Raw genomic sequence first — 51,838 nt, 5'->3', positions numbered from 1 at the left:
GTCTCCGGCCGCCAGCTCCACCCGGTCGATATCCACTACAACAACGGGGTGACGGTATACAATGAGACCGTGTACTACTGAACCGATGAACGAGGAGGGGGTCACCCGGCTCATGGAGTACATCATCATCAGCGGCATGCTGCTCGTGCTGATGATCGTGATGATGTTCACCGTCAACGCCGCCTTCATGGAGGGGCCGGCGGACAAACTCCGCTACCACGCCTTCGTCGACATCGGGAACGGCATCAGCACCCGGATCGTGGACCTTTACGTCATCGCGCCCGGCAACGGGACCATCGAGACGAAGTTCGACATCCCCGACGATGTTGCCGGGAGGGGCTACTTCGTGGACGTGGGGATGACGGGTGCGAGCCAGGCGATCGATGTGCGGGCCGGCGATGTCATGAGCAGGGTTGCCATCGGCGGCATCGGGGCAACGAAGGGTGTCATCGGCAACACCACCGGCGCGGGATGGAACATGATCCAGTATAACTCAAGCGGGTTCAGGAGGGTATAGAACCGTGAAGATGAATGAACGAGCAGTCTCCGAGGCGATCGGGTTCATCCTGATCCTCGGGATCGTCATCAGCGGCATCGGCCTGGTCACGCTCTACGGCTACCCGGTGCTCGTCAAGGAACAGAGCAACACCGACGTGAAGAACATGGAGCGGGCGATGATCGTCATCCAGAACGATATGAAGAGCCTCTGCTTCAAGAATGTCCCCTACAAGGAGACGGCACTCCAGGTGAGCGGAGGGACGCTTGCGGTGATCGGCGCCGATCCGTCGGCACCAACGTTTAGTATCAGTATCCCTGGTTACGATCCTTTGGATTTCTCCCCGGGGGCACTGGTCTACCGCTCCGACCGCGGGACCGAGGTGATCACCCTCGAGAACGGTGCGGTGATGACGCGCCAGGAGGATGCAACGGGTTCGGCGATGCTCGCGGAGCCCCGGTGGTTCTACGACAGGCCCACGAAGACGCTCGTCATTTATCTCATGAAGATCACCGCCGACGAGCGGATGGCGAAGTCGGGGATGACGACAATGAGGATGAGCCTGGAGAGCACAGAACCGCGACCATACACGCCCACCGGAGATATTCAGGTAGAGTACATTCCGGGTGCCGGAAACAACCTTGCCACAGCGTGGGGGAACTACTTGACTACGCTCGAGATGGATGAGATTGGCCTCAACAAGTATACATGGACTATCGCCGAAAGACCCATCGACAAACTCGTCGTGAAAGAATACAAAATTAAAATCCACGGCATTTAATCTTTTTTTTGAATCCATCACCCACGCAGGAGAGGACACCCCGCCCTCAGCCCCGCTTTTGCTGCATGAACTGAGAGGCGACGTTGCAAAAAAAGAGTATCAGAGATACCGGTTCTTCCGGAGCCACTCCACCTGGGGTCGCGTGTAGCGGTAGACGATATCGCACTTCTCGTCCTGGAAACTCCAGGGGACGACGACCAGAACATCCCCCTCCCGTATCCAGACCTTCTTCTTGATCTTGCCCTTGATCCGCCCGGTGCGGGTTACCCCGTCGACACAGCGGATCCTGATATGATTTGCCCCGAGCATCAGTTCGGCGCTTGCGAACATCTCCCGGTTCCTCTTGTTTGGCAGGCGCACGCGGATAATCTCCTCTTCTCCCGGTGCTCCATTGGATTCAGGTTTGCGCTTCGTAGCATCCGTCAGATCATCAACCCCATATGCCAGAGTAGTTGGTCCTTTGCGTGTCCAATTTATACACCTGCTGACTTATCAACTATTCTCCCGGAGAGCGCGGCGGCGACGGTAGCGGTCGGGTCCCGCCCGTTCGGTCCGGTATCCCACCGACGATCACCCGCGACCGCCACCGGGATGGTTATGTATGATGCACGGGATCACTACTCAGAAGACCCATGACGTGCCCGGCCCCATCGCGCGGAATCTACATCACCTACGTCATCCAGGGGCTCATCCTCCTTGCTGCAGCCTCCAGCATCACCGCGGGCGAGTACTTCCTCGGGTTCTCGGCAGGCCTCGCCTTCCTCCTGACGATGACGCCGGCCCTCATGACACGGAACATGCGCCTCTGCCTGCCCTGGGAGATCAACCTCCTCGTCGCCGTCTCCCTCTACATTCATGTCATGGGACACGTCGGCGGTTATTATATCAGCCTCGCGCCCTACTACGACAAACTGGCCCACCTCGTCTCCTCGGCAACCGTCGCGCTCATCGCCTTCTTCATCGCGGCTCTCGCCGAGCACCGGGGGGAGGTCCGGTTGACGGTGCCGATCGCGATCATCTTCATCGTGAGCACCACGCTGGCGGCGGGGACGTTATGGGAGATCTACGAGTTCGTGGCCGACGAGGTCTTCGGCACCGACCTCCAGCACGGGAACACGGACACCATGGTCGACCTGATCATGGACCTGGCCGGAGCGGTGATCGTGGCCGGCCTTGCCGCTATCGCCCTTTCACGTGAGGAGGGACATCGCTTTGTCCGGTTCTTTACCGAGCCGTCCTCCGGTGCGGCACCGGCCGATATCATGGGCGAACCGGTCGATCAGGTTCATGGCCGGTGACCTGACCGGTGCCGACCCGTCGGATCGTATTAATATTCATTGGGGAGAATAAAATACAGTGACTCTGAAGGCCCCGGACGCCCGACACCTGGCATTATTCATGCTCATCCTGCTCCCGTCCATGACCGGCTACATGGTCTGGGAAGCACGGGCCGTCGACGTGACCGTCCTCACGATCGACGGAGCGCCCGAAGGCATCGTCTACATCACCGACCCCCATGTCCAGCCGTCCAACATCGATCACGTCCGGGAGGTGATCGCCGAGGTCAACCGGTTAGACCCCTCGATCGTCCTGATCGGCGGCGACTTCGCCACCGGCGAGGAGTCGGACTTCACCGCCCAGGAGGTGTGGCGGTCGCTCGATGCCCCGACCTACGCCGTCCTCGGGAACCACGACTACCGGGTGGGGACCGACGGCATGGCAGGTATCGAGAGGATGCTTGCCGTCCAGACCTCGGTCAACGCCACTGCCGCCGGGTATGATCTCACTGCCTTGAACGACGGCTCCGCCGACACCGCGTTCGCCGACGCCCTCGCCGCGACGCTGGAGGAGAACGGCGTCCACGTCCTCAGGAACGATTACGTTCAGGTCTCCGCCGGGGGCAAAGAGGTCGTCATCGTCGGGGTCGATGACGGCTGGGCCGGGATGGCGGACCCGCCCGACGTGCCGAAGACGGACGCATTCACCATCTATCTCATCCACGAACCATCCTGCCGGGCTGACTGGGACGCCGACCTCATCCTCGCCGGCCACACCCACGGCGGCCAGTTCCTCTTCCCGGTCGTGACGCAGTTGAACGACTACGGCGTCATCGAGCTCGCGGGCATGTTCGAGACGAACGGGACGCCGACCTATATCTCCCGCGGGGTCTGCAGCGCAGACCTGGCCGGGGTGGACCTCCGGTTCAACTGCCAGCCCGAGATTGTCCTGATCAACCCGACCCCCGGGCAACTCCGGACCATCAACGGGTCCGCCTGACCGTCACGGTTCAAGGATCGCGCGTGCCCGCCCGGCGATCAGCAGCACCTCCCGGAGGGAGACACCTGAATCGCCGGCGATGGCCGCAGTATCGCCGTACGCGACCTGTTTTGCCGTGAGGATCCCGACGGCAGCAAGCCGGGTGGCAACCGACCGGCTCACCCCGCCGACGATGGTGACCGGGTAGGACCCGGTATCCTCGATCATCGTCCGGAGGTTGCAGTCCTCGGGGTAATCCCACCCGATATGCCCGATCCCCCGGCAGGTCGCGTAACGCTTTGCGTGCTCCGAGAGTTTGGTGTTGCAGACGATCAGGGCGCCGTCGATCGAGACGGTGCACCTTCCCGACCGGAACCCCTCCTGGAGGTCCTCGATGATCGCCCGGGCGATCCGCCCTTCGTCGAGGCCCGTCATCCGGTGATGGCTCGCGTGGTGCTTCACCTCGACGAAGATGGTGGTGCCGTCTTTCTCCGCGATCGCGTCCACCTCATGCTCCCCGCACCGGCCAGCAAGAACGCACCCGGCCATTACCTGGTAGCCGTGCTCCCGGAGGAGGACCCGCACGAACTCCTCGAACTCCGGTTTTGGGGGGATGAGGGCGAGCGCCCGCCGGAGGTTGGTCCGGTGGCTGACGGCGGGGCGGACGGTCCGGGCCCGGGTGCGGATCATCCGGAGGACCGCGGAGGTCCTGACCCCATCCGGCACCTCCTCCTCGATCTCGCCGGCGATCCGGTCGGCATCCTCCTCGTCAAGACCCATCTTCCGAAGGGTCCGCCGCACCCTCCCCGGGTCGAACGCCTGCAGGCTGCCGTCGGCCTTCGTAACGTGCTTCATCAGGTACGAATACTTGGCACCTGATAAGAAAAGCGTTCGCAACTGTCCTTCCCGGAAACGACGCTCATCAGGCGATCGCGGTGATCCGGAGTCGGACGATCGGTGGCAGCCCCGGGGTGAGGAGCTGGTTGAGCACGTCTGCCCATATCGCCGTCTCCGGCTCGGCCGGGCTTGCCCTTATCGTCTCCCGCGTCGAAGAAGTATTTGAGAGAATGGAAACGTTACAACGCCCGGTCATCCTGATCCTCGGCGCAGGGGGGGTCGGCCTCTCGCTTGCCGGGAGGCTTTCGGGGGTGGCGAGGGTCTATGCGGCATGCCGGCCGGTGCACGCCGGCGCGGTCCGGGACCGGGGCCTTGTTATGGAGGGCGTCTGGGGGAACGGCACCGTCGGCGGGGTTGCCCCCATCTCCGGGCCGGGGGAGGTCCCCCCTCTGGTCGACTTCATCATCATCACCGCGAAGGGCACCGACACCCGGGCAGTCTGCGAGGAGTATGCCGGTATCATCCGGGGTCGGCCGACGGCAAGCCTCCAGAACGGGATCGGGAACGAGGAGATCATTGCGGAGTACACCGATACCGTCATCGGCGGGACCGTGACGACGAACTTCTCGGTCGTGGGTCCGGGGCACGTCCGGGTGCTGAGCGAGAGCGCCCCGATGCGCCTCGGGGTCTGGTCCGGCGACGGCACCGCCCGCGACCGGCTGATCGGCATCATCCGGTCCGCCGGCATCCCGGTCGAGGCGGACGCCGATATCCGGTCGGGGAAGTGGGCGAAGGCCCTCCTCAACATCGCGGTGAACCCGCTCTGCGCCCTCCTCGCGGCCCCGGTCGAGGTCGCCGCCCATGAGGAGATCCGGGAGACCGTCGCAGCCCTCATCCGCGAGACCTTCGCTGTCGCCGGCGCCGAAGGGGTGCACCTCCCCTGGGCAACCGCCGACGACTACCTCGCCCACCTCTTCTCAGTGCAGGTGCCCGACTTCGCCAGAGTCTACCCGTCCATGTACTACGACCTCCAGCTGGGCCGCCGGACGGAGATCGACCTCTTGAACGGCTACGTCGCGCGCCTCGGTGAGCGCCACGGCATCGCGGCGCCGCACAACCGGTGCATCGCCGGCCTCGTCCGCTACGCTGAGAAGCACCCAAAGATCCGGTGAGGAGCGCTCACTCCCCGGCCAGCTTCTCCGCAAGCCGCCGGGCCGCCTCGCGTGCCTTCGCCTCGCTCCTCCAGAGCCCGGTTTTGCCGACGGGTGTTCCTTCCTGACTGTAGAGCTGCACATAGTAGCCGCCGTCCTGGCGGGCGAACCGGACCTCGCCGAGGATCCCGGGGCTGTACTCCTGCATGCCTTGATCTTGTCGGCGCTGGAGATATGAACGTTCCGTGCCACGGTCACCAGGCCTATATGGGAGGAGCATAGACAACCCATGCGAGGTGAACGTGATGATACTCGTCGTGTACTACTCCTGGCAGGGGCATACGGAGAAGGTGGCAGCGGCGCTCGCGGAGCGAGTGGGGGCCGGGCTTGCCGAGATCAGGCCGGTCTCTGAGGTAGGGATGTTCAGGAAAGGAATGATGTCGATGCTTGGAATGCGGGCACCGATTCAGCCGGTGCAGGCGGATCTGGCCGACGTCGATCATCTGGTCGTCGCAACCCCGGTCTGGTCGCGGAAGATTCCGCCCTATGTCAACGAGTACCTCTCCCGGGTCACGAACGGCCGGGGAAAACCCTTCTCGGTCCTCGCTGAGATGGGAGGATCGGGAGGCGAGAACGCCATCGCGATCGTGAGGAAGGCGCTCGAAGCAAAGGGGATGCGGTTCGTTTCGTCAGCAACCACAATTGAGAGCGACGTCGATGCCGGGCGTATCGACCGGACGATCGAGGAGTTCGCCCGGACGATCGCGAAGGCTCCCATGCCGGCCGTGTAAGCGGGGCCCGGGTAGGCCGGTGCCTCTCACAGCGTCAGCGGTATCCCGAGGAGGTGCAGCACCACCGTGATCAAGACGCCGAAGACCCCGCCGATCGCGCAGATCAGGACGGTGATCAGGTTGATCGGGATATCGGGCCTCCCAACGAGGCTCATCAGGTTGAGGAGGTTGATGAGCCAGAGCAGGATCACGCCCACGACGGCGTTGATGATGAGGCCGGTCACGCTCTTGACCAGTTTATAGAGGACATACGCGACGACGATGACCAGGATCAGGGCAAGGAGCGCGGTGAAGAAGCTCATACTGCCCGTTTGGTGCGCCCGGTATTGAATCTTTCCGGGCGGCACTCAGGATCGTGGGTCGAGGAGCTCCTTGACTTCAGTCGAGGGAGGAATCGGCCCTCTGTAGAGCCCAATCCACTTTCGCCGCGCGCGGCTCTTCTTTATGCCGGGGAAGCCCCTACCGAATAAGTGTATGCAATCGGTGACGAAGTTGCGGTTGGTTGCGTCTCCTGACGAGCGGCGGATGCTGTTCGCCACGATGGAACGGTACAACGCCGCCTGCAACGCCATCTCACCGGTTGCCTATTCTGAGAAGCAGTTCTCCAACATCAGTCTGCAGAACCGGCTGTATTATCAGATCCGCGAGACCTTCGGGCTCTCTGCCCAGATGACGCAACTTGCCATCCGCAAGGTTGCCGGGAGTTACCGGAGCACTCAGGAAGCCATCCGGGAGCAGAACAAGGTTCTGGCCGCTCTCGGTAAACCCCTGAAGATCCTCACCGAGATCTGGTTCCGGAAGCATGGAGCCATCTGCTACGACGCCCGGGTGCTCTCCCTCGGCCGGAACCGGGTGAGCATCTGGACACTGGACGGCCGGATCAAACTCCGGTACAGCAGGCCCGACTACTTCCCGGCGGTCGCGACCGTCAAGCAGACGGATCTCATCTACCGGGACGGGGCGTTCTGGCTCTACGCGACTGTGGAGACACCGGACATTGAACCTGCCAAACCCTCCGAGTACCTCGGGGTCGATCTCGGGGTGGTGAACATCGCCACCCCGAGCGACGGAGTAACCTTCTCCAGTGACACCACCGAGAAGGTGCGACAGCGGTACGGCAGACACAAGGGAGTTCTCCAGAAGAAGGGTACGAAGTCAGCCAAGCGGAGACTGCGAACGATCTCCGGAAGAGAACGCCGATTTAAGACCAATACCAACCACATCATCAGCAAGCGGATCGTTTGCGCGGCACAGGGCACGAAGCGGGGGATCGCCCTGGAAGACCTCAAGGGCATCCTCCTGCGGACCACGGTTAGACATGACCAGCGCGAGCGACATCATAAGTGGGCGTTCCATCAACTCCGATCCTTCATCGAGTACAAGGCCCGCCGGGCCGGGGTTCTGGTGCAGGTCATCAACGGGGCGTACACGAGCCAGCAGTGCAGTGCCTGTGGGTTCGTCCACCCTGACAACCGTCAGACCCAGGCAGCGTTCTGCTGCCGCGCCTGCGGGCATACGGAGAACGCTGATCTGAATGCAGCCAGAAACATTGCTGCCAGGGCCGCCGTCAACCGGCCTATTGCGGTCTGCTCCCCTGACACCAGGGGAGAGGTTGAATCGCAAGCCTGTAAAGAGCATGGTGCCACTCATGGTATCATGCCCCCGACTTCAATCGGGGGTAGTTGACAGGTAGCCGAGCGCTTCAAAGACCGGCTGGAGGCAGACCCCGTTGCCGGTCTTGATGCACCGGATCCCGGGGACGCCTTCATAGGCGCCCATCGTCCGGCCGTCCCCGAGCTCGACCCAGTCGTGGACGGCGATACCCTTCCCGAAGACCTCCACGTGGAGAGCGTCGGTCCGGAACGTCTCTGTGTCCCAGACCATCAGACCGTGGACCGGCCGGGCGGGGATGCCGTTCTCCCGGAGGACCTCCACCCTGAGAAGCGCAAGGTCGGTGCAGTCCCCCACCCCGCTCGTGAGGGTCGCGTTGAGGCCCACCGGGAAGAGGCGGGGGGTGCCGTCGACGTGGGCAAACGTCGCCCGGTCCACCCGATCAAGGAGAGCGTCGGGAGAGGGGTCCGCGGTGGGCGTAGCGAGGGCGGCAAACTGTTCGAACGAAGCCTCCGGGATTGCGCTGAGACCGGGGTCGCCGGATCCGCCGTCGTAGACCAGGTGTCCCTGGGCGAGGAGGACGGAGAGGAGAAAGATCGCCTGAAAAATGCTCCAAATCACGCTGCTATCTCAATATATTTTAATGCAACCTAAAATATATCAGAGTATCCATTTTGTCACGAGCGGTTATCAGGGAGATATATCGTATTGTGGGGACACCGTGGGAGAGCACGGCAAGGAGCCCCCCAGGAATGGAGGTCCCGGTAAGGGGCCGGTATCCTGGGAGAGGTGCAGGACGATCCCGGTCACCGGGACGTGTGGGGGCCGGCGATATGTCGTGCGGCGAGCGCCGCGGTGGAGAAGGCGGCCTGGATGTTGTAACCCCCGGTATCGCCGTCGATATCGAGCACCTCGCCGATGCAGTAGAGACCTTCGACGGTCTTTGATCCCATCGTCTTCGGGTTGATCCCCTCGAGGGCGACCCCGCCCCTCGTCGCCATCGCCTCATCGAACCCCCCGAGCCGGGCCACGGTGAACGGGAACTCCGCGAGGGAGGCGGTGATGGCGTTCCGGGCCTTCTTCGGGAGCCGGGCAGCGGTCTCCCCCGGCGGGACCCCGGCGATCTCGAGCAGCCGCCGGACGAACCGCTCCGGGAGGGGGAGGTCGGCGAGGACGGTCTTCACCTGCCGGGGACCGCCCGCCGCGACCGCGCCCGCGACGCGCTCTCGCACCTCCTCTGCATTCATCCCGGAGAGGAACGTGACCCGGATCTCGTCGCCCGGGAGGATGAAGCGGGAGAGGTCGAGTATCCCCGGGCCCGAGAGGCCGGTGTGCGTGAAGAGGAGGTCGCCGGTCTGCCGGCGGACGCGCTTTCCGCCCCGGTAGACGGTGAGGGCGAGATTCGCAAAGGATATCCCGGCAAGATCGGCAAACGAATACGCCTCGACATAGACCGGGGCAAGCGCCGGGGCAACCTCCGTGACCGGCTGCCCGAGGGCCCGGGCGAAGGCGTAGCCGTCCCCGGTCGAGCCGGTAGCGGGGTAAGAGGCCCCGCCGGTGGCGATGACGAGCACCCCGGCCCGGACGGCCGCCTTCTCCGTCCGGATGACAAACCCGTCGCTCTCCCGCTCCACGGTCCGAACCGGTTCGCCGCACCGGAGATCCACCCCGCGGGCGGCGCATTCTGCGAGGAGGACAGCGAGGACATCGGCGGACCGTCGGGTCTCCGGGAAGATTTTCCCCCCGGGCTCGGCCTTCATCGGCAGGCCGCGGGCGGCAAAGAAGGCGATGAGGTCCCGGTTCGTGAAGTTCATCAGCGCGGGCCGGAGGAACGTCCCGTGGTCGCCGTAGTGGGTGAGGAAACCGGTGATCTCCCCGTCGTGGGTGATGTTGCACTGCCCCGACCCCGCGACCAGGAGTTTTCGCCCCGGTGCAGGTTTCTTCTCGAAGAGGACTACGTTCCGCCCTTCCCCTGCTGTCCGGAGAGCGCAGAAGAGCCCGGCGGGGCCTCCTCCGATGATTACGACGGTGCCGTTCACGGAATGATCGTATACCGTGCATCCCCGGAGAACATCAGCATTGGGGTGCGGGAAGCCGCTACATGGATATAGGTCGGGGATGTATGGAAGCGCCACCATGGATAACGGCTGGATTTTTCTCATCGGGGGAGCCGTCGTGCTGCTCCTCATCGCCCCCGCGGGGGCCGTCCCGGCGCCTCTTGCAAACGTCACGTCCGCTCTCGCCCCCGAAAACTTCGCCCAAGAGCAGGCGATCTCGGTCGCGAACCCCTCCGGGGTCGACGGGCTTGCGGTCGCCTTCAACGCCACCCACCTCCCGGGAATGCGGCCGGACTTCGCCGATATCCGGTTCGTGGACAGGAACGGGGCCGCCATTCCCCACTGGACGGAGAACGTCACGGACGGCGCTCACGCCCGCATCTGGCTCGCCCTCCCGGCGGGGGCGACCGCGATCACCATGCTCTACGGCAACCCGGAGGCCCGGGACGCAAGCGACCCCGATGCCGTCTTCCTCTTCTTTGAGGACTACGAGCGGGGCGACCTCTCGCGGTGGTCGTTCTCCGGGAAGAACGCCGTCGTCCAGCCGGGGATCGTCCGCGACGGCGCATACGCCGGGGATATCAACGTCTCCGAGCCCGACCTCCGGCACCTCGCGAACAACCGGGTCTGTCTTGCGAACATCTCTGCCGGGCCCATCGTCATCGAGGGGGACTTCCGGGTCAGCGAGTTCGGGAAGTGGTGCGGCTCGGGCTACCTCCAGGCCTGGAGCGGGACCGACCGGCTCTACGCCTTCCACCTCAGAAACGGCTCCATGCAGCACTACGACGGCATCCACCGGAACTTCTCCGCCGATGCCCGGGCAGAGACCGATACCTGGTACCACGTCAAAGTCATCCTGGATACACAGAACGCCACCGAAGACGCGTGGGTGGACGGTGAGCACCTCGGGCAGGCGCCGCTCCGGTTCGCCGACGGAACGCCGGTCCCGGGCGAGACGATCTTCACCGACTTCGCGCTGATCGGGTCGTCCGCGTGGGACTCCGGCGACCCGCACCACTTCTACGCCGACAACATCGTCGTCAGGAGGTTTTCCCACGTCGAACCGGTGCTCTCCTATGGAAGCGACCCTGGGGTGCGGGGGCAGGTATGAGGCCTCTCGCCATCATCATTTTCGTCGCCGTCCTGCTCTGCAGCGCCGGTTGTGTGGCTCCCCTGCTCCAGGAGCCGACCGTCACCGTCGAAAATGTCACGGTCGAGAACATCACCCTGCAAAGCGTCGACCTCTCGCTGCAGGTCACCATTGAGAACCCCAACCCCATCGGCGCCACCCTGAACCGGGTCGCGTTCGACGTCTTCTTCCTCGATGACGGGCAATGGGTCTTCCTCGCGCACGGGGAACGGGGAGGGTTCTCCGTCAGGCCGCGGGGGACGACCACCGTCTCGATCCCGGTGACCGTCGATAACCTGCGGCTTGTCCAGGCGCTCCTCCGGGGTCTCTCGGATGGGACGATCACGCTCCGGGTGAGCGGATCGGGCGTCCTCGACTACGGCGTCGCGACCTTCGAGATCCCCTTCGACCGGACGACGGAGGTGTGAGTGGCCTGATCACGGGCCCGGACCTGCCGCCCCCCGGACAGCGAGGAGCCGGCGGAGCGCGGTGGCGTTCGTGCCGACCGCGAGGAGGACGAGCGCCGGGAGGATGAAGCCGGTGGCGAGGCCGGCGATGATGACCGCGAGCCGTTCCGGCCGGGCGAAGAGGCCGGCCCGGCACGCAATCCCGAGCCCTTCGGCCCGGGCTCGTGCGTAACTGACCATCAGCGACCCGATCGCGGCGGCGAACGCGGCCTCGACGCCCCAGGACGCTCCTGCTCCCGCGTAGTGGACTAGGAGCCCGGCGTATACCGCCGCCTCGGCGTAGCGGTCCAGGAATGAGTCGAAAAACGCGCCGAAGACCGAGGTGGTGCCGGTCACCCGGGCAAGCGCCCCGTCGAGCGCATCAAAGACACACGACGCGGCAACCATGACTCCAGCGAGAAAGAGCGATCCAGCGGCGCAGAGGACGCCGGCACCGGCCATCCCGAGGAACCCGAGCAGGGTGAGGGTGTTCGGGGTCGCCCCGGTCCGGGCGACGAGGGCCGCGATCCGAGCGAGCATCCCGTTCAGCCTCGCCCGGAGATGCTCCTCGATCACCCGGCCCGCTCCCCGGAGAGGAGAACCGCGAGTGCCCTCGACCGATGATCCATGGCGAGGAATCGTCGTTCTCAGAGATAAGGGTGTCTTCGGGCGGCGGCGGGGTAATGATTATCGTCATAATTATTATGACGATAATCACTACGTAATCCCGGGAAAAAACGGAACGGGTTACCGCGTCCCGCCGCAGCCGCAGGTGCAGCCCGCCGGTCTCCTGGCGGCGACCTTGACACTCACGATGCTCTCCTTAAGCGACGCCCTCCCGCCCTCATCGAGGGCGATGCCGTCGAGGATCGCGGCGAGGTCCGGTTCGCTCACGATGTGCTCGATCGGGAAGACCGTCTCACCCTGGACCGTGACCTCTGTGAAGCCCGCACCGGCGATATGGCCGAGGTACTCGGTCTTCGGCAGCGCTCCCGCAACGCAACTGTTGTAGAGGAGCGCCGAGTCCCGGACCTCTGCCGGGAGCGGTGCCGCGAGCACGATGTCGGAGACCATGAGCCTCCCGCCGGGGCGGAGGGCCCGGAACGCCTCTCGAAAGACCTGCGGTTTATCGGGGGAGAGGTTGATGACGCAGTTCGAGATGACCACGTCGACCGAGGCGTCCGCCACCGGCAGGTGCTCGATCTCGCCGAGGCGGAACTCCACGTTTGTGCGGCCGCCCCGTTTTGCGTTCTCCCGGGCCTTATCAAGCATATCGGGCGTCATGTCGACCCCGATGACACGGCCCGTCGGGCCGACCCGTTCCGCCGCAAGGAAGGAGTCGAACCCCGCCCCCGACCCCAGATCGAGGACGACCTCGCCCTCCCGGAGGGAGGCGAGCGCCACCGGATTGCCGCACCCGAGCCCCAGGTTCGCGCCCTCCGGCACCTGTGCGAGGTCTTCCTCCGAGTAGCCGAGCCCGAGGCTCACCGATTCTGCCGTCATACCGGTGCCGCAGCACCCGGTGCTGCACCCGCACCCGCCCTGCCGGGCAACCTGCCCGTAGGCGGTGCGCACCTGTTTGTGAATCTCTTCTTTCTTCATCGCGATAACTCCTGGTCAGTCCTGTTCTCCTCTGCCTGCGAGCTCCTCGGCCATGGGAGAGAGCAGCGTCGTTATCATTCCATTGAAGTGGCTCGCCTTGATCAGCGTGATACAGCAGACGTCCCCTTTCTCCCCCCAGAAGACGACCGCAAGCCGGTCGCCGGGAGCAAACCCCGCACGCTCGCGGATATCCTTCGGGAGCACCACCTGCCCTCGTGCGTCGATGCTCACGACCGCCTCGATCGTGCAGACCCCGGAGCAGGAGGAACTCCGCTCATCACTCGTGGGTACCATACGGCTCACCGGATCAGGGTTGTCGGCGACAGCATATCTATTTTTCTGATTATTCTGAATTTTCCGAATTATCCGTGTGATCGAGGGCCACCAACCTCCCGGTCGAACCGCTCTGCTACACCGACGACGAGTTTGCCGACCAGATCCGGAAGGAGAACCTGTTCATCCTTCAGGCGCTGGCGGAAGGCACCCGGGTGTAGCCCCTCACCTGCAGACGGCCTGCCCTTCGGTCTGCTCGCCCGTGACGCGTTCGAGATACTCGTGCGCCTCGAGCGCGGCCTTCGCCCCATCGCCGGCCGCGACGATGATCTGCTTGGCTTTGACGCAGGTCGCGTCCCCGGCCGCAAAGATCCCGGGAACGTTCGTGTGCCCGTTCTCGTCGATGAGGATCTCGCGGTGCTCGTTCAACGCAACCAGATCCCCGAGGAACGTCGTGTTCGGCGAAAGCCCGATCGAGAGGAAGAGCCCCTCGACGTTGAGATCCGTCTCCTCCCCGGTCTCGCGGTCGCGGACCGTGATCCCGGAGAGAAGCGTCTCGCCACGGAGCGCCGTCACCTCGTGGTGGGGGAGGATCTTCACACCCAAATTCTCGACCCGGCTGACGTAGACATCGTCACACCGGAAGGCGCTCCGGGCGATCAACGTCACGGAACTCGCGATCTTCGTCATCTCGATGGCGGTCTCGAATGCCGCGTTTCCGCCGCCGACGACGGCGACCGGCCTGTCCTGGAAGAGCGGAGCGTCGCAGGTCGCGCATACCGAGATGCCCTTTCCCAGCAACCGTTCCTCGCCCGGGATCCCGAGGGTGCGCGGCTTCTTCCCGGGAGCGAGGATGACCGTCCGGCAGTGGAAGGTGTTCTCCGAGGCCGTCTGGACGAGGAAGGTGTTCTCCTCCTTCCGGATGCTCCGGATGGCATCAAGTTCGACGGCGATCCTGAATGCCCGAACCTGCTCCTCGAACTTGTGCATCAGGTCCTCGCCCGTGATCATCGAAAACCCCATGTAATTCTCGATATTCCAGCTCCAGGTCGCCTGGCCGCCGATGTCCTCCGAGACGACGACGGTTCTCATCTGTTTCCTCGCACAGTAGACTGCAGCCGTCAACCCGGCCGGCCCGGCGCCCACGATGACCACATCATAGACCATCCCCATCGCCGGTGCCTCGAAGATTTCCCGGAGCCGTTTTGCGTCGAACCCGACGATCACCTCATCGCCGACGATGGTGACCGGCACCCCCCGCTGCCCCGAGACCCGGATCATCTCCCGCGCAGCCTCGCGGTCCTTCCCGACGTCGATGTGCTCGTACTCGACGCCGTGCCTCTTGAGGAACGCCTCGACCATCCGGCAGTAGGGGCAGCTCTGTGTCGTATAGACCTTCACGCCTGCCATGGAGAATGAGTATCTCAGGAGGCCTATTTATGTTATGGGGGAGGCCGATCTCTCCGGCGAAGAGACGAAAAAAAGAGGGGTCACTGGATCTCGCGGAACATCCGCGCCGGAACCCCACAGATCGGGCACTTCTCCGGCGCTACCCCGATCTCGATGTTGCCGCAGACCGGACAGAGGTAGATCGCCCCCACGTCGAGGTCTTTCCCTTCCCGGACGGACTCAAGCGCCTGGAGGTAGAGGTTCGCGTGCACCTCTTCGGCCTTCATGGCATGGGTAAAGACGATCGCGGCCTCGTTCTTCCGCTCCTTCTTCGCTTCGGCGACGAACGGGGGGTACATCTCCATGAATTCGTGGTTCTCTCCCTCCATCGCACCCTTGAGGTTCTCCTCGGTGCTCCCGACGGCGTTCATGATGAAGAGGAGGCGCTTTGCGTGGATGGCTTCCGCCTCGCTCGCCGCCCGGAAGAGTTTCCCTACCGTCGGGTAGCCCTCGGCGGCTGCTTTCTCGGCAAAGACTGAGTACTTCCTGTTCGCCTGGGCTTCCCCGGCATACGCGTTCTGAGCGTTCTCATCAGTCGGCATAGATGAATCATATCGGAAAGGGCCTTATTAAACCTTTCACCTTCATCGCCGGAAACCCTATCCCGGTGGAACACCACCACCTGGTATGCAGGGTGATCCGACCGGCCAGGAGGTGCGAGCCCGGGTGCAGCGGGTCTTTCTCATCGTCCTCGGGCTGAATATCGCCGTCGCGGTCGCAAAAGCAGTCTTCGGCATTCTCGCCGGGTCGGTGAGCATGGTGGCCGACGCCATCCACTCGGGGTTCGACTCCTTCTCGAACATCGTCGGCATAATCGCCCTCTACTTCGCCGGGAGACCGCCCGACCCGAAGCACCCCTACGGCCACGGCAAGATCGAGACCCTCGGGACCCAGATCATCGGAGCGATGCTCCTCCTGACCGCAGGAGGGATCTTCTACGAGGGCTACCAGCGGCTCATCAACCCGGTCGTCCCCGACATCACCGCAGTCACCGTCGCGGTGATGGTTGTCACGCTCATCATCAACATCATCGTATCCACCTACGAGCGTCGGCGCGGCGAGGAGTACCAGAGCCAGATCTTGGTCGCCGACTCCCAGCACACCAGGAGCGACGTCTTCGTCTCGATCGCCGTCCTCGGGGGGTTCCTGGCCATCAGGCTCGGGTTCCCGGCGGCCGACCCGCTCATCGCCTTCGCCATCGCCCTCCTCATCGCGAGGATGGGGCTTTCGATCCTCTACGACGCCGCACAGGTCCTCACCGACGCAATGGACCTCCCCTGCGACCCGACGCTCATCCGGGCGGTGGTGACGGACACCCCCGGCGTGGCCGGGTACCACGAGTTCCGGTGCCGGGGGAACCCCGGCGAGATCTTCGCCGACATCCACATCACCGTCGACCCGGCTCTCTCCGTCGCCGGAGCCCACGCGATCTCCGATGAGGTGGAGCGACGGCTCAAAAAGGCGGTGCCGGAATTCGTGGAGGTCGTCGTCCATATCGAGCCCGATGGATCACCGTAGGAGCTGCCCGAGTTCGCGGCCCTCCCGGTACGCCGCCTCCATCACCTCCGGCCGTGTCGTGATATCCTGGACGGTGTCCATGTCGTTCTGGAGCACCTCGGCCCAGAGGGGGCAGTCGATGATCTCCCCAAAGGCCTGCATGGTCATCCTGACCCCATCGAAGACGTTCGGGACATTCATCCCCGCGATGGATATAAAGAGCATCTTACGCTCCTTTCGCCGCTCACGGGAGATGAACGGCTCCCCCCGGTGATATTTTGCCATGTAAAAGACCTGGAACCGATCGATGAACGACTTGAGCCTCCCGGGAACGCCCATCGTCATCACCGGGGTCGCCACGATCAGGCCGTCCATCTTCCGGAACTTCCGGAAGACCTCCGTCATCTCGTCCTGGATCAGGCAGGTATCGCTCTCTTTGCACTGGAAGAACTCCATGCAGGGCAGGACGTCCATATGCGCGACCTCGATCTTCTCAACCCGGACCCCCTCCTCCTCCACGCCCCGGATAGCCTCGTCCAGGAGGCTGGCGGTGTTCCCGTCGAGGATCGGGCTCCCGAGCAGCGCGATAACCGTCTTCGTCATGATGCAGGGTTGTTCACGGCCCTATTAATAGGGTTCGGGCCCCTCCGGTGCGGGCCCGGATAACCGGATACCCCGGCCGGACCTGTTCCTGCCGGGGTGCTAACTGCTAAATACCTTGAAAAGATAGTAACAGTCTGGTGATTTTCTGTGGTTGAACCAGGAACCAGCAAGACAGCAAAGGCAGGAGAGAAACCGGGCCCCGGCCGGTTTATCTGTATCGACTGCGGGCGGGAAGTCCGGATCGACAGCACCGATGCGGACCTCGTCAAGTGCCCGACCTGCGCCTGCGAGATGTACAACTGCTTCCCGATGACCCACATCCGGCCGGACATCAAGACACCGGAAGACGTCATGAACCCCCCGGAAAGGAAGAAATAGAGATATGAGGTGAGATGGAATGGTGAACGTATCAGCAAAAGGGCAGGTCTACCATTGCGAGATCTGCGGAAACGTGGTCCAGGTGCTGGAAGCCGGCGGCGGAGAACTGGTCTGCTGCGGCGAGCCGATGGTGCTTGAGGAGTGATGGGAATGGGGGAGAAGAAACTCGAAGAGAAGATCGGGAAAGTGCCCGAGATCTTCAAAGAGCTGAAAGAGACCGATCCCGACCTCTACGGCAGCGTCATGGGGCTCGACCAGATGATCTGGGCCGACGGTGCCCTCTCCAGGCAGACGAAGAAGGTCATTGCGATCGCGATTGCCGCCGCACTCCGGGACGGGCACGCTGTCCGGGCGCAGATGGCCGGTGCCAAGAACCTCGGCGTATCGAAGGAGGAGATCGAGGAAGGGCTCAGGGTCGCGTTCCTGCTCTCGGGGATGCCGGCCTACGTCCACGGCAAGACCGCCCTCGAGGAGTACATGGGCAACCGCCCGCGGAAGTGAGAATATGGGACCTGAAGAGATAATCCAGATGCCGATCATCGGCGAGAAAGCACCGGAGTTTGACGCCCTGACCACCCACGGACGTCTGAAACTCTCGGACCTCAAGGGGAAGTGGGTCATCCTCTTCTCCCACCCGGCCGACTTCACGCCGGTCTGCACCACGGAGTTCATGGCGTTTGCCGGGATCGCCGACGAACTCAAGGAGCTGAACGTCCAGCTCGTCGGCCTCTCGATCGACAGCGTCCACTCGCACCTTGCCTGGGTCAGGAACATCAAGGAGAAGATGGGCGTCGAGATCCCGTTCCCGGTCATCGCTGACCTCGACATGAAGGTCGCCAAAACCTACGGGATGCTCCACCCCGGCCAGAGCAGCACATCCACCATCAGGACGGTCTTCTTCATCGATGACAAGGGGATCATGCGTGCCATGCTCTACTACCCGATGTCCAATGGCCGTTCCATGCCCGAGATTGTCAGGGTCACGAAGGCCCTCCAGACCTCCGATAAGCACGGCGTCGCGACGCCGGCAAACTGGCAGCCCGGCGAGAAGGTGATCGTCCCGGCGCCGAAGACCCCCGAAGAGATCGAGAAGCGAATGAAGGAAGGCTACGAGTGCAAAGACTGGTACCTCTGCTTCAAGAACCTCTAACCTGTACTTTTTTAGCCTCTGACCGGACAATACTTCCTGTATGACCATCGACGTCCTCGCGTTTGCGACATCGCCCCGCCGCCATGGCAACTCCGAGACCCTCCTCGACTGGGTGCTCGCGGCGATGGCGGAGGAGGGGGCCGTGACCGAGAAGATCGCCGTCACCGAGGCCGATATCCGGCCGTGCCGCGGGTGCAACCTCTGCGAGACGCTCAACCGGTGCGTCCAGCGGGATTACATGGACTACGTCTATGACCGGATCGTCGCGGCCGACTGCATCGTCCTTTCCGCCCCGATCTACTGCATGGGGCTCCCGGCACAGGCGAAGGCGCTGGTCGACCGGGCGCAACTCTTCCGCTCCCGGAAGTACGTCCTCCACCTCCCGGTCGCGGCGCCGGAGCGGAAGGGGAAGCGGGTCGGGGTCTTCCTCTCGACCGCCGGGCAGAACTGGGATTACGTCTTCGACGCGGCGATCCCGTCGGTGAAGTGCTTCTTTACCGTCGCCGACGTCCGTAGCAAGGACCTCCGCTACCTTATGGTGAACAGCGTCGACGAGAAGGGCGCGATCGGCCGCCACCCGACCGCGAAGGCCGATGCGGAGGCTCTCGCACGGGAGGTCGCCGCGCACCTGCGGGGGGTGGGGGTGGCGTGACCATAAAAGTCCTCGGGATCTCCGGGAGCCCTCGGCGGCACGGGAACACTGAGACCCTGCTCGACGCCGTGCTCGAGGGCGCCCGCGAGGCGGGGGCCGAGGTGGAGAAGGTCGTCCTCCGGTCGCTCGACTACGCCTCGTGCCGGGGGTGCAACGCCTGCCACAAGACCGGGGCCTGCATCATCGAAGACGACCTCACGGCACTGTTTGAGAAGATCGCTGTCGCCGACGTCCTGGTCCTCGCCTCCCCCATCTACTCGATGGGGATCACGGCGGAAGCGAAGGGGCTTATCGACCGGGCTCAGTACCTCTGGGCGCGCAAGTTCATCCTGAAGAACCTCTTCTTCACGGACGAGCATCTCCGGCACCACAAGGGGATCTTTGTCTCGACCGCGGGGCTCGGCTGGGATAACGTCTTCGATGCGGCGTTCCCGGCAGTCATTGCGTTCTTCAACACCACCGGGTTCGAGTACTGGGACAACGTCATCGCGAACGACATGGACCGTTACGGGGGGATTGCGGGGCACCCCACCGCACTTTTGGAGGCAAGAGAGAAGGGGCGAAGCGTGGTCGCCCTCCTCCGGGAGATGCAGGCGGCCGGGGATTCCGGACCCTGACCGCCTCTCCCCCGGGAGCACGTTTCAACGGGTTTCTCTTATCGATCCGGGGCAGGAGTTCCACGCCGGCATAGATTCGGCAAATCACCTTTGCTTTCTCTGATAGAATACCGGAACTGTTTAATACACGCTGATAGTAGTCACTTCCTGTAGCAGGAAAGAGCGCTCTTCGAGAGCGTGGAAGGACCCGTATGTGACCCCCGTCCAGCCGCCGCAGGACCCCTACACGATACCGCCGGAGTACCGGATACTCGATGTGATCGACCTCGGGATCCTCCTCGTCGGCGACGACCTCACCGTCGTCCGGGCGAACACAGCTTTCCGCCGGCTCACCGGGGGCGAACCCGGAGAGGTCCCCGATGAGGCCGCCGGAAGGATCCGGGCGGCGGCCGGGGACGAGATCCCGGAGTTCGAGTGCCGGCTCCATGCCCCGGACGGAAGGGAGCGGCGGTGCCTCTGCGCGGGCCGGAAGATCCCGGACGGGAAAGGCTGGGTGCTCCGGTTCCGGGAGCCTCCCAACGGGACGAAGGACTACGAGGCAATCGTCGAGTATACCGGGACGGCGACGATCCTTATCGAGGGCGACGGCACCATCCTGGTGGCGAACACGGAGTTCGAGGGCCTCTCAGGCCACTCCCGTGGAGAGATCGTCGGCATAAGGCGGCTCACCGATTTTATCGCCTCAGATGGGGAACGGGAACGGATCATGGGATACCATGCCCTCAGGCGGAGGGTCCCCGGTGCCGCACCGAAGAACTACTCCTTCACGTTCACCGACCGCTCAGGCGTCCCTCACATCGTCGAGGCCACCATCGGCCTGATACCGGGAACGAATCGTTCGGTGATGTCGCTCCTCGACGTGACCGAGCGGAGACGTGCGGAACAGGCGCTGCAGGAGAGCGAAGAGCGGCTGAACTTTGCGCTTTCGGCGGCAAACGACGGGCTGGTCGACTGGGACGTCCGTACCGGCACAATCTATTACAGCCCCCGGAGTTTCTCGATGCTCGACTACGAGCCGGATGCGTTTGTGCCCACGATCCCCGCGGTTCTCGCCCTCGTCCACCCGGAGGACCGCGGCCGCGTGGAAGCGGTCCTCGCCGACCTCGCCGCCGGTCGGCGCGAGCACTGCGAGATGGAGTTTCGGGCACGTTCAGCATCCGGAGAGTGGATCCACATCCTCGACCGGCTCCGTGTGGTCAGGCGTGACGAGAATGGCATGCCGGCCCGCATCGCAGGGACGCATACCGACATCACGGAGAGGAAGAAGGCCGAGCGGGAACTGCTGATTCGGAAGATGGCGATGGAATCATCGTTTGCTGCCATCGCTATCGCCGATCTCGACGGGTACCTCATCTATGCCAACCAGGCGCTGCTCGCGATGGGCGGGTTCACTGACCCCGCCGAGGTGATCGGGACGCATCTTTCAGAGCCCTGGGTAGAACAGGGAAAGGTCAGGGAGATTCTCCGTACACTTACGGAGCGGGGTCGGTGCACCGGGGAACTGGTCGGCCGCAGGATCGACGGGGCAGAGTTTATCGCCCATATCACCGCGAACATTGTCATTGATGAGTCCGGAAATCCGGTCTGCATCATGGCCACCGCCATCGACATCACCGAGGAGAGGCGCACGAAGGAGGCGCTCCGCGAGAGCGAGGAACGTTACCGGACGCTTGCGGAGGGGGCGCCGGACGTCATCTTCCTCGTCGGCGTGGAGGGAAAAGTGCTCTACGTGAACAGCTCGGGCGGCCGCATGCTCGGCGCGGAGTCGGAGAGCCTCCGGGGGGAGAATGTCAGGGAGCTCTTCCCGCCGACCGTTGCCAGGAGGTGGCTCTCCATGCTCCGCGTTGCAGCGGAGAGGGGCAGAGCAATCTTCACCGAGGAAACCCTGGTACCCGGGAGCGGCGGGGGAGTCTGGCTTGAGACACGCCTCATCCCGATGCGGGGAAGCGACGGGACCGTCCGGCGGCTGTTCGGGATCAGTCGCGACGTCTCCGACCGGAAGCGGGCGGAGGAGCAACTCCGGTTCCAGGCCCGGGTGCTCTCGCAGGTGGAGGAGGCGGTGATCGCGGCCGATACGGAGGGGCGGATCACCTACATGAACCTGGCTGCAGAACGGCTCTACGGCGTCACCCGGAATGAGGCTCTCGGCCGGCCCGGATCGGAACTCTTCGCCTGCGAATGGCTCCGCCCGGGCGATGAAGGCGATGCAGCGAGCGCCCTTGAATCCTCCGGGACCTGGCGTGGCGTTGTACTCCACCAGAAGAGAGACGGGGAGGCCATATTCATCGACGAGACCCTCAGCACTTTGAACGACGATTCCGGGCGGATCACCGGGACGCTCTGCTCCCTTCGCGACGTGACCGCACAGAAACGGGCCGAACAGGAACTCCGGATAAAGGATATGGCGATAGCGTCGTCTCTCGACGCTATCTCTCTCACCGGTCCTGACGGGAGGATCATATACGTCAACCGTGCCTTCCTTTCCATGCACGGGTGGGAGCGGGAAGACGATATTCTCGGACAGCCTGCCACGGTGCTCTGGGCCGACCCTGTGGAGGCAGAGCGAGTCGTAGAGACGTTTCACCAGGGCGGCACCTGGGTGGGGGAGGTGGAAGGCCGGCGGCGGGACGGATCGACCTTCCTCATGCAGCTTGCCCTCTCCCCCGTCACCGATGAGGCGGGGAAGCCGCTCTGCACGATGGGGTCGGGGATCGACATCACCAGGCGGAAGGAGACCGAACGGGAACTCCAGATCCGGGATATGGCAATAGCGTCATCTTCAAGCGCGTTCACTATCACCGACCTCGACGGCCGCATGACCTATGTTAACCAGGCGTTTCTCACCACGTGGGGCTACGACTCTCCAACCGAGGTTATCGGCAAGCGGGTCACGGAACTCTGGCAGAGCGAGGAGGACGCCATAACTACGCTCCAGAAAGTCGTCCGCACCGGCAGGCACACCGGCGAACGAATTGGAAGAAGGCGGGACGGAAGGACGTTCTACGCCATGTTTTCCGGGACTCTGGTCAGAGGCAGCGATGGAGTTCCTATCTGCATCACCGCCTCGCTCAACGATATCACCAGCCAGAAACTGGCCGAAGCAGAAATCCAGGCCCATAACCGGGCACTCTCGATCTTAAACCAGATCATCGGGGTATCAACGTCCGCGACGGATATCGACGAGATGCTGGAGAGCGTGCTTTCGGCGACCCTCGCCCTCCTTGACCTTGCGGGCGGCGGCATCTACCTGGTCGAGCCCGGAAGACGGAGGGCGAGACTCGTCTGTACATACGGGCTGCCGGAAGACTTCCCCGCGCAGCCATGCATCCCGGACATCACCGTTGTGCCCTATGCGGATGTGCTGGTTGCAGGAGAGTCCAGGTTCTACGACGATCATCCGGACCTCCGCTACCCGGGAGAGAGCGACGGGACACCGCACCCTTACGCCAGCATCCCGATTCTGGCGCACGACAGGATCATCGGGGCCCTGAACGTGGTGACGGGGGGCGGCGACCGGCTCACCGAAGCCGACCGTTCCCTTCTCACAGCCATAGGGAGAGAGATCGGCACCTCCGTCGAGCGCACCATGCTGATCCAGCAACTCGAGGTGGCCGAGCGGGAGGCGAACCTCTACCTCGACATCCTCGGCCATGACGTCCGGAACGCCGGGAACGTCTCGGCCCTCTACGCCGACCTTCTCGTTGAGACGCTCGAGGGGGAGGCGAAGGGGTATGCCCGGAAACTCCAGGCGAGCATCAGGAAGAGCATCGAGATCTTAAGAAACGTCTCGACGATCCGCCGGATCCACCAGGAGTCGGCAGTGCTCGGGCCGGTCGACCTCGATGGTGTAATCCGGGAAGAGATCGGGATGTTCCCGGAGATCCGGTTCACGTATAGCAGCACGGGTCTCACGGTCACGGCCGACGCGCTCCTCTCCGAGGTCTTCACGAACCTGATCGGGAACGCGGTGAAGTTCGGCGGGCCGGCGGTCGAGATCACGATCCGGGCAGAGGAGCAGGGCGGCGACGTCGTGGTCGTCGTCGAGGATACCGGGCCCGGGATTCCCGACGATATGAAAGAGGCCGTATTCATGCGCTTTGGGCCGCACCGGGGCAAAATGAGCGGCCAGGGCCTCGGCCTCTATATCACCCGGATGCTTGTCGAGCGCTACGGCGGACGGGTCAGGATCGGCGACCGGGTGCCAGGCCGGCCGGAATGCGGCGCAGCGTTTCGGTTCTCACTGAAAAAGGCCTGAAGACAGTTGGGCCGATCCCTCAGAGGAGGGACCAGAAGAGGAGCCCGGCGGAGGCGGCCATGAGGACGGCGAAGACGACCGGGTTCCAGGCGAGGACCTTGCGCCCATCCAGCACGCTGATCGGGAGCATATTGAAGGCCGCGATCATCGCGTTGACCCGGAGCCCGACGAGACCCACGAGCCCGATGAGCCCGCCGCCGGAGAGGAGCATCAGCGCCGCGAAGGGTATGCAGAGGATCAGGTTCGTGAGCGGTCCTGCCGCCGATATCCGCCCGTTCTCGGCCTTCGTCGCGTTCCCGTAGACGTAGGTCGCCCCTGGCGCCGCAAAGACGACCCCGACGAGCGCCGCCATCACCACGGCGACGAGGAGCATCTGGTTGTCCTTCTGGAACTCGGCCCAGTAGCCGTAGCGCATGGCGGCGAACTTGTGCGCCAGCTCGTGGAGGACGAAGGCGACCCCCACCGTGACGAGGGACATCACGAAGAAGAAGACGAGCCCGAAGGGGTCCACCCCGCCCCGGATGTAGATCAGGGTGAAGGCGACCGATATGGCAAGCCACGCGATCAGGAGATCCCGGCGCTCGCGCAGCGGTAAACGTTGCAGCATTCCGGTACCAGGTTTGTTTCGGCAGGGTAATATCTTTCTCCCCGGGTGGGCCCGTCAGATTTATTCCCCGGCCGCGGCCTACCATATAGTATGACACTCGATGCCGTCAGGAACGATATCCGCGAGATCGATGAACGGATCATCGACCTCATCGCACAGCGGCAGAGGCTGGCGGCGCGGATCGCCCGCTTCAAGCAGGAGAACGACCTTCCCATCCGCGACGAAGCGCAACGGAAGGCGGTCCTCGACCGGGTCTTCACCTACGCCGTCGAGAGCCGTATCGACCCGGTCGCCGTCCGGAGCATCTTTGAGATCCTGATCGAGATGAACGAAGAGCGGCAGCGGGAGTGCAGCGGCGACGGCAATCTGCCGTGAGAAAAAAAAGGTTACGGAGTGAGCATCGTCCCGACGCCCTGGTCGGTGAAGAGCTCGAGGAGCAGGTTGTGCTCCTTGTTGCCGTTCACGACGTGGGCGCTCGTGACACCGCACCGGACCGCCTTCATGCACCCGTCGAGCTTCGGGATCATCCCGCCGGCGATGATCCCCTCACCGATCATCGCCTCCGCCTCGGAGAGCGTGAGACGGTGATAGACCATCGTCCGGTCGGCGTTCATCACGCCGTCGACGTCGGTCAGGTTTATCAATTTGAAGGCCTTGAGAGCGATCGCGATCTCCGCGGCCGCCGTATCGGCGTTGATGTTCAGGTTCCGGCCCTGCCGGTCGAGGGCGATCGGGGCCACCACCGGGATGTAGTTCTGGCTGAGGAGGCCGTTGAGCAACTCGGGGTCGACCTCCTCGATCTCGCCGACCATGCCGAGGTCCACCTCCTCGATGACCTCCCCCACCTTCACCCGCTGGGGCTCCATCTTCCGGGCGATGAGGAGGTTGCCGTCGTTGCCGGAGATCCCGACCGCCCGGGTGCCGCAGTTCGCGATGAGGGCGACGATCCCGGCGTTGATCTTGCCGACCAGGACCATCTGGGCGATCTCGAGCGTCTCGGCGTCGGTGATCCGGAGGCCCCCGACGAACTTCGGTTCTTTGCCCATCGCCTGCATCTTCGCGGTGATCTCGGGGCCGCCGCCGTGGACCAGGACGACCCGCATCCCCACGTAGCGGAGGAGGACCGCGTCCCGGATCACGGTGTTCAGGATATTCTGATCGACCATCGCGTGGCCGCCGAGTTTGATCACGATCGTCTTCCCGTAAAACTTCTGGATGTAGGGGAGTGCCTCCATCAGCACATCTTCTCGTTTCATGTCGTGTACTTCCCGTTGATCTCTACGTACTTCTCGGTGAGGTCGCATCCCCACGCCGTCGCCTTCCCGTCGCCCGCAGCAAGGTCGAGGTCGAACGCGACGGTATCCCCGCGCATCGCGGCCTTCGCCCTTGCGAGGTCGGCGACGATCTCGCCGCGGGCGACGAGCGGCGTCCGCCCGGCGCCATCGCCGACCGAGAGCGAGACCGCGTAGGGGTCGAACGCGACGCCGGCTCTTCCGGCCGCCGCGACCACCCGGCCCCAGTTCGGGTCCTCGCCGTAGATCGCGGTCTTGACGAGCGGGGAGGCGACGATCGTCCGTGCCACATCGGCTGCGGCATCCTCGTCGGGAGCGCCGCGGACGGTCACCGCGAGGACCTTCGTTGCCCCCTCGCCGTCGCGGGCGATCTGGACGGCAAGGTTCCTGCAGACCGCCTCGATGGCCTTCACGAGTTCGTTCTGGTTGACCCTGCCCGCGGCACCGGTCGCGGTGCAGAGGGCGATGTCGTTCGTGCTCGTGTCCCCGTCGACGACGACCCGGTTGAAGGACCGCCGGGTCGCCTGCCGGAGGATATCCTGGAGAACCGGTCCCTCGACTTCCGCGTCCGTGTAGAGGAACGCGAGCATCGTCCCCATGTTCGGGGCGATCATCCCGCTTCCCTTGGTGATCCCGCCGACGGAAAACGACTCCGTCTCGACGAGGGCGTGCTTTGCGAAGGTGTCGGTGGTCATGATCGCACGCGCCGCCGCGTCCTCGGCATCGGCGCTATGGGCAAGGAGCGGCGCGACCCGCCCGCACTGGTCCCGGATGAGGGGGAGGTCGAGGTAGCGACCGATCACCCCGGTGCTCGCGACGCCGACCGACGCCGGGTCGAGGTCGAGTGCTCCGGCCGCGATGCCGCACATCTCCACCGCGTCGCGGTATCCCCGCTCGCCGGTGTAGGCGTTCGCGCACCCGCTGTTCACGACGACGGCATCAAGGGTCCCGCTTGCTATCCGCTCCATCATCACCTCGACCGGCGCCGCCCGGACCCGGTTCGTTGTGAAGACGCCGGCCGCGGTCCCGGTCGCCCGGATCAGGGCAAGCCCGAACTTGCCTTCTTTGACCCCCCATGCCCTGACGCCCTCGACCGCACAGATGCTCTTCATGTTCTCTCCTCCCGGGATGCCCCGAGGCCCTGAACGATATCGGCCCGGGTGACGATCCCGACGAGTTTGCCGTCGCGGAGCACCGGGAGGCGTGCGATCCCCTCGTGGAGCATCTGGGCAGCCGCGTCGGCGATCCCGGCATCCTCATCGATGGCGATGACCGGGCTGCTCATCACCCGCCGCACCTCCATGCTCCCGATATCGGAGAGCGCTCGCTTCGTCTTCTCCCAGTTGATGAACTCCCTGACCGGGACCTCGATGATCTCGAGCGGCGAGGGGAGCCAGAGGTCGTCGGAGATCTCGCCGACATCAAGCAGCGAGAGAATATCGGTCTCCGTGACGATTCCCGCCACCCGGTCGCCGTCCATCACGGGGAGCCCGCCGATGTGATACTTCCGGAGCAGTCCTGCCGCCTCGCGCACCGGCGAGTCGACCCGGACGGTCACCGGGTCCGGGGTCATGATCTCCCTGACCAGCGTTGCCATCGCCATCACCTCAGGGGAGCATCCCGGCGGAGCGGAGCCCATCGTTCTCCGCAAACCCGCACATAAGGTTCATGTTCTGGATCGCCTGGCCGCTTGCACCCTTGACCAGGTTGTCGATCGCTGAGACCGCGACGACGCGGTCGCCCTCGCTCTCGACGGCGACGTCGCAGAAGTTCGTCCCCCGCACGGCGGCAAGGGTCGGCCGCTGGTAGCGGACGAAGAACTCGCCCTCGTAGAACTTTCGGTAGAGTGCCTCGACCTCGGCCTGCTCCATCGGCTCGTTGAGGAGGATGTGGGCCGTCGTGAGGATCCCCCGGTTCACCGGGAGGAGGTGGGGCGTGAAGTAGCACCGGGCGGTCGAGCCGAGCCGGGCGGCTTCCTGCTTCATCTCCGCGAGGTGGCGGTGGGTCGTCCACTTGTAGGCGCTGAAGTTGTCGCCGACATTTGGGTAGTGGGTCGTCGCGGAGGGGGTGTTCCCGGCCCCGGAGACCCCGGTCTTTGAGTCGTAGATGATGGTATGGGCACGGCTCGCGAGCGGGGCTGCGGCGAGCGTCGCCCCGGTCGGGAAGCAGCCCGGGTTCGCGACGAATGCTGCGCCGCGGACCTCGTCCCGGTGGAGTTCGGTCAGGCCGTAGGGGGCCTTGAAGTAGGCCTCGTGGACGACGCCGTAGGTCTTCTCGTAGACGTCCTTCTCGAGCCGGTAGTCGGCCGAGAGGTCGACGGTCTTGATCCCCCGCTCTGCAAGCGTCCCGGCAACCTTCATCGCCGCCGTGTGCGGCACGGCGAGGAAGGCGAAGTCGGCATCGATATCGCCGACGTCGGTGTTCCGGAAGACAAGATCGGTCAGCCCCCGGAGATGGGGGTGGACCGAGGCGACGGGGGTGCCGTCCAGGTTCCGGGACGTCGCAGCGACGACGTCCGCGGACGGGTGGTGCAGCAGGAGCCGCATCAGCTCGCCGCCGGTATATCCGGATGCACCGATGATCGCAATTTCCATAAGAAAGAGATGTCTTTTATAGAATCTTAACTTTTGGGGCTGAAGGGGCGAAGCGGGAAGTCCCCGGTCAACAGGTGCGGGGATGAAAGCGGTGCTGCCCTTCTTCCACTTTCACCCTGCACGGATCACGTATATCTTATTTCAGATGAACTCTCTTGTTGTCCATGCTCATTTCCTGCAAGTATCGAGCGTATCCAGATGCAGCCACTGAGGCACGGCTGAATGTCGCACTCGATACCTGTCGGTGGCTCTACAACGCACTTCTCGAAGAGTGTACTACTGCACGAGAGACCGGGATCGCTCCGACGATGCGAGGAATGCAGGCGCGGATCGTCACGCTGAAAGAGGAGAACCCGTTTCTGAAGGGCGTGTACTCCAAAGTGCTTCAGATGGTGAACTACACCCTCTGGAGTAACATCCGTGCTCTGTCGCAGACGAAGAAAAAGGGGCGAAAAATCGGCAAACTCCGATTCAAGAGCGCATCCCGGTACCGCACACTCAACTACAACCAGTCTGGGTTCGAGATCGACCGTGGGCATAGCTCGATCACGTTCTCGAAGATCGGAACAATCCCATTCAAGATGCACCGACCATACTCGGGGGAGGTGAAGGGCATCCTGATCACTCGCTCTGGTGATAGATGGTACGTGATCATCCAGACAGAGCAAACAGTGCCTGCATCGAAGTGTGAAGGACGGTCTGTCGGGATCGATGTCGGTCTGAACGCATTTGCGGTCGATAGTGACGGCGCGGTGATTGAGAACCCACGGTTCTATGAGCACTCACTTGACCGGATCAGGAAGTTACAGCAGAGTATCGCCCGGAAACAACGGTTCTCGAGTAACTGGAAGAAGGCAAAAGGGAAACTGGAGAAGGTGTATGAACATATCACGAGCCAGAAGAACGATTTCCTGCACAAACTTTCCCGTCGGTACGTTGACACCTATGCCACGATCTGCGTTGAAGACCTGAATATCAAGTATCTGAAAGAGAACGGCAAATCTCGTGGACTCCTGAGAAGTATCCACAGTGTGTCGTGGGGGCGATTCTTTTCGTATCTCTCGTACAAGGCTGAAAGTGCTGGTACGAACTTCATTCAGATCGATCCCCGGAATACGTCACAGATGTGCGCGAACTGTGGAAGCATCGTGAAAAAGACGCTTTCCGACAGAGTTCACGAGTGCCCGTACTGCGGGTTTGTTGCCGATCGAGACTATAATGCTGCGGTGAATATCCACCGCGTGGGGATGGAACAGCCCTTTGAGCCTGTGGAGCCAATACCGCTACATCACGTTTCTGTGATGCAAGTATTGGCCATGAAGCAGGAAGCCCCGCCCTTCAGGGCTGGGTAGTTCACGGCTTTGTGGTGTATCGCTCATAAAGCCGGGCGGCCGTCGCCTCGATCTCGTCGCGGCTCTCGAGCCCGTCGAGGAGGTCCCGCGGGAGGGCGGATCGGCCATAGACCGCGCCCGCGTAGGCGCCGCAGATGAGCGCGATGGTGTCGGTGTTCCCCCCGACGTGCGCGGCGGTGGTGAGGAGGGCTCCGGTCTCTCGTATGCGGTGGATCAGGAAGAAGGCGAGCGGGACCGTCTGGTAGACGGTCACGCCGTTCCCGATGACGGACAACGCGCTCTCGAGGCTGATCCCCTCGCGGGCGAGCCGGACGGCGTCGCGGATCTTGCTGCCGAGGGCGGGGTCCTCGAGGCCGGCGATCTTCTCCGCGATCTCAAGGGCGTCGGGACGGCCGCGGACGGCGTGGTGGATGAGCATCGCGACGGTGACGGCTCCTGCGAGCGCCGCGGGGTGGGTGTGGGTGACGCTGCAGGCCTGGACCACCCGTTCGGTGACGTCGACCGGGTCGCCGTAGACGAGCCCGAACGGGACGGCGATGCCGGTGCAGCCGGCGGAGTTTGAGGCAACACCGGCCGGCCTGCCTTCGGCGATGTGCCGGCACGCGGCGTCCACGGCGCCGTCGGGGAACCGGAGGTCCCCGTCCAGGTACATCCGGGTGAGGGCGGCGGCATACCCTTTCTCCGAGTAGGTGCCGTCGGCGAGCATCCCGGCGACGAGGAGCATCGTCTGGGTATCGTCGGTAAACTGCCCGGGTCTCAGCCCCGCGTTCGGGTGCCCCCGCCAGGCGCGCCGGTATCCTTCATGGAGGCGCTGGAAGTCGGGCGGTGTGCTCTCTCGCGCCATGCCGAGCGCATCCCCGATGGCGGCCCCGAGCAGGCAGCCCTTGAACTGATCGAGCATTTGATAGTATCTCTCTTAAGATTCGTCTTAAGGGTTGTTGTCCGGGGGTGAGGCCCGGGTCTCCTGCTCCTTCCGCGTGGACCCCGGCGGGGTCGGTGCGGCCGTGGACCGCGATATCCCCATACCCACAGAGGAGGCCGCGGCCATGGGCAGTCAGGGGGTCACTTTTGCAGATGGGTGCGCTGGAGTGAGAAGATCAGTATAACTCTTCAAGGTCTTTCTCGGCCGGTTTCGGGAGATATTCATCGGTGCATAGAGTTTTGTCATTTTTAGGTTGCTTCTTCAACCTGACCATCACTCTCTCTCCCCACGGTTTCAGGGATCGATCGAGCTGGATTGTCCTGCTGGATTGTCCTATTACCTATCAATGTGCCGTCGACCTCTACCGTCGTCGAACCACCCGTGGATCACTCTGATTGTTGGGATGGTAAAAGATTCTTTGCGATTGTGCGCAGGTATATGATTGCCTCCAGGTGCCTCCGCTGAATAGCAGATTGGAGGAAAGGGGTAAAAAAACGGAGTGCCGGGAGAGGCATATCTTCACAGACGCTGATTTTGCGCTCTGTGCGCCGCAGATCGGATCAGTTTCGTGCGTCGTCGGTATAGGTGGGCTTCTCAATGTATCATGGAAACGCCGGGCATCTTTGCCCTCAAGGGTAAGCCCGAGTTCGATAGGTTTTGCCGTTGTCACTCCACCTCTGGAGACGACAGAATAATCATGGCTGCCTATCTCGCCTCGGCTTGACCGGGATGATGCAGTTCCTTCGCGTGAGGCCCTGTCATTGCCCCTGTACGCTGTTCATGAGAAGCCGCGAAGAACGCGAAAGTGGGTGGATGATTGAGGACTTCTCCTTCTCGATCTCGACTCGCGATGCTCCCCCGGACCACACCCCGGCCGAAACCCTTATCCCTTCTCCCAAACCTTCCGAAACCGTGGCTCTCTCCCGGGCGGGCATGCTCCTTGCAGCCGTCATCCTGGCCCTGTATGCGCTGGTCGCCGCAGTGGTGCTGACCACACCCTACGAAAACCCGTTCACCGTCATAGCCCGCCTCCTCGCTCTCTGGGGGTACCTTGCCCTCGCCATCGCGGCCATCCTGACACCGTTCCTCCGCGAGGTCATGGCCGTCTTCGGCAGGCCGTTTCTCGCGGTGCACCACACCTTCGCCGCCGTCGGCCTCCTCCTTCCCACGCTGCACCCGGTGACCCTCGCCATACGGTCGATGAACCCCGCCCTATTCATCCCAACCTTCTCGTCCTGGGAGCGGTTCTGGTTACTTGCGGGCCAGCCCGCCCTCTACCTCCTCTACATCGCCTTCGCCGGGGTGCTGCTCCGGAAGTACATCCCGAAGTACTGGCGGTGGGTGCACGGCCTGATATACGTCGTGCTCCTCTTTGCCGTCGTGCACGGAAACTTGATCGGGACCGACTTCCGCGACCCGATCATATGGGCGCTTTACAATACGCTCTTCGTCCTCGTCGTCGGAGCATTCATCCTCAAGCGGTGGCGGAAGATGCAGAAGAAGCGGGGGGCCGGCCGGGGCCGTGGTGCACGGGGGTGATCCCGGAGGGGCGGGCGTCCTGGCGGGATCCCGGCACTCCGATAAAGTTCCGAGGAAGCCCCCTGGAGGTTAAACTGCTGACTTCCTTTCGAAGCCTGACGGCTTCTCATGCTCGCCTACGCTCGCACTTCACATCTGACGGTGCTCACACTCCGGCTCCGTTGGAACGTCGCACCCTTCGGCCCGTCGCACTTCACACCTGACGGTGCTCGAACTCCGCCCTTATAGAGCCTCGCACTTTGCGGCGTCGCGTGAGACCGCATCGTTGCCGGGTACCAAAATTAACGAAGTACTGAGTCCTGCGAAGGGATCTTTCGTGTGCTCGAACGCACGGGTGGGAAGGCCTGACGCTCGTTGCGCGCGTACCGGGGACCGATGTACCTTCCGGGCGGTGGATGACGATCGAGGTCAACGACGAGGTTGTCTACTCGGAGTCCGGGTTCTCCAGTTCCGATCCTGCAAACCAGGTTCCCAAGGAGTTTCACGCAGACTTCCCGCAGTCCGAGACCGTACGGGTGAAGATCTCACACGGGCAGAACCCGGCCTGGAGCCCCCGTTTCGCCATGGAATACTACTCGTTCGAACTGCACCAACCCCCTCCTATCACGATCACCTCTCCCCATGATGATACGGTGCCAGCCGGCGGCAACGTCACCGTGTCCGGGAACGTCTCCGATACCGCCATAACCAGCCTCATACTCACCCACAACAACGTATCGTCGACAGTTCCAGTGCAGGGCGGGAACTTCTCGACTGAGGTGACCCTTGCGGATGCGAACACGATCACGGTCGGCGGCACCGACTCGCTGGGGAACCCCTTCTCCACGACCCTCCTCCTCGACGGGGACATGCTGCCGGCCGCCTTCGAGCAGGCGATCGGGTTTGACCCGCTCAATGCCGACTCCGACTGCGCGCAGTGGCCCGGGGACCAGGCCGGGAACGGGGTCATCGACGGCTACGAGGTCTTCGCCGGCGACCTCCCGGTCTTTGTGAAGTACCGGATCGGTGCCAACCCGTTCGTGGAAGATACCGACGGGGACAACCTGACCGATTCGTTCGAGCTGCTGAAACTCGGGACGTTCCCGGAGGAGCCGGGACAGATGTTACTGATGGGAGACGGCGATCCTGTCATCGTCGCTGCCGGGACGGATGACGACCCGGACGGGGACGGCCTCTCGAACCTCGATGAGCAGACCTACGGGACCGACCCGCTCTCGGCGGATACCGACGACGACGGCCTCGCCGACGCGGACGAGATCTTGATGGGGACCGACCCCTGCGACGCCGATACCGACAGCGACGGCCTGACCGATGGTGCCGAGGTGGCCCTCGGGACGACAAGTCCTTTTAACCCTGATTCGGACAGTAACGGGGTCGCGGACGGTGCCGAGGACTACTGGAGCGGCGAGCGGTTCCTCGACGAGACTCTGAACCTGACGGTCTTCGGCCGCGGGTACGCCGTTGCCAACGTCAGCGTCGCCGCGGTGAACTACACCCACCTGATCAGCGACGAGATCCTGGTCAGTAAGGTCGCCGCCATCGGGTTCGGCGACGATATCGGGTCCGGAACGATTGAGATCGCGTACAACCCGACCCACGTCGTGGACCCCTCCCGGCTCGCGATCTATCGTTTCGACGAGGACCTCGGGACGTTCGTCGGCGTTGCTTCCGCCGTCGATGCCGTGAACGGCGTGGTCTCCTGCGCGGCGGCGGGGTCGGCGAAGTATGCCGTCCTGGACTCGGCGCGGTGGGAGGCGCTGTTTGACGAGGATGAAAGTATCGAGTCGTTAGGGGAAACAGACATCTATCACGTGTTGTTGTGGGTCAGAGATTCCCAGACCGGCGAGGGCGTCGGCAACGCAAGCGTCACCTTTTGGGGTGTGACGGGATCGCAAGATCTGGTGACTAAGACACATGAGACGGGCGAGCGAAAGGGGTTGACGAGAGATTTCGCTGAATATCCCACGAGCGGGGCAAAAGCTTATTCGATCGAGAAGAACGGCTATAACAACCATAACGGCGTGTTCCATATTAAGGAAGGCGAGTACATTTTTACCGCCACTTCTCTGATCCACCAGGTAGGCGCACCCACGGGCTACCTGACCGTAACGTCAACCCCAACGGGGGCGATCGTCTACATCGACAATATTTACTATGGTTCCGGGGTTTCGAATGCGAAGCTCCTTGAGGGTGAGCATACTCTCGTATTGACGTCATCGAGTCTATACTATGGGACGGCAATCGAGACCGTCGAGATTACCCGTAACCAGCATACTCAGAAGCACATTAATCTGCCCCTCACTTCCAGTTGCGGCAATGTCCGTGTGATCTGTTCGGAGCCCGGGGCCGCGGTTTCCATCGACGGCTTCTCTGTCGGCACCATCCCCGCGTCCGGGGAACTCACGGAGACCAACGTCGATTCCGGCACCCGCCAGGTTACCGTCACGAAAGAGGGGTTCGCTTCCTATTACGAGTCTGTCACCGTCGTCGCGGGCCAGACCAGCACCGTGAACGTGGTCCTGGTGCCGGAGGACCTGGACGGGGACGGCCTGCCGGACGGCTTCGAGACGGGCGGGTACACCGATGGGTTCGGGAACCGGCACAACCCCGACCCGTACCTGATCGATACCGACGGTGACGGGCTCTCGGACGGTTTTGAAGCCGGGGAACCCGTCACCGACGAGAACGGTAAGACCTACTTCAAGCAGCGGAGCGACCCGACGAAGGCGGATACGGATGACGACGGCCTCGATGACCTGGCGGAATTCGAGTACGGCACCGATCCCTTCAACCCGGACACCGACGGGGACGGCCTCCGCGACGGCGCCGATCCCGACCCGCTGACGCCTGCCGCGAGCGGCGACATCAACCTTGCCAAAATCGGGCGCGAGATCCTGGCCGGTGCGGTCTTCGGGGAGACCGGGCTGCCCGACGGGTCGCTCTACTGGCTGGTCGGGGAGGAGACCGCTTCCTCGCCCTACTACATGGTCGGCTGGATCGGGTTTTCGTGTCTGCCGGTCGTCGGTGGGGTTGCCGACATCCGCGACGCGGTGCAGGCGATCCTCAACGGCGATCCCGTTGGCGCGATCCCCGGGCCGGGGGACGCGGTGAAGGTTGCGGCCGTCGTCGGGAAGTTCGTCCTGAAGCTCCCGGAGCTGTTGATGCCCGCAGCCGTGCTGCTGATTAGCGAAATACCGGATCCCGACGTCCGGGCTATCGCAGGTGCGAGTCGCGACGCTCCATCAGGAGTGGAGTGCTCCTGCAGACGTTCCCGTCTATCGGAACTCGAAGATCTTCGGTCTTCTCGATCTCCGCCTGCCCCAGAGGGGCACGCGTCGCCATTCGAAAATTGCTGGGCAATTTTCTCAAGCTCCGGCCCTTCGGCCCGTCGCTCTTAAAACAGACTTGCCTCAGAATAGACCATGATCCGGTCCTGGAAGATCTCGAACGGCTTGATCTCGCGTGAGTGGGGCGACCGGCGCACCTTCACGACCTCGAGGGCCAGGTGGACCTCGGTGAGCCCCCGGGACCGGACGCGGTGAAGGAGGATCACCGCATCCCCCAGGAACTCGGCAAGGCCGTACTTGCTCTCCTCAGGGCTCGCGATGCCGGCCTCGCTCGTCATCACCAGGGTGCAGGGCAGGTCCCGCATCATCTCGATGAACCCGAACATCTCCTGCCGCCGGACGGACTCGTCCTCAAAGAGCCCCTCGAAGAGCGATATCGGGTCGATGACCACCCTTGAGGCCCCGAAACTCCTGATGAGCGCGGGAAGCTCGCTCTTGATGCTGCTGATCGCGAGATTGAAGTCGGTCGGGTCCAGCCGCAAGAGGTAGAGCCGGTCACTCACGATCGCCGGGTCCCACCCCTTCTGTGCGATGGTAGCGCGGAGAAGGTCCTCCCGCTCGTCGAGACTGATATAGATCACCTTCTCGCCCCGGCACACTCCCTCATACGCGAACTGGAGGCCGAACATCGTCTTTCCGGTGCCATAGGTGCCGACGATCGCGCAGATGCTCCCCTCGACCAGCCCTCCATGAAGCATCTCGTCGAGCCCCTCGACCCCGAACTTCACCCGTCCTGCCGTTATACCACCACCCGTATGTTACGCACCTCAAACCCCCCCGTTGCCGATACCATGACCGCGAACCGGACCAGGTCCCGGTCCTCGAGGCGGGGCATCACGCCCCGGAACTTCCCGAAGTACATGACCCGTTGCCGCCGTTGCGCGCCGGCCTCCTCCCAGTGGAAGTGGATCACGGCATCGATGCAGTCGGCGATCTCGAGCTCCTGCGACCGGTCCAGGATCCCGGAGGTGAGCGGGAGATAGACTGTGGTGTTCCAGCGTTTCGCCGCCCGCTGCAGGCCGCGCAGGAAGGCGATGAACGCATGCCGCCGGGCTCCCTCCATCTGTGACGGGGCGATATCGGTCAGCGAGTCCAGGACGATCAGGCTGTTCTTCGGGCACCCATCAAGCACCCGGGCAACCTCTGCCAGGACATTCGTGTTCTCCCTGCGTTGCTTCTTCTGCAGGCGTTCAATGACGCTCCCTTCCCCATACCAGCCCGGCGGAACGATGCTGGCATCAAAGTAGAGCTCTGAGAGGTCGTGAAAGACAATCTCCCCCTCAAGTTGCTCGTAGAGGCCCGGGTTGAACGAGAGGGCGATCTCCTTCAGGATGTCCTCCTGCATCCGGGTGAACGTCACGTAGGAGATACTCTCGGGGAGCAGGAGGTCTTTTCCGGCCGCTTTGCTCTCTTTCTGGATGCAGAGGTTCATCAGCGAGGTCTGTATAAACTCAACGCTGCCGGCACCGTGCTCCCCGAGGAGCAGCACCACCGATCCCGGCGGGACGCCCCCGTCCAGCACTGGATCGAGCGAGGTGATCCCCGTCGGCATCCGTAGTTGGAGGCGGTCTTGCATGGCTACTACCTACTATATGGGAGTCCCGATTAAAACATTCTGATCCTGTGCGGGTTCTCTGGATGTTGCGATGGTAGAAGGCTGATCTGTGCGAAAAAGCAGGTTTATATGGATGCCGCTCCAGATCACACGTATGGTCTCAGCCCGGCCATCCACCGGGAAGGCGGCCGGGCTGAGAGCGAGCGAGGTCACGGGAGCATATGCAGGGAGCGGCCAGCGATCCGAAGGGTGAGAGAGGTGGCACACCGTTCAACAACGAGACTGCGGTGACGGCAGGAAGAGACCTCCCGGCGGCCCGGTTCAGTCCGGCTCGTCTCCTGGACTATCTCCTTGGCTCCCGGAAGGATAACGGGACCCCGGGCAGGTACGACCCCGCAACGCACGGCCCCCTCGTGGATGCGGTAGTCCCGGCGGGCTACCAGGAGATCAGCCGCTACTGGATCACCGAGGGCCTTGCTCTTGCCGTGGTAGCCCGGAACACCCGGACGAACCAGGCCGAATACCTCCTCTTCGAGCCCGTGCTCTCGGATTTCGAGTACGAACTCCTGGAACGGCTCTTCGACGACCTCCGCGACGTCCTGATCCTGGACGACCACGACCTGGCCTCCGACCGCCGGGTGGTCCTCGCCGGGAAGATGGAGGGCCTCCTCGTGGAGTACGGCCTCACCCTCGCCGATGCCTCGGTCTTCCGGCTCCGCTACTACCTCGAGCGCAACTTCCTCGGGTGGTCGCGGATCGACCCGTTGATGAAAGACAGCCGGATCGAGGATATATCCTGTGACGGGACGGGGATCCCGCTCTTCCTCTATCACCGGCAGCACCAGAACATCAAGACGAACATCCGCTTCGACGAGCCGGCCCTGAACTCGCTCGCGATCACCCTCGCCCAGCGTTCAGGCAAACACGTCTCCATAGGCAGCCCTATCGTGGACGCGACCCTCCCCGACGGCTCGCGGCTGCAGCTCACCTTCGGCACCGAGGTCACCACCCGCGGCACCTCGTTCACGATCCGGAAGTTCCGGGAGACGCCGTTCACGCCGGTGGAACTGATCGAGACGAACACCTTCGACGTCGACGAACTCGTCTACTTCTGGATGGCGATCGAGAACAACAAGAGCCTGCTCTTCATCGGCGGCACCGCGTCGGGAAAGACCACGTCGCTCAACGCCGTCGCTCTCTTCATCCCGCCGCTCGCAAAGATCGTCTCAATCGAGGACACCCGGGAGATCACGCTCTACCACGAGAACTGGATCGCGAGCGTCACGCGCGAGACGTCGTCTGAGGGGTCCACCAACACCATCGGGATGTTTGAACTCCTCAAGGCCGCGATGCGACAGCGTCCCGAGTTCATCCTGGTCGGCGAGGTCAGAGGAAGCGAGGCCCAGACCCTCTTCCAGGCGATGAACACCGGGCATACGACGTTCTCCACCATGCACGCCGGCGGCGTCGACGCTGCGATCCACCGCCTGGGGAGCGAGCCGCTCAACGTGCCGAGGAACATGCTCCAGGCGCTCGACGTCATATCCGTCCAGGCGCTCACCCACCGGGGGCGCGACCGCGTGAGAAGGTGCCGGGAGATCGTCGAGCTCGCTGGGATCGACCCGCTCACCGGCAACCTCCAGGTGAACACGGTCTTCGAGTACAACCCCATACCCGACACATTCTCCTACTCCGGGCGGTCCCGGATCTACGCCGAGATCATGGAGTACCGCGGCTGGTCCCGGACCCGGTTCAATGAGGAACTGCAGACCCGGAGGAAGATCCTGCTCGCCATGCAAGACCAGGGCATCAGAGATTATCGGGCGGTTGCCCGGATCATCCAGGCCTTCGCGATCGAGCCTGACCGGGTGCTCGCCTCCCTCGACGACCTTGGTGAGTTGATCCGCTGATGTTGCCCGCGCAGGCACAGTTCCGCCGACTCGTCCGCTGGTGGGTGGGACGCGACCCCCTGCGCTACCGGGGTCTCCACGAGGACCTTGTAGCGGCAAACAGCGGGGTGACGCTCGACCGCTACCTCCTCCGGGCGTTCCTCGCCTCCGGTATCTTCGGCATCTTCTGGGCCGTTCTGGGATTCGCGGTGATGCGCCTTGCCGTTCTCCCGGCAGTGCATGTCAGGGTCTACAACGTCTTTGCCCTCCGGTTGCCGGGGCTCGTCCTGACGGATGCCGCGATCGCCCTCCTCCAGGTCATCGTGAGCGTGTTCATCTTCTTCCTTGCCGCATACGCCGCCTACCTCCTCTTCCTGCGATACCCGTCCATCCAGAAACAGAACCGGGCGACCCGGATCAACCTGCTCCTCCATAACGCCGTCTCCTACATGTACGCCATGCGCCGGGGCGGGGCGGAGATGATGGCGATCTTCCGGGCGCTCAGTGCGAGTGCGGCGGTCTACGGTGAAGCGGCCCATGAGTTCCGCCGTGTCGTCCGGGACACCGACTACTTCGGCTACGACCAGATCACGGCGCTCCGGCACCTGCAGGAGACGACCCCCTCGGAGAAGCTGCAGGAGTTCATCCAGGATCTCGTCTCCGTCATCGAGAGCGGGGGAGACATACTCGGGTTCCTTGATGCCCGGGTGCGGCTCTACCAGGAGGACGCCCGGTTCGAGCAGAAGACCTTCCTCTCCACGCTCCAGCTGGCGGCCGAGGCCTACGTGACGCTCTTTGTCGCGGGCCCGCTCTTCATCATCATCGTCATGGTCGTCATGGGTCTCATGAGCGGCGCACCGATCCTCGAACTCTCGATCGTCATCTATATCCTCATCCCGCTCGGATCGCTCTTCTTCATCCTCGCCATCGACGCGATCTCGATCAAGACCGAGACCGTCGAGCGGTATACCGAGGAACGCTGGCTCCGCGAGTTCACCGACGTCCGGGTCGAGGAGCGTCCCGGCGACGAGGAGTCCTCCCGGCAACTGGAGCGGTACGACCGCGCCCGGAAGTTCCGGGACTTCATCCGCCACCCCCTCCAGGCGTTCCTCGTCGAACCGAACCGGACGTTCTACGTGACGGTGCCGGTCGCGCTCGGATACGTCCTCCTCACCGTCCTCGCGACCCCGGCCTACGCCGATCCCGAGATCCTCGTCGACGTCTTAGACGACCACATCATCGTGGCGCTTCTCGTCGTCCTTCTTCCGTTCGGTATCGTTCATCAGGTCTGGCGGACGAAGGTGATGCGGCTTGAGGCGGCCATCCCCGAGTTCCTCAACCGCCTCTCCGGGATAAACCAGGTGGGCCTGACCCTTGCGCAGGCGATCACGATCCTGGTCAGGGCGGACCTCGGGGTGCTGACCTACGAGATCCGGAAGGTCAAGCGCGACATCGACTGGGGCGCCAGCGTCCAGGACGCGCTCGTCCGGTTCGAGGAGCGGATACGCACCCCCACCATCGCCCGGGCGGTGACCCTGATCACGACGGCGAGCCGGATGACCGGCAACATCAGCGAGGTGCTGAACATCGCAGCCCGTGATGCCACGATCTCGGAGAACCTCAAGCGCGAGAGAGAGACCGAGATGTTCATCTACACCGCCATCATCTACCTGGTCTTCGTCGTCTTCGTCTTTGTCGTGGCCGTCATCCAGATCCAGTTCCTCTCGGCGCTCGCCGACGTCAACGCCCTATCGGCCGCGGGCGGCGCGGCTGCCGGCGCAGTGCCCATCGGGAACACCCCCATCATCACCTTTGAACGCCTCCTCTATCACGGGTGCCTCGTCCAGGCACTCTTCTCGGGCCTGATCGCCGGGCAGATGGGAGAGGCGTCGATCCGGGCGGGCGTCAAACACGCGGCCGTGATGCTCATCATCGCGCTCGTGGTCTTCACCGTCGTCATCTAGGGCGGTGATCTCCGGCACCCGGACGTTCTGCTGCTTTGTCGGGCAGATGGGGGAAGCATCCGTCCGCCCCGGGGGGGCCGCGATAGGTTTTATACTCTTCGACCCCCATCTCTCCCGTGGTGATGCCAGATGTGTACAGTCGGCGGACCTGTTGATATCGAGTTTGATGGCGAGCGGGTGAAGGGCACGAGCTACCGGTGCAAAGAGTGCGGCGAGAAGTTCAAGGGCGTCGGAAAGCGGCCCATGTGCCCGAGCTGCCAGTCGGAAGATGTCGAAGAAGCCTGAAGGCAGCGCTTCCGGGAGACTCCCCGCCGGGCTGGGCGGGATGACCGTGCCTCTCGGCGGGGGCCTCCTGCTCATCCAGGGAGAACGCTCTCTTCTGCTTGTGGGGAAAGCCGGCTCCCGGTTTACCCTCTGCATAGAGACCCCTGACGACGAGTACTGCCAGGGAGTCGGCCCCGACGACCTGGTTGCTGTCTCCATGCCGGAAGGCGGCCCGCTTGAGCAGGCACGCATGATGCTTGAGCTGGTCAGGCGCTACCGTATCCCCCTCGTCGTCCTCCCGAAGGATCACCCCGGGTCGAAGCGGTTATCGATGGTCGTCTCGGTCGCCCCGGAGATCGTTCTGTCCTGTGATATCCGCCGGGGGACCCACCCCGAGCAGCACCTGCTCTGCTCGTCGACGGAGCTCTCCGGGCTCTCGCTTGCCGGGATTCCCGGGGGGATCTCGATCGAACACCTGCCGTCCGGGGTGGCGGTGACCCATCTGGAAACGGAAAATTCCCCCGCGGACAAACAACAATAAATATATGCTTATTTTCATCAAATATTCATGAGCCGTGAGAAGGAGGGTTTGATGAAGACCGATGTCCTGAAAAGCATCAGGGAAACTGAAGAAGAGTATCAGGTAATGATCCGTGATGCGCAGGCCGAGAGGAAGAAAAGCCTCTCCGATGCCGAACTGGAGGCTGACAACCTGGTTCTGAAGGCACAGAACGATGCCGCGGAGTACAGGAATCAACGCCTCGCGGAGGCACGGGCCCAGGCGCAGAGCAGGTATGCAGAGATTGTTAAGGAGGGTGAAGCGCGCGCAGAGCGGCTGAAAGCAACGGGGGACAAAAACCTCGCGAAAGCTGTAGACTTGATAGTTGCACGATTTAAGGAGCAACTGCATGTTACGGCCTGAACGGATGCGCCGGCTGCTCATCGCGGCCCCGCAGGGTGAGATCGAGACCATCGTAAGCGAGCTCTACCGTCACAACGTCTATCACATCGAAGACTTCGTGCCGGAGAGCGAGTCTCCCGAAGGGCTCTCGATCGGCCACCCGCTTCCCGGGGCGAGCGATGCGGCTTCGGCGCTCATCAAGGTCAGAGCGATCGAGAGTGCGGCCGGGATAGACCCGGAGAACGTAGAGACCGGAGCAAAGATCCCTGCATCGAAGGTCAGGGCGATGATGCGAACGGACCTTCCGGCTATCCAGAAGGAGGCCGAGGATCTCATCGCTTCGCGCTCGAGACTGGAGACGCAGCAGAAGGAGCACGAACAGCGCGCGAAAGAGCTCGAACCGTTCACGGTGGTTCCTCTGGATCTGGAACTCTACCGCGGGTACACGCGGTTTACCGTGTTCACCGGGCATATCGCGCACGACGTCGATATCGACGCCCCTCACGAGAAGTACTTCTCCGACAAGACGGCCGGCAACATGATCGTCGTCGTGGTCTCGATTGAAGACCGCGAACCGGTCGAGCGGACTCTTCTCGACGCCGGGTTCCAGGCGGTCCCCGTTCCCGAAGGGACAGGATCTCCGGCTGAGCTCCGGAGCGCCCACCTGGCAGAGGCCGGACGGAGCGGCACCGAGATCACTGCGGTCAACACCAGGATCGCGGAGTTCCGGGAGAGGCACACCGATTTCCTGGTAGCATGCGATGAACTACTCACGGCTGACGTAGAACGGGCGGAAGCCCCGTTGCGGTTTGCTACCACGGAGGAGACCTTCATCACCGAAGGATGGGTGCCTGGAGACCGGGCGGACCGGATCCGGGAGGCGCTCGAGAGAGCGACCAACGGCAGGATCTATATCGAGGAACTGGAGATCGACGACGATACCGTAGTCCCGGTAGAGTACGAGAACCCGACGTTTGCCAAACCGACGCAGGTGCTCATGGACATCTATGCGCGTCCGCGGTACTCCGAGATCGACCCGACACTGATGGTGGCCATCGTGTTCCCGATCTTCTTCGGGATGATCCTCGGCGACGTAGGCTACGGCGCCGTTCTGCTTGCCCTGAGTCTCGGGCTGCGGAAGTTCCTGAAAGGCGACGCGGGGAGAATGCTCCTTAAAGTGCTCGGTATCGCAAGCATATCGAGTATCATCTTCGGGATTCTCTACAGTGAGTTCCTTGGCTTCTCGCTCCCATGGCCGGCGCTGATCTTCTCCCGGCACCTCAACATCGGAGGAGCCGCGGGCGGTCACGGCCCGCAGGTCGTCGAACTGATGATCGTCGCGATCTGGATCGGGATTCTGCATATCACGTTCGGGCGCATTCTCGGTATCATCAACGCGCGGAAACTCTACCACGGGAAGCACGCGACACAGGCGATGATCGCCCATGCCGGATGGCTTGGGGTCATGTGGGGCCTCCTGCTCCTGATCTGGTCGTTCTTCCCCATACCGATGATGCCCGACCTGACGGGTCTTCCTGTTGTAGTCATGGGACTCAACGTCTCCGCTGTAGCGGGGGTTGTCCTTTTGCTCGCAGGAATCGTCGGGATCGGTCAGGAGAACGCGCTTGAGCTCGTCGAAGTTCCGACAATCATCAGTCACGTGCTGTCGTACGCCCGTCTGGTAGCGGTGGGCCTATCCTCCGTCGCAATCGCGATGGTGATCAACTACATCTCGATCGGGATGCTGATAGAGCCCCAACTTGCAGCGATCACCCCGCTCGGTGTGATCATTATCATCTTCGGCATTCTCGTCTTCCTGATGGGGCATGTGCTGAACACGGCACTTGGCCTTCTCGGTGGCGGTCTGCACTCGATTCGTCTTCACTACGTTGAGTTCTTCACCAAGTTCTACAAGGGTGGAGGCAAAAAATACAATCCGTTTGGTATGAAACCTAAATTCATGGAGGAATAAGGAAATGGTAGATGTTGGCATGACTCTTGAAATGGTACAGGCATCGCAGATGGGAATGAAAGCACTCGGCGCAGGCCTCGCGGTCGGCCTCACCGGCCTCGGCACAGGTATCGCAGAGCTGGGAATCGGTGCGGCCGCAGTCGGAGCGACTGCGGAGAACCGTGATGTGTTTGGTCTGGCACTGCTCCTGACGGTTATTCCCGAAACCATCGTTATCTTCGGTCTTGTGGTTGCACTGCTGCTTCTGTTCTGATGGAGTGAACCATGGGACTCGAAGCAGTCGTCAACGAGATCCGGGAGAAAGGGCGAAGAGAGGCCGAGGCGGTCCGGGTAGAGACCCGGGCCGAAGTCGACGCGATCCTCCGGGACGCACAGGAGCGTGCCGCCGGGATCAAGATCTCGGCACAGGAGGAAGCGGACCGGGCAGCCACCCACACCATCAACCAGGAGGCCTCGGCCGCGAATCTCGTCGTCAAGCGACAGGTCTTGAACGCCCAGAAGACGCTCCTCGATCAGGTCTATTCGGCCTCACTCGCTGCTGTCGGTGATCTGCCTGCTGAGTTCCACGAGAAGGCGCTCACAGAGCTGTTGAAGAGAGCGGCAAAGGAGATCAAGCAGGGTGTTGTCCACACGAACGAGCGGGATACCCCGGTCGTCGAAGGGATCATCTCCCGGTCAAAGACCCTCTCAGGCTACACCGTCGGTGCGCCGGTGGATATCCCCGGCGGCATCATCGTCGAGAGCACCAGCGGCGATCTGCAGATAGACCACAGTTACCGCACGTTCCTGGACGAGGTCTGGGAGTCCGGCCTGAAGGACGCGTCAGAGATTCTGTTCACATGAGGAGGTTCATACATGGCAGGAGTAAGTAGCGGATCGGCCCAGTACATCTACGCCTGCACTCGTATGCGGGTGCGTAGATCACTGCTGATTCCGCGCGAGGATTATCTCCGCATGCTGAATATGAGCCTGCCTGAGATCACCCGGTTCATCGGCGAGACCAATTACCGGTCCGAGATCGATGAACTCGCCAACTCCTTTTCCGGGATTGACCTCGTCGAGGAGGCCCTGAGCTGGAACCTCGCCAAGGAGTACCAGCACATCCTGGAACTTGTGCCCGGGGAACTGAAGTACTTCACCGCCAGTTACCTGCGCCGCTGGGACATCCAGAACGTCGTCACCATCCTGCGCGGTAAGATGCAGGGGTTACAGCCGGGGAAGATCAAGGAGGTCCTGGTTCCGGCAGGCAGGCTGGACAAGGTCGCTCTCGACCGTCTTCTCACCGAAGAGTCACCGGAACGGGTTGTCGAGGCGCTCAAGGGCGAGCGGTTCCACCCGATCATCGAGCGGGAACTTCCCCGCGCAATGGAGACCGGGTCGTTTGCCCACCTGGAGAACGAACTCTACCGGGGCTACTACGCACGGCTCATCACCGACGCCACGGAAGGCATCAAGGGCGGGGACATCTTCCTGAAGTACATCAGGCTCGAGATTGATGTCCGGAACATCCAGAACCTCTTCCGCCTCCGGGCCGGGCACGTCCGTGAGGACGTCAGGGAACTGATGATCAGTGGCGGCTCGTTCTCGGTGGAGGAACTGCAGCGGCTCTCGGGGATCGAGGACCGGGACGAGTTCATCGACGCCTTGAAGAGACAGGTGAAGATGGTCCCGCTCCTGAATGCGCTTGAGGCGATCCGGTCCACGAGCGCCCTCCACGAGATCGAGGTTGCGCTGACCCGGGTCCAGCTGGACCAGATGGAGCGGATGTCAAAACGGTATCCGTTCTCGATCCTGCCGGTCATCGTCTACCTGGAGGAGAAGAAGTACGAGGTCGCGAACCTTCGCGCCCTCGCCCGGGGCAAGGAGGCAGGCCTCCCCGGTGAGCGATTACAGGGCTACCTGGTGATCTAACATGGAGATCGCAATAGTCGGTACCAGTGAATTCATCCTCGGGTTTCGGCTCGCGGGCGTCAGGAAGACCTACGCGGCCGAGACCGACGAGCGGCTGGTCGAGCACATCAACCAGGTGCTCCAGGACAGGGACGTCGGTATCCTCGTGCTGAAAGGCAGCGACATGGACCGGCTCCCCCTGCGGCTCCGCACCACCCTCGAGAACTCCGTCAAACCGACGGTGATCGCGATCGGTGGGGATGAGGGCGGCCTGTCGATGAGAGAGAGAATCAAGAGATCGGTGGGTGTTGATCTGTGGAAGTAATGGAGAAAAAAGGAAAGAATGGGGCCTCTGGGGTCCTGAAACGGATTTCAGGGCCGGTCGTCACTGCTGTCGGTCTCGACGCACACATGTACGACGTGGTAAAGGTCGGCGATGAGGAACTGATGGGGGAGGTCATCAAGATCGAGGGTGAGAACACCATCATCCAGGTCTACGAAGACACCCCCGGCGTCAGGCCCGGCGAGCCGGTCAGCAACACCGGCCTCTCGCTTGCAGTCGAGCTCGGGCCCGGTCTGCTGACCAGTATCTACGACGGGATCCAGCGGCCGCTCGAGGTGCTCGTGAACAAGATGGGCAACTTTATCGAGCGCGGCGTCTCGGCTCCCGGCCTCTCCCACGAGAAGAAGTGGGAGTTTGTGCCCACGGTGAAGGCGGGCGACGTTGTCAAGGCCGGCGATATCCTGGGCACGGTCCAGGAGACGAACATCGTTCATAAGGTCATGGTCCCGCCCCGGTCGAAGGGCGGCAAGATCAAGAAGATCGCGGCCGGCAGTTTCACGGTGGACGAGACCATCTGCACTCTTGAGGACGGCACCGAGATCGTCATGCTCCAGCGCTGGCCGGTCCGTGTGCCCCGTCCCGTGAAGGAGAAGCTGAACCCCGACGTCCCGCTGATCACCGGTCAGCGGATCCTGGACGGCCTCTTCCCCATCGCTAAGGGCGGAACGGCGGCCATCCCCGGCCCGTTCGGGAGCGGCAAGACGGTCACCCAGCAGCAGCTGGCGAAGTGGTCCGATGCCGAGATCGTCGTCTATATCGGGTGCGGTGAGCGCGGCAATGAGATGACTGAGGTTCTGACGGAGTTCCCGGATCTCGAGGACCCGAAGACCGGCAAGCCGCTGATGGAGCGGACGGTGCTGATCGCAAACACCTCGAACATGCCGGTCGCAGCACGTGAAGCGTCCGTCTACACGGGGATCACGATCGCCGAGTACTTCAGGGACATGGGCTACGATGTCTCGCTGATGGCCGACTCCACCTCCCGGTGGGCAGAGGCCATGCGTGAGATCTCGAGCCGTCTTGAGGAGATGCCCGGTGAAGAAGGATATCCCGCATACCTTGCGGCACGTCTCTCGGAGTTCTACGAGCGGGCAGGCCGTGTGATCAACCACAACGGCACAAGCGGCTCGGTCTCGGTCATCGGCGCGGTCTCGCCGCCCGGCGGCGACTTCTCAGAGCCGGTCACCCAGAACACTCTCCGAATCGTCAAGGTCTTCTGGGCACTGGACGCGAAGCTCTCCCAGCGCCGGCACTTCCCGGCCATCAACTGGCTGAACTCCTACTCGCTCTACCTCGACTCACTCAGCGAATGGTACGACAAAGAGGTATCGCCCGAGTGGAACCCGCTCCGGGCGTGGGCGATGGGTGTTCTCCAGAAGGAGGCCGAACTCCAGGAGATCGTCCAGCTGGTCGGTTCCGACGCCCTGCCCGATGAGGAGCAGGTCACCATCGAGGTGGCCAGGATGATCCGTGAGATCTTCCTGCAGCAGAACGCTTACGACGCGGTGGATACGTTCTGCCCGATGTCCAAGCAGTACGACATGATGAACTCGATCAAGCGCTACGCCGATCTCGCGCGCACCGCCCAGATCGGAGGAGCGACCCCGCAACAGATCGTCGGCGTCAAGAGCAAGAACGAACTGGTGCAGATCAAGTTCATCAAGGACTACGAGCCCGTGCTTGAGAAGATTCTCAAAGACATGGAAGCTGAATTCAATGCAATGAGGGCGGCGTGACCATGAAGGAGTACAGGACGATTTCAAAGATTGCCGGCCCTCTGGTCTTCGTTGAGAAGACGGAACCGGTGGGCTACAACGAGCTCGTCAACATCGTGACTGCCGACGGCACGGTCAAGCGCGGCCAGGTGCTGGACACGAGCGACGAGATCGTGGTTGTCCAGGTCTTCGAGAGCACCACGGGTATCGGCCGCGACTCAGGGATCCGCTTCACCGGCGAGACGATCAAGATGCCGGTGGGGAAGGATATGCTCGGTCGTATCCTCTCCGGCGGCGGCAAGCCGATCGACGGCGGCCCGGAGATCGTGCCCGAAAAGCGGCTCGAGACCTCCGGTGCGGCCATCAACCCCTACGCCCGATCGTCTCCCGAGGACTTCATCCAGACGGGTATCTCGACGATCGATGGGACGAACACCCTGGTCCGCGGCCAGAAACTCCCGATCTTCTCGGCATCGGGTCTGCCCCACAACGATGTGGCGCTCCAGATCGCCCGGCAGGCAAAGGTTCCCGGCTCGACCGAAGAGTTCGCCGTGGTCTTTGCAGCGATGGGTATCACCCGGGAAGAGGCCAACTACTTCATGGCGGACTTCGAGAAGACCGGCGCCCTCGAACGGGCGGTCGTCTTCCTGAACCTTGCAGACGACCCGGCCGTCGAGCGTATCATCACGCCGCGTCTCGCGCTGACCACAGCCGAGTACCTGGCGTTCGACCTCGGCTACCACGTGCTGGTCATCCTGACGGATATGACCAACTACTGTGAGGCGCTCCGTCAGATCGGCGCGGCCCGTGAAGAGGTGCCCGGCCGGCGTGGCTATCCGGGTTACATGTACACGGACCTTGCGGGCATCTACGAGCGTGCCGGTATCATCAAGGGCGTCAAGGGCTCGGTGACCCAGATCCCGATCCTGACGATGCCGGGCGACGATATCACCCACCCGATCCCGGACCTGACCGGTTACATCACCGAGGGCCAGATCGTGGTCAACCGTGAGCTGCACCGGAAGGGTATCTACCCGCCGATCAACGTGTTGCCGTCGCTCTCCCGTCTGATGAACCTCGGTATCGGGAAGGGGCACACCCGCGAAGACCACAAGAAGGTCTCGGACCAGCTCTACGCGGCATACGCGGAAGGTAACGACCTCCGGGGCCTGGTCGCCATCGTCGGGAAAGACGCGCTCTCCGAGCGCGACCGGATGTTCCTTGAGTTCGCCGACCTCTTCGAGGACCGGTTCGTGAGGCAGGGCCTCTACGAGGACCGGTCGATCGAGGAGACGCTCGACCTCGGCTGGGACCTCCTTGCGACGCTGCCTGAAGAGCAGCTGGTGCGTATCGACCGCGAACTGATCCAGAAGTATCACCCGAAGTACCGGAAGAAGGCACAGGGGTAAGTGTTCATGGCGCTGCGAGATATCAAGCCGACCCGATCTGAGCTGATCAACGTCAAGCGACGGATCAAGCTCTCGGAGCGCGGCTACAACATCCTCAAGATGAAGCGCGATGGGCTGATCCTGGAGTTCTTCAAGGTGCTGCAGCATGCGAAAGACAGCCGCGGCGCAATGCTCGAGCGATACGATCATGCGATGGAGATGATCGCCCTCGCGGAGACCGTCGAGGGTGCGATCGGGGTGAAAGCTGCCGCCTTCTCGACGGCAGACGTCCCCGAGATCTCCCTCAAGAGCAAGAACATCATGGGCGTCGTCGTCCCGGAGATCCAGTCGTCGTCCGTCCGGAAGGGCGTGCTCGACCGCGGTTACGGGATGCTCGGCACCTCTGCGGTCATCGACGAGACCGCGGAGGCGTTCGAGGACCTGCTCGAGGCGATCATCGAGGCCGCCGAGATCGAGACGACCATGAAGCGGCTCCTCGATGAGATCGAGGGCACCAAGCGCCGGGTGAACGCGCTCGAGTTCAAGGTGATCCCGGAACTCACCGAGGCCAGAGACTTTATCAAGATGCGGCTCGATGAGATGGAACGTGAGGAGCTCTTCCGCCTGAAAAGGATCAAGGCGCGGAGCGTCTGATCAGGGAAGAGGTGATACCTGGTGGAGATCGGTACGCTCGCTGGTGCGGGGAAACTGACGGGAACGGTGATGCTGCGGGTTGATTTCAACTCGCCCATCGATCCCTCGTCGAACCAGATTCTGGACGACAAGCGGTTCCGCGAGCACCTGCCGACGGTGCAGGCGCTTGAGGATGCACGGCTCGTCATCCTCACGCACCAGAGCAGGCCCGGCAAGAAGGATTTCACGACGCTTGAGGCGCACGCGGCGAAGCTGGAGCGGCTGCTCGGCCGCCCGGTGACCTATGTCGAGGACATCTTCGGCCGGTGCGCCCGGGAGGCGATCCGGGGTGCAAAGCGGGGTGATGTCCTGATGCTCGAGAACCTCCGGTTCGCCGCCGAGGAGAACCTGACCCTGAAGCCGGAGGAGGCAAAGAAGACCCTTCTCGTCCGGAGACTCGCCGCGATGGCCGATGTCTACGTCAACGACGCCTTCGGCACGGCGCACCGGTCGCAGCCGTCGATCGTGGGGCTGCCGCTCGCACTCCCGTCGGTTGCCGGCCTCCTGATGGAGAAGGAGGTCGCGAACCTCTCCCGGGTCTTCTCCGGCGCCCCGCGTCCCGTCACCTTTGTGCTCGGGGGAACGAAGGTGGACGACTCTCTTGCGGTCGCAAAGAACGTTCTCGCGCGGGGAACCGCCGACCGCGTGATCGTGGTCGGGGTGGTCGGAAACGTCTTCCTGCTTGCGGCAGGCTACGAGATCGGGCAGCCTTCGGCCCGGCTGATCGACGACCTCGGGTACCGCGGCGAGATCGCGCGGGCAAAAGACCTCATCGGGACCTACGGGGACCGGATCTCTCTGCCGCACTCGGTCGCCGTCCGCGAGGACGGCGGGCGGGTGGAGTACCCGGTGGAGGCCGTCCCGGAGGACGCCCAGGTGCTTGATCTCGGAGAAGAGTCGATCGACCGCCTCTCGGGGGAGATCGCCAGTTCCGGGACGGTCGTGGTGAACGGGCCGGCCGGGCTCTTCGAGGAGGAGCAGTTCGCCGTCGGCACGTTCGATCTCCTGAGAGCGGCCTCCACCGTGCAGTTCTCGGTGGTCGGCGGAGGGCACTCCGGCGCGGCCATCGAGCGGCTCGGTATCGAGGACCGGTTCACGCACATCTCCACCGGCGGGGGTGCGGCGATCGAGTTCTTGACCGGGAAGAAGATGCCCGCCATCGAGGCGCTGGAGATCTCCCGGAAGATATTCGGGTGAAGGATCTCTATCTCTTCCCTTTTGCTTTCTCCGGTCGGCCAGTCGCGTATCGCCACGCACTGCCCCCGCCCCTTTTGGAGGGGTGCGCTGCTCCAGAGAACGACTGTCCGTAGGACAGGAGTTTGAGAAGCCGTCAGGCTTCGAGGCGCGAACATAGTGAGCGTGAGCACCGTCAGGTGCGAGGAGCGGAGCAGGAGCACCGGAGGTGCGAGTGAGGAGGCCGAAGGCCGGGCGGTGTGGGGGCAACAGTTAGAGGCTTACATGGTAGAGACAGGGGAGGAGGCGTGCCCCCTCGAAGACCTTCGGTCTTCTCCTGCTCACTTCGTTCGCACCTCGCACCTATCGGTGCTCAAGCTCGCTGCGCTCGCACTCCCCGTAAGCCC

At 63.1% G+C, this 51,838-nt stretch carries 55 protein-coding genes; 35 read left to right on the top strand and 20 right to left on the bottom strand.

Annotated elements, in window-relative coordinates:
- Positions 1-61: 61 nt before the first annotated feature.
- Both V6K60_RS12770 and V6K60_RS12765 read left to right on the top strand, forming a co-directional pair.
- Positions 62-517, top strand: coding sequence for a hypothetical protein (locus V6K60_RS12770; RefSeq protein ID WP_332450902.1), 456 nt, complete (start codon positions 62-64; stop codon positions 515-517).
- 10 nt (positions 518-527) lie between these two features.
- Positions 528-1,277, top strand: a complete 750-nt coding sequence (locus V6K60_RS12765; RefSeq protein WP_332450912.1) for a DUF7289 family protein — start codon at positions 528-530, stop codon at positions 1,275-1,277.
- A 99-nt stretch (positions 1,278-1,376) separates the two neighbouring features.
- Here the strand turns inward: V6K60_RS12765 and eif1A are convergent, their stop codons facing one another.
- Entirely contained in the window at positions 1,377-1,703 is a 327-nt protein-coding gene (gene eif1A, locus V6K60_RS12760; RefSeq protein ID WP_332450911.1) for a translation initiation factor eIF-1A, read from the bottom strand.
- Between the two features lie 206 nt (positions 1,704-1,909).
- On the opposite strand from eif1A, the gene V6K60_RS12755 reads away from it, so the two are divergent.
- A complete protein-coding gene (locus tag V6K60_RS12755; RefSeq protein WP_332450901.1) occupies positions 1,910-2,575 on the top strand; it encodes a hypothetical protein in 666 nt (221 codons plus the stop codon).
- A 58-nt stretch (positions 2,576-2,633) separates the two neighbouring features.
- Positions 2,634-3,554, top strand: coding sequence for a metallophosphoesterase (locus V6K60_RS12750; RefSeq protein WP_332450900.1), 921 nt, complete (start codon positions 2,634-2,636; stop codon positions 3,552-3,554).
- Positions 3,555-3,557: 3 nt separating this feature from the next.
- Here V6K60_RS12750 and V6K60_RS12745 read toward each other — a convergent pair whose 3' ends face one another.
- A complete protein-coding gene (locus tag V6K60_RS12745; protein WP_332450899.1) occupies positions 3,558-4,388 on the bottom strand; it encodes a restriction endonuclease in 831 nt (276 codons plus the stop codon).
- Positions 4,389-4,516: 128 nt separating this feature from the next.
- Between V6K60_RS12745 and V6K60_RS12740 the strand changes: the two genes are divergently transcribed.
- Positions 4,517-5,542 (top strand): ketopantoate reductase family protein, encoded by a 1,026-nt coding sequence (locus V6K60_RS12740; protein WP_332450898.1) that lies wholly within the window; start codon positions 4,517-4,519, stop codon positions 5,540-5,542.
- A gap of 7 nt (positions 5,543-5,549) precedes the next feature.
- Here the strand turns inward: V6K60_RS12740 and V6K60_RS12735 are convergent, their stop codons facing one another.
- Positions 5,550-5,729 (bottom strand): hypothetical protein, encoded by a 180-nt coding sequence (locus V6K60_RS12735; RefSeq protein ID WP_332450897.1) that lies wholly within the window; start codon positions 5,727-5,729, stop codon positions 5,550-5,552.
- Positions 5,730-5,826: 97 nt separating this feature from the next.
- Here V6K60_RS12735 and V6K60_RS12730 point away from each other — a divergent pair, with 97 nt between their 5' ends.
- Positions 5,827-6,312: a flavodoxin family protein gene (locus V6K60_RS12730; RefSeq protein ID WP_332450896.1), complete on the top strand. Its 486-nt coding sequence runs from the start codon at positions 5,827-5,829 to the stop codon at positions 6,310-6,312.
- Between the two features lie 26 nt (positions 6,313-6,338).
- On the opposite strand, the gene V6K60_RS12725 is transcribed toward V6K60_RS12730, so the two are convergent.
- Positions 6,339-6,614: a pro-sigmaK processing inhibitor BofA family protein gene (locus tag V6K60_RS12725; RefSeq protein ID WP_332450895.1), complete on the bottom strand. Its 276-nt coding sequence runs from the start codon at positions 6,612-6,614 to the stop codon at positions 6,339-6,341.
- A gap of 172 nt (positions 6,615-6,786) precedes the next feature.
- Between V6K60_RS12725 and V6K60_RS12720 the strand changes: the two genes are divergently transcribed.
- Entirely contained in the window at positions 6,787-7,998 is a 1,212-nt protein-coding gene (locus tag V6K60_RS12720; RefSeq protein WP_332450894.1) for an RNA-guided endonuclease InsQ/TnpB family protein, read from the top strand.
- On the opposite strand, the gene V6K60_RS12715 is transcribed toward V6K60_RS12720, so the two are convergent.
- Both V6K60_RS12715 and V6K60_RS12710 read right to left on the bottom strand, forming a co-directional pair.
- The gene (locus V6K60_RS12715) at positions 7,981-8,544 is read right to left on the bottom strand and encodes a transglutaminase-like domain-containing protein (RefSeq protein ID WP_332450893.1); all 564 of its coding nucleotides are present in this window, start codon (positions 8,542-8,544) and stop codon (positions 7,981-7,983) included. The genes V6K60_RS12720 and V6K60_RS12715 overlap by 18 nt on opposite strands.
- 185 nt (positions 8,545-8,729) lie before the next feature.
- Positions 8,730-9,962 (bottom strand): NAD(P)/FAD-dependent oxidoreductase, encoded by a 1,233-nt coding sequence (locus V6K60_RS12710; protein ID WP_332450892.1) that lies wholly within the window; start codon positions 9,960-9,962, stop codon positions 8,730-8,732.
- A 97-nt stretch (positions 9,963-10,059) separates the two neighbouring features.
- Here V6K60_RS12710 and V6K60_RS12705 point away from each other — a divergent pair, with 97 nt between their 5' ends.
- Together V6K60_RS12705 and V6K60_RS12700 are read left to right on the top strand one after the other, a co-directional pair.
- Entirely contained in the window at positions 10,060-11,091 is a 1,032-nt protein-coding gene (locus V6K60_RS12705; protein ID WP_332450891.1) for a DUF2341 domain-containing protein, read from the top strand.
- Positions 11,088-11,537: an LEA type 2 family protein gene (locus V6K60_RS12700; RefSeq protein WP_332450890.1), complete on the top strand. Its 450-nt coding sequence runs from the start codon at positions 11,088-11,090 to the stop codon at positions 11,535-11,537. The genes V6K60_RS12705 and V6K60_RS12700 overlap by 4 nt, the downstream gene beginning before the upstream one ends.
- A 9-nt stretch (positions 11,538-11,546) precedes the next feature.
- Here the strand turns inward: V6K60_RS12700 and V6K60_RS12695 are convergent, their stop codons facing one another.
- From V6K60_RS12695 to V6K60_RS12675, 5 genes are all read right to left on the bottom strand, one after another.
- Positions 11,547-12,131: a CDP-alcohol phosphatidyltransferase family protein gene (locus V6K60_RS12695; protein ID WP_332450889.1), complete on the bottom strand. Its 585-nt coding sequence runs from the start codon at positions 12,129-12,131 to the stop codon at positions 11,547-11,549.
- Between the two features lie 171 nt (positions 12,132-12,302).
- Positions 12,303-13,157: an arsenite methyltransferase gene (locus V6K60_RS12690; protein ID WP_332450888.1), complete on the bottom strand. Its 855-nt coding sequence runs from the start codon at positions 13,155-13,157 to the stop codon at positions 12,303-12,305.
- A 15-nt stretch (positions 13,158-13,172) separates the two neighbouring features.
- Positions 13,173-13,451 (bottom strand): HgcAB-associated protein HgcC, encoded by a 279-nt coding sequence (gene hgcC, locus V6K60_RS12685; RefSeq protein WP_332450887.1) that lies wholly within the window; start codon positions 13,449-13,451, stop codon positions 13,173-13,175.
- A gap of 204 nt (positions 13,452-13,655) precedes the next feature.
- Positions 13,656-14,840: an FAD-dependent oxidoreductase gene (locus V6K60_RS12680; RefSeq protein ID WP_332450886.1), complete on the bottom strand. Its 1,185-nt coding sequence runs from the start codon at positions 14,838-14,840 to the stop codon at positions 13,656-13,658.
- An 80-nt stretch (positions 14,841-14,920) separates the two neighbouring features.
- On the bottom strand, positions 14,921-15,421 hold the full coding sequence (locus V6K60_RS12675; RefSeq protein WP_332450885.1) for a rubrerythrin family protein: 501 nt from the start codon (positions 15,419-15,421) through the stop codon (positions 14,921-14,923).
- Between the two features lie 85 nt (positions 15,422-15,506).
- Here V6K60_RS12675 and V6K60_RS12670 point away from each other — a divergent pair, with 85 nt between their 5' ends.
- Positions 15,507-16,397, top strand: coding sequence for a cation diffusion facilitator family transporter (locus V6K60_RS12670; protein WP_332450884.1), 891 nt, complete (start codon positions 15,507-15,509; stop codon positions 16,395-16,397).
- Here the strand turns inward: V6K60_RS12670 and V6K60_RS12665 are convergent.
- Entirely contained in the window at positions 16,389-16,979 is a 591-nt protein-coding gene (locus tag V6K60_RS12665; RefSeq protein ID WP_332450883.1) for a flavodoxin family protein, read from the bottom strand. The genes V6K60_RS12670 and V6K60_RS12665 overlap by 9 nt on opposite strands.
- A gap of 147 nt (positions 16,980-17,126) precedes the next feature.
- Between V6K60_RS12665 and V6K60_RS12660 the strand changes: the two genes are divergently transcribed.
- The 7 genes from V6K60_RS12660 (at position 17,127) to V6K60_RS12630 (ending at position 24,031) form a co-directional block, all read left to right on the top strand.
- Positions 17,127-17,357, top strand: coding sequence for a zinc ribbon-containing protein (locus V6K60_RS12660; protein WP_332450882.1), 231 nt, complete (start codon positions 17,127-17,129; stop codon positions 17,355-17,357).
- 19 nt (positions 17,358-17,376) lie between these two features.
- Positions 17,377-17,502 carry a desulfoferrodoxin FeS4 iron-binding domain-containing protein gene (locus V6K60_RS12655; RefSeq protein WP_048183354.1) on the top strand — a complete coding sequence of 42 codons (126 nt, stop codon included), beginning with the start codon at positions 17,377-17,379 and terminating at the stop codon, positions 17,500-17,502.
- A 5-nt stretch (positions 17,503-17,507) separates the two neighbouring features.
- Complete coding sequence (locus tag V6K60_RS12650) at positions 17,508-17,858, top strand: carboxymuconolactone decarboxylase family protein (RefSeq protein ID WP_332450910.1); 351 nt, start codon at positions 17,508-17,510, stop codon at positions 17,856-17,858.
- Between the two features lie 4 nt (positions 17,859-17,862).
- Positions 17,863-18,507 (top strand): peroxiredoxin, encoded by a 645-nt coding sequence (locus tag V6K60_RS12645; protein WP_332450881.1) that lies wholly within the window; start codon positions 17,863-17,865, stop codon positions 18,505-18,507.
- Between the two features lie 40 nt (positions 18,508-18,547).
- Entirely contained in the window at positions 18,548-19,159 is a 612-nt protein-coding gene (locus tag V6K60_RS12640) for a flavodoxin family protein (RefSeq protein ID WP_332450880.1), read from the top strand.
- Positions 19,156-19,776 (top strand): flavodoxin family protein, encoded by a 621-nt coding sequence (locus tag V6K60_RS12635; RefSeq protein WP_332450879.1) that lies wholly within the window; start codon positions 19,156-19,158, stop codon positions 19,774-19,776. Before V6K60_RS12640 ends, V6K60_RS12635 begins: the two co-directional genes overlap by 4 nt.
- A gap of 193 nt (positions 19,777-19,969) precedes the next feature.
- A complete protein-coding gene (locus tag V6K60_RS12630) occupies positions 19,970-24,031 on the top strand; it encodes a PAS domain S-box protein (RefSeq protein ID WP_332450878.1) in 4,062 nt (1,353 codons plus the stop codon).
- A 19-nt stretch (positions 24,032-24,050) separates the two neighbouring features.
- On the opposite strand, the gene V6K60_RS12625 is transcribed toward V6K60_RS12630, so the two are convergent.
- Positions 24,051-24,638 carry a site-2 protease family protein gene (locus V6K60_RS12625; RefSeq protein ID WP_332450877.1) on the bottom strand — a complete coding sequence of 196 codons (588 nt, stop codon included), beginning with the start codon at positions 24,636-24,638 and terminating at the stop codon, positions 24,051-24,053.
- Between the two features lie 90 nt (positions 24,639-24,728).
- Here V6K60_RS12625 and V6K60_RS12620 point away from each other — a divergent pair, with 90 nt between their 5' ends.
- Positions 24,729-25,013, top strand: a complete 285-nt coding sequence (locus V6K60_RS12620; protein ID WP_332450876.1) for a chorismate mutase — start codon at positions 24,729-24,731, stop codon at positions 25,011-25,013.
- Between the two features lie 11 nt (positions 25,014-25,024).
- Here the strand turns inward: V6K60_RS12620 and argB are convergent, their stop codons facing one another.
- The 4 genes from argB to argC are packed head-to-tail and all read right to left on the bottom strand — an operon-like array spanning position 25,025 to position 28,524.
- A complete protein-coding gene (argB, locus tag V6K60_RS12615; protein ID WP_332450875.1) occupies positions 25,025-25,894 on the bottom strand; it encodes an acetylglutamate kinase in 870 nt (289 codons plus the stop codon).
- Positions 25,891-27,042: a bifunctional ornithine acetyltransferase/N-acetylglutamate synthase gene (argJ, locus tag V6K60_RS12610; protein WP_332450874.1), complete on the bottom strand. Its 1,152-nt coding sequence runs from the start codon at positions 27,040-27,042 to the stop codon at positions 25,891-25,893. Before argJ ends, argB begins: the two co-directional genes overlap by 4 nt.
- The gene (locus V6K60_RS12605) at positions 27,039-27,527 is read right to left on the bottom strand and encodes a CBS domain-containing protein (RefSeq protein ID WP_332450909.1); all 489 of its coding nucleotides are present in this window, start codon (positions 27,525-27,527) and stop codon (positions 27,039-27,041) included. The genes argJ and V6K60_RS12605 overlap by 4 nt, the downstream gene beginning before the upstream one ends.
- Before the next feature lie 10 nt (positions 27,528-27,537).
- On the bottom strand, positions 27,538-28,524 hold the full coding sequence (gene argC / locus V6K60_RS12600; protein ID WP_332450873.1) for an N-acetyl-gamma-glutamyl-phosphate reductase: 987 nt from the start codon (positions 28,522-28,524) through the stop codon (positions 27,538-27,540).
- Between the two features lie 164 nt (positions 28,525-28,688).
- Here argC and V6K60_RS12595 point away from each other — a divergent pair, with 164 nt between their 5' ends.
- Complete coding sequence (locus tag V6K60_RS12595; protein WP_332450872.1) at positions 28,689-29,876, top strand: RNA-guided endonuclease InsQ/TnpB family protein; 1,188 nt, start codon at positions 28,689-28,691, stop codon at positions 29,874-29,876.
- 1 nt (position 29,877) lies between these two features.
- Here V6K60_RS12595 and V6K60_RS12590 read toward each other — a convergent pair whose 3' ends face one another.
- Complete coding sequence (locus V6K60_RS12590) at positions 29,878-30,777, bottom strand: ADP-ribosylglycohydrolase family protein (protein WP_332450871.1); 900 nt, start codon at positions 30,775-30,777, stop codon at positions 29,878-29,880.
- 933 nt (positions 30,778-31,710) lie between these two features.
- Here V6K60_RS12590 and V6K60_RS12585 point away from each other — a divergent pair.
- A complete protein-coding gene (locus V6K60_RS12585; RefSeq protein ID WP_332450870.1) occupies positions 31,711-32,337 on the top strand; it encodes a hypothetical protein in 627 nt (208 codons plus the stop codon).
- Between the two features lie 395 nt (positions 32,338-32,732).
- Complete coding sequence (locus tag V6K60_RS12580) at positions 32,733-35,735, top strand: PEGA domain-containing protein (RefSeq protein WP_332450869.1); 3,003 nt, start codon at positions 32,733-32,735, stop codon at positions 35,733-35,735.
- Here the strand turns inward: V6K60_RS12580 and V6K60_RS12575 are convergent.
- Together V6K60_RS12575 and V6K60_RS12570 are read right to left on the bottom strand one after the other, a co-directional pair.
- Positions 35,732-36,412 (bottom strand): KaiC domain-containing protein, encoded by a 681-nt coding sequence (locus V6K60_RS12575; protein ID WP_332450868.1) that lies wholly within the window; start codon positions 36,410-36,412, stop codon positions 35,732-35,734. The genes V6K60_RS12580 and V6K60_RS12575 overlap by 4 nt on opposite strands.
- An 11-nt stretch (positions 36,413-36,423) precedes the next feature.
- Entirely contained in the window at positions 36,424-37,260 is an 837-nt protein-coding gene (locus tag V6K60_RS12570) for an RAD55 family ATPase (protein WP_332450867.1), read from the bottom strand.
- Positions 37,261-37,460: 200 nt separating this feature from the next.
- On the opposite strand from V6K60_RS12570, the gene V6K60_RS12565 reads away from it, so the two are divergent.
- From V6K60_RS12565 to V6K60_RS12500, 14 genes are all read left to right on the top strand, one after another.
- Entirely contained in the window at positions 37,461-39,149 is a 1,689-nt protein-coding gene (locus V6K60_RS12565) for a type II/IV secretion system ATPase subunit (RefSeq protein ID WP_332450866.1), read from the top strand.
- On the top strand, positions 39,149-41,092 hold the full coding sequence (locus V6K60_RS12560) for a type II secretion system F family protein (RefSeq protein ID WP_332450865.1): 1,944 nt from the start codon (positions 39,149-39,151) through the stop codon (positions 41,090-41,092). Before V6K60_RS12565 ends, V6K60_RS12560 begins: the two co-directional genes overlap by 1 nt.
- 129 nt (positions 41,093-41,221) lie before the next feature.
- The gene (locus V6K60_RS12555) at positions 41,222-41,377 is read left to right on the top strand and encodes a hypothetical protein (protein ID WP_332450864.1); all 156 of its coding nucleotides are present in this window, start codon (positions 41,222-41,224) and stop codon (positions 41,375-41,377) included.
- Positions 41,361-41,897, top strand: coding sequence for an alpha/beta hydrolase (locus tag V6K60_RS12550; RefSeq protein ID WP_332450863.1), 537 nt, complete (start codon positions 41,361-41,363; stop codon positions 41,895-41,897). Before V6K60_RS12555 ends, V6K60_RS12550 begins: the two co-directional genes overlap by 17 nt.
- A gap of 51 nt (positions 41,898-41,948) precedes the next feature.
- Positions 41,949-42,278 carry a V-type ATPase subunit subunit G family protein gene (locus V6K60_RS12545; RefSeq protein WP_332450862.1) on the top strand — a complete coding sequence of 110 codons (330 nt, stop codon included), beginning with the start codon at positions 41,949-41,951 and terminating at the stop codon, positions 42,276-42,278.
- Positions 42,265-44,229 carry a V-type ATP synthase subunit I gene (locus V6K60_RS12540; RefSeq protein WP_332450861.1) on the top strand — a complete coding sequence of 655 codons (1,965 nt, stop codon included), beginning with the start codon at positions 42,265-42,267 and terminating at the stop codon, positions 44,227-44,229. Before V6K60_RS12545 ends, V6K60_RS12540 begins: the two co-directional genes overlap by 14 nt.
- Before the next feature lie 4 nt (positions 44,230-44,233).
- A complete protein-coding gene (locus tag V6K60_RS12535; protein ID WP_332450860.1) occupies positions 44,234-44,482 on the top strand; it encodes an ATPase in 249 nt (82 codons plus the stop codon).
- 11 nt (positions 44,483-44,493) lie between these two features.
- Positions 44,494-45,072: a V-type ATP synthase subunit E family protein gene (locus V6K60_RS12530; protein WP_332450859.1), complete on the top strand. Its 579-nt coding sequence runs from the start codon at positions 44,494-44,496 to the stop codon at positions 45,070-45,072.
- A gap of 12 nt (positions 45,073-45,084) precedes the next feature.
- Positions 45,085-46,140 carry a V-type ATP synthase subunit C gene (locus V6K60_RS12525; protein ID WP_332450858.1) on the top strand — a complete coding sequence of 352 codons (1,056 nt, stop codon included), beginning with the start codon at positions 45,085-45,087 and terminating at the stop codon, positions 46,138-46,140.
- A 1-nt stretch (position 46,141) separates the two neighbouring features.
- On the top strand, positions 46,142-46,444 hold the full coding sequence (locus tag V6K60_RS12520; protein WP_332450857.1) for a V-type ATP synthase subunit F: 303 nt from the start codon (positions 46,142-46,144) through the stop codon (positions 46,442-46,444).
- Positions 46,444-48,198, top strand: a complete 1,755-nt coding sequence (locus V6K60_RS12515; protein WP_332450856.1) for an ATP synthase subunit A — start codon at positions 46,444-46,446, stop codon at positions 48,196-48,198. The genes V6K60_RS12520 and V6K60_RS12515 overlap by 1 nt, the downstream gene beginning before the upstream one ends.
- Positions 48,199-48,200: 2 nt before the next feature.
- On the top strand, positions 48,201-49,586 hold the full coding sequence (locus V6K60_RS12510; protein WP_332450855.1) for an ATP synthase subunit B: 1,386 nt from the start codon (positions 48,201-48,203) through the stop codon (positions 49,584-49,586).
- Positions 49,587-49,592: 6 nt separating this feature from the next.
- On the top strand, positions 49,593-50,219 hold the full coding sequence (locus V6K60_RS12505; RefSeq protein ID WP_332450854.1) for a V-type ATP synthase subunit D: 627 nt from the start codon (positions 49,593-49,595) through the stop codon (positions 50,217-50,219).
- Positions 50,220-50,240: 21 nt separating this feature from the next.
- Complete coding sequence (locus V6K60_RS12500) at positions 50,241-51,455, top strand: phosphoglycerate kinase (protein WP_442919576.1); 1,215 nt, start codon at positions 50,241-50,243, stop codon at positions 51,453-51,455.
- Positions 51,456-51,838: the final 383 nt, after the last annotated feature.

The sequence above is a fragment of the Methanoculleus sp. genome (assembly GCF_036677455.1).
Classification (GTDB): Archaea; Halobacteriota; Methanomicrobia; order Methanomicrobiales; family Methanoculleaceae; genus Methanoculleus.
This window is presented reverse-complemented; position numbering and strand designations above follow the sequence as displayed.

What these genes read in the sequence shown, in the direction of transcription:
- V6K60_RS12770 (WP_332450902.1), top strand. Translation starts at nt 62, where the DNA reads ATGAGACCGTGTACTACTGAACCGATGAACGAGGAGGGGGTCACCCGG.
- V6K60_RS12765 (WP_332450912.1), top strand. Translation starts at nt 528, where the DNA reads ATGAATGAACGAGCAGTCTCCGAGGCGATCGGGTTCATCCTGATCCTC.
- V6K60_RS12755 (WP_332450901.1), top strand. Translation starts at nt 1,910, where the DNA reads ATGACGTGCCCGGCCCCATCGCGCGGAATCTACATCACCTACGTCATC.
- V6K60_RS12745 (WP_332450899.1), bottom strand. Translation starts at nt 4,388, where the DNA reads ATGAAGCACGTTACGAAGGCCGACGGCAGCCTGCAGGCGTTCGACCCG.
- V6K60_RS12735 (WP_332450897.1), bottom strand. Translation starts at nt 5,729, where the DNA reads ATGCAGGAGTACAGCCCCGGGATCCTCGGCGAGGTCCGGTTCGCCCGC.
- V6K60_RS12730 (WP_332450896.1), top strand. Translation starts at nt 5,827, where the DNA reads ATGATACTCGTCGTGTACTACTCCTGGCAGGGGCATACGGAGAAGGTG.
- V6K60_RS12725 (WP_332450895.1), bottom strand. Translation starts at nt 6,614, where the DNA reads ATGAGCTTCTTCACCGCGCTCCTTGCCCTGATCCTGGTCATCGTCGTC.
- V6K60_RS12720 (WP_332450894.1), top strand. Translation starts at nt 6,787, where the DNA reads ATGCAATCGGTGACGAAGTTGCGGTTGGTTGCGTCTCCTGACGAGCGG.
- V6K60_RS12705 (WP_332450891.1), top strand. Translation starts at nt 10,060, where the DNA reads ATGGATAACGGCTGGATTTTTCTCATCGGGGGAGCCGTCGTGCTGCTC.
- V6K60_RS12700 (WP_332450890.1), top strand. Translation starts at nt 11,088, where the DNA reads ATGAGGCCTCTCGCCATCATCATTTTCGTCGCCGTCCTGCTCTGCAGC.
- V6K60_RS12690 (WP_332450888.1), bottom strand. Translation starts at nt 13,157, where the DNA reads ATGAAGAAAGAAGAGATTCACAAACAGGTGCGCACCGCCTACGGGCAG.
- hgcC (WP_332450887.1), bottom strand. Translation starts at nt 13,451, where the DNA reads ATGGTACCCACGAGTGATGAGCGGAGTTCCTCCTGCTCCGGGGTCTGC.
- V6K60_RS12680 (WP_332450886.1), bottom strand. Translation starts at nt 14,840, where the DNA reads ATGGCAGGCGTGAAGGTCTATACGACACAGAGCTGCCCCTACTGCCGG.
- V6K60_RS12675 (WP_332450885.1), bottom strand. Translation starts at nt 15,421, where the DNA reads ATGCCGACTGATGAGAACGCTCAGAACGCGTATGCCGGGGAAGCCCAG.
- V6K60_RS12670 (WP_332450884.1), top strand. Translation starts at nt 15,507, where the DNA reads ATGCAGGGTGATCCGACCGGCCAGGAGGTGCGAGCCCGGGTGCAGCGG.
- V6K60_RS12665 (WP_332450883.1), bottom strand. Translation starts at nt 16,979, where the DNA reads ATGACGAAGACGGTTATCGCGCTGCTCGGGAGCCCGATCCTCGACGGG.
- V6K60_RS12655 (WP_048183354.1), top strand. Translation starts at nt 17,377, where the DNA reads ATGGTGAACGTATCAGCAAAAGGGCAGGTCTACCATTGCGAGATCTGC.
- V6K60_RS12650 (WP_332450910.1), top strand. Translation starts at nt 17,508, where the DNA reads ATGGGGGAGAAGAAACTCGAAGAGAAGATCGGGAAAGTGCCCGAGATC.
- V6K60_RS12645 (WP_332450881.1), top strand. Translation starts at nt 17,863, where the DNA reads ATGGGACCTGAAGAGATAATCCAGATGCCGATCATCGGCGAGAAAGCA.
- V6K60_RS12640 (WP_332450880.1), top strand. Translation starts at nt 18,548, where the DNA reads ATGACCATCGACGTCCTCGCGTTTGCGACATCGCCCCGCCGCCATGGC.
- V6K60_RS12625 (WP_332450877.1), bottom strand. Translation starts at nt 24,638, where the DNA reads ATGCTGCAACGTTTACCGCTGCGCGAGCGCCGGGATCTCCTGATCGCG.
- V6K60_RS12620 (WP_332450876.1), top strand. Translation starts at nt 24,729, where the DNA reads ATGACACTCGATGCCGTCAGGAACGATATCCGCGAGATCGATGAACGG.
- argB (WP_332450875.1), bottom strand. Translation starts at nt 25,894, where the DNA reads ATGAAACGAGAAGATGTGCTGATGGAGGCACTCCCCTACATCCAGAAG.
- argJ (WP_332450874.1), bottom strand. Translation starts at nt 27,042, where the DNA reads ATGAAGAGCATCTGTGCGGTCGAGGGCGTCAGGGCATGGGGGGTCAAA.
- V6K60_RS12605 (WP_332450909.1), bottom strand. Translation starts at nt 27,527, where the DNA reads ATGGCAACGCTGGTCAGGGAGATCATGACCCCGGACCCGGTGACCGTC.
- argC (WP_332450873.1), bottom strand. Translation starts at nt 28,524, where the DNA reads ATGGAAATTGCGATCATCGGTGCATCCGGATATACCGGCGGCGAGCTG.
- V6K60_RS12595 (WP_332450872.1), top strand. Translation starts at nt 28,689, where the DNA reads ATGCTCATTTCCTGCAAGTATCGAGCGTATCCAGATGCAGCCACTGAG.
- V6K60_RS12590 (WP_332450871.1), bottom strand. Translation starts at nt 30,777, where the DNA reads ATGCTCGATCAGTTCAAGGGCTGCCTGCTCGGGGCCGCCATCGGGGAT.
- V6K60_RS12580 (WP_332450869.1), top strand. Translation starts at nt 32,733, where the DNA reads ATGACGATCGAGGTCAACGACGAGGTTGTCTACTCGGAGTCCGGGTTC.
- V6K60_RS12570 (WP_332450867.1), bottom strand. Translation starts at nt 37,260, where the DNA reads ATGCAAGACCGCCTCCAACTACGGATGCCGACGGGGATCACCTCGCTC.
- V6K60_RS12565 (WP_332450866.1), top strand. Translation starts at nt 37,461, where the DNA reads ATGCAGGGAGCGGCCAGCGATCCGAAGGGTGAGAGAGGTGGCACACCG.
- V6K60_RS12560 (WP_332450865.1), top strand. Translation starts at nt 39,149, where the DNA reads ATGTTGCCCGCGCAGGCACAGTTCCGCCGACTCGTCCGCTGGTGGGTG.
- V6K60_RS12555 (WP_332450864.1), top strand. Translation starts at nt 41,222, where the DNA reads ATGTGTACAGTCGGCGGACCTGTTGATATCGAGTTTGATGGCGAGCGG.
- V6K60_RS12550 (WP_332450863.1), top strand. Translation starts at nt 41,361, where the DNA reads ATGTCGAAGAAGCCTGAAGGCAGCGCTTCCGGGAGACTCCCCGCCGGG.
- V6K60_RS12545 (WP_332450862.1), top strand. Translation starts at nt 41,949, where the DNA reads ATGAAGACCGATGTCCTGAAAAGCATCAGGGAAACTGAAGAAGAGTAT.
- V6K60_RS12540 (WP_332450861.1), top strand. Translation starts at nt 42,265, where the DNA reads ATGTTACGGCCTGAACGGATGCGCCGGCTGCTCATCGCGGCCCCGCAG.
- V6K60_RS12535 (WP_332450860.1), top strand. Translation starts at nt 44,234, where the DNA reads ATGGTAGATGTTGGCATGACTCTTGAAATGGTACAGGCATCGCAGATG.
- V6K60_RS12530 (WP_332450859.1), top strand. Translation starts at nt 44,494, where the DNA reads ATGGGACTCGAAGCAGTCGTCAACGAGATCCGGGAGAAAGGGCGAAGA.
- V6K60_RS12525 (WP_332450858.1), top strand. Translation starts at nt 45,085, where the DNA reads ATGGCAGGAGTAAGTAGCGGATCGGCCCAGTACATCTACGCCTGCACT.
- V6K60_RS12520 (WP_332450857.1), top strand. Translation starts at nt 46,142, where the DNA reads ATGGAGATCGCAATAGTCGGTACCAGTGAATTCATCCTCGGGTTTCGG.
- V6K60_RS12515 (WP_332450856.1), top strand. Translation starts at nt 46,444, where the DNA reads ATGGAGAAAAAAGGAAAGAATGGGGCCTCTGGGGTCCTGAAACGGATT.
- V6K60_RS12510 (WP_332450855.1), top strand. Translation starts at nt 48,201, where the DNA reads ATGAAGGAGTACAGGACGATTTCAAAGATTGCCGGCCCTCTGGTCTTC.
- V6K60_RS12505 (WP_332450854.1), top strand. Translation starts at nt 49,593, where the DNA reads ATGGCGCTGCGAGATATCAAGCCGACCCGATCTGAGCTGATCAACGTC.